General features: G+C 68.4%; 49 protein-coding genes, 1 tRNA gene, 1 pseudogene and 1 riboswitch (2 of these 52 running past the window's edge). Of the genes and pseudogenes, 28 read left to right on the top strand and 23 right to left on the bottom strand.

The features are described from left to right. The 6 genes in view from ACZ5MC_RS19075 to lysC are tightly spaced (each overlapping or abutting the next) and all read right to left on the bottom strand, a layout consistent with a single transcriptional unit that may run on beyond the window. On the bottom strand, positions 1-228 hold the 5' end (the start) of the coding sequence (locus ACZ5MC_RS19075) for a type III PLP-dependent enzyme domain-containing protein (protein WP_464516509.1). The gene continues 915 nt to the left of window position 1, outside the view; only the first 228 of its 1,143 coding nucleotides appear in the window; its start codon is at positions 226-228; its stop codon lies off the left edge, out of view. Continuing rightward, positions 225-1,334, bottom strand: a complete 1,110-nt coding sequence (locus ACZ5MC_RS19070) for a pyridoxal phosphate-dependent aminotransferase (RefSeq protein ID WP_464516508.1) — start codon at positions 1,332-1,334, stop codon at positions 225-227. The genes ACZ5MC_RS19075 and ACZ5MC_RS19070 overlap by 4 nt, the downstream gene beginning before the upstream one ends. Next, entirely contained in the window at positions 1,331-2,137 is an 807-nt protein-coding gene (locus ACZ5MC_RS19065; protein WP_306602077.1) for a 2,3,4,5-tetrahydropyridine-2,6-dicarboxylate N-succinyltransferase, read from the bottom strand. Before ACZ5MC_RS19065 ends, ACZ5MC_RS19070 begins: the two co-directional genes overlap by 4 nt. After that, a complete protein-coding gene (gene dapA / locus ACZ5MC_RS19060; RefSeq protein WP_464516507.1) occupies positions 2,137-3,015 on the bottom strand; it encodes a 4-hydroxy-tetrahydrodipicolinate synthase in 879 nt (292 codons plus the stop codon). Before dapA ends, ACZ5MC_RS19065 begins: the two co-directional genes overlap by 1 nt. Beyond that, positions 3,012-3,728, bottom strand: coding sequence for a 4-hydroxy-tetrahydrodipicolinate reductase (locus ACZ5MC_RS19055; protein ID WP_464516506.1), 717 nt, complete (start codon positions 3,726-3,728; stop codon positions 3,012-3,014). Before ACZ5MC_RS19055 ends, dapA begins: the two co-directional genes overlap by 4 nt. Beyond that, the gene (gene lysC / locus ACZ5MC_RS19050; RefSeq protein ID WP_306602074.1) at positions 3,725-5,068 is read right to left on the bottom strand and encodes a lysine-sensitive aspartokinase 3; all 1,344 of its coding nucleotides are present in this window, start codon (positions 5,066-5,068) and stop codon (positions 3,725-3,727) included. The genes ACZ5MC_RS19055 and lysC overlap by 4 nt, the downstream gene beginning before the upstream one ends. 112 nt (positions 5,069-5,180) lie before the next feature. Further along, positions 5,181-5,361, bottom strand: a riboswitch (Lysine riboswitch). A 44-nt stretch (positions 5,362-5,405) separates the two neighbouring features. Here lysC and ybaK point away from each other — a divergent pair. After that, positions 5,406-5,888 carry a Cys-tRNA(Pro) deacylase gene (gene ybaK, locus ACZ5MC_RS19045; RefSeq protein ID WP_306602073.1) on the top strand — a complete coding sequence of 161 codons (483 nt, stop codon included), beginning with the start codon at positions 5,406-5,408 and terminating at the stop codon, positions 5,886-5,888. On the opposite strand, the gene ACZ5MC_RS19040 is transcribed toward ybaK, so the two are convergent. After that, positions 5,872-7,308, bottom strand: a complete 1,437-nt coding sequence (locus ACZ5MC_RS19040; protein ID WP_464516505.1) for a two-component system sensor histidine kinase NtrB — start codon at positions 7,306-7,308, stop codon at positions 5,872-5,874. The genes ybaK and ACZ5MC_RS19040 overlap by 17 nt on opposite strands. Positions 7,309-7,512: 204 nt before the next feature. Further along, positions 7,513-9,207 carry a cytochrome b/b6 domain-containing protein gene (locus tag ACZ5MC_RS19035; protein ID WP_306602071.1) on the bottom strand — a complete coding sequence of 565 codons (1,695 nt, stop codon included), beginning with the start codon at positions 9,205-9,207 and terminating at the stop codon, positions 7,513-7,515. A 252-nt stretch (positions 9,208-9,459) separates the two neighbouring features. Here ACZ5MC_RS19035 and ACZ5MC_RS19030 point away from each other — a divergent pair, with 252 nt between their 5' ends. From ACZ5MC_RS19030 to lon, 4 genes are all read left to right on the top strand, one after another. Continuing rightward, positions 9,460-10,368 (top strand): lysophospholipid acyltransferase family protein, encoded by a 909-nt coding sequence (locus tag ACZ5MC_RS19030; RefSeq protein WP_306602070.1) that lies wholly within the window; start codon positions 9,460-9,462, stop codon positions 10,366-10,368. Positions 10,369-10,409: 41 nt separating this feature from the next. Continuing rightward, entirely contained in the window at positions 10,410-10,877 is a 468-nt protein-coding gene (locus ACZ5MC_RS19025) for a GreA/GreB family elongation factor (protein WP_306602069.1), read from the top strand. Positions 10,878-10,952: 75 nt separating this feature from the next. Beyond that, on the top strand, positions 10,953-12,197 hold the full coding sequence (gene clpX / locus ACZ5MC_RS19020; RefSeq protein ID WP_306602068.1) for an ATP-dependent Clp protease ATP-binding subunit ClpX: 1,245 nt from the start codon (positions 10,953-10,955) through the stop codon (positions 12,195-12,197). 184 nt (positions 12,198-12,381) lie between these two features. Next, positions 12,382-14,688, top strand: a complete 2,307-nt coding sequence (gene lon, locus ACZ5MC_RS19015) for an endopeptidase La (RefSeq protein WP_306602067.1) — start codon at positions 12,382-12,384, stop codon at positions 14,686-14,688. Here lon and ACZ5MC_RS19010 read toward each other — a convergent pair. Beyond that, positions 14,678-15,043, bottom strand: a complete 366-nt coding sequence (locus ACZ5MC_RS19010; RefSeq protein WP_306602066.1) for a hypothetical protein — start codon at positions 15,041-15,043, stop codon at positions 14,678-14,680. The two genes, lon and ACZ5MC_RS19010, sit on opposite strands and share 11 nt — an antisense overlap. Positions 15,044-15,185: 142 nt before the next feature. On the opposite strand from ACZ5MC_RS19010, the gene dnaE reads away from it, so the two are divergent. The 7 genes and pseudogenes from dnaE to ACZ5MC_RS18975 all read left to right on the top strand — a co-directional run. Then, positions 15,186-18,794 (top strand): DNA polymerase III subunit alpha, encoded by a 3,609-nt coding sequence (gene dnaE / locus ACZ5MC_RS19005; RefSeq protein ID WP_306602065.1) that lies wholly within the window; start codon positions 15,186-15,188, stop codon positions 18,792-18,794. Positions 18,795-18,845: 51 nt separating this feature from the next. Then, the gene (pepF, locus tag ACZ5MC_RS19000; protein WP_464516504.1) at positions 18,846-20,693 is read left to right on the top strand and encodes an oligoendopeptidase F; all 1,848 of its coding nucleotides are present in this window, start codon (positions 18,846-18,848) and stop codon (positions 20,691-20,693) included. Between the two features lie 43 nt (positions 20,694-20,736). Then, a complete protein-coding gene (locus ACZ5MC_RS18995) occupies positions 20,737-21,909 on the top strand; it encodes a metallophosphoesterase (RefSeq protein ID WP_306602063.1) in 1,173 nt (390 codons plus the stop codon). 55 nt (positions 21,910-21,964) lie between these two features. Beyond that, positions 21,965-22,039 (top strand) — tRNA-Glu (locus tag ACZ5MC_RS18990). 351 nt (positions 22,040-22,390) lie between these two features. Continuing rightward, the gene (locus ACZ5MC_RS18985; protein WP_464516503.1) at positions 22,391-23,425 is read left to right on the top strand and encodes an IS630 family transposase; all 1,035 of its coding nucleotides are present in this window, start codon (positions 22,391-22,393) and stop codon (positions 23,423-23,425) included. 220 nt (positions 23,426-23,645) lie between these two features. Beyond that, positions 23,646-24,065 (top strand): GxxExxY protein, encoded by a 420-nt coding sequence (locus ACZ5MC_RS18980; protein ID WP_306598196.1) that lies wholly within the window; start codon positions 23,646-23,648, stop codon positions 24,063-24,065. Between the two features lie 65 nt (positions 24,066-24,130). Beyond that, positions 24,131-24,940 (top strand): annotated as a pseudogene (locus ACZ5MC_RS18975) (alpha/beta fold hydrolase); the annotation flags it as partial. 103 nt (positions 24,941-25,043) lie between these two features. Here ACZ5MC_RS18975 and ACZ5MC_RS18970 read toward each other — a convergent pair. Together ACZ5MC_RS18970 and lgt are read right to left on the bottom strand one after the other, a co-directional pair. Continuing rightward, positions 25,044-25,655 carry a type IV toxin-antitoxin system AbiEi family antitoxin domain-containing protein gene (locus ACZ5MC_RS18970; RefSeq protein ID WP_464516502.1) on the bottom strand — a complete coding sequence of 204 codons (612 nt, stop codon included), beginning with the start codon at positions 25,653-25,655 and terminating at the stop codon, positions 25,044-25,046. Between the two features lie 559 nt (positions 25,656-26,214). Next, a complete protein-coding gene (lgt, locus tag ACZ5MC_RS18965; protein WP_464516501.1) occupies positions 26,215-27,075 on the bottom strand; it encodes a prolipoprotein diacylglyceryl transferase in 861 nt (286 codons plus the stop codon). Between the two features lie 268 nt (positions 27,076-27,343). Here lgt and ACZ5MC_RS18960 point away from each other — a divergent pair, with 268 nt between their 5' ends. Further along, complete coding sequence (locus tag ACZ5MC_RS18960; RefSeq protein ID WP_464516500.1) at positions 27,344-29,287, top strand: hybrid sensor histidine kinase/response regulator; 1,944 nt, start codon at positions 27,344-27,346, stop codon at positions 29,285-29,287. 89 nt (positions 29,288-29,376) lie between these two features. Here ACZ5MC_RS18960 and ACZ5MC_RS18955 read toward each other — a convergent pair whose 3' ends face one another. Continuing rightward, positions 29,377-30,186 (bottom strand): class I SAM-dependent methyltransferase, encoded by an 810-nt coding sequence (locus ACZ5MC_RS18955; protein WP_464516499.1) that lies wholly within the window; start codon positions 30,184-30,186, stop codon positions 29,377-29,379. 581 nt (positions 30,187-30,767) lie between these two features. Here ACZ5MC_RS18955 and ACZ5MC_RS18950 point away from each other — a divergent pair. Beyond that, complete coding sequence (locus ACZ5MC_RS18950) at positions 30,768-31,346, top strand: hypothetical protein (RefSeq protein WP_464516498.1); 579 nt, start codon at positions 30,768-30,770, stop codon at positions 31,344-31,346. A gap of 233 nt (positions 31,347-31,579) precedes the next feature. Then, a complete protein-coding gene (locus tag ACZ5MC_RS18945) occupies positions 31,580-32,230 on the top strand; it encodes a pentapeptide repeat-containing protein (protein WP_464516497.1) in 651 nt (216 codons plus the stop codon). Between the two features lie 26 nt (positions 32,231-32,256). On the opposite strand, the gene ACZ5MC_RS18940 is transcribed toward ACZ5MC_RS18945, so the two are convergent. The 9 genes from ACZ5MC_RS18940 to ACZ5MC_RS18900 form a co-directional block, all read right to left on the bottom strand. Further along, positions 32,257-32,676 (bottom strand): hypothetical protein, encoded by a 420-nt coding sequence (locus tag ACZ5MC_RS18940; protein ID WP_464516496.1) that lies wholly within the window; start codon positions 32,674-32,676, stop codon positions 32,257-32,259. Positions 32,677-32,748: 72 nt separating this feature from the next. Beyond that, entirely contained in the window at positions 32,749-34,161 is a 1,413-nt protein-coding gene (locus ACZ5MC_RS18935) for an efflux transporter outer membrane subunit (RefSeq protein ID WP_306602049.1), read from the bottom strand. Then, complete coding sequence (locus ACZ5MC_RS18930) at positions 34,161-37,313, bottom strand: efflux RND transporter permease subunit (protein WP_306602048.1); 3,153 nt, start codon at positions 37,311-37,313, stop codon at positions 34,161-34,163. Before ACZ5MC_RS18930 ends, ACZ5MC_RS18935 begins: the two co-directional genes overlap by 1 nt. Before the next feature lie 13 nt (positions 37,314-37,326). Next, positions 37,327-38,472, bottom strand: a complete 1,146-nt coding sequence (locus tag ACZ5MC_RS18925; protein ID WP_306602047.1) for an efflux RND transporter periplasmic adaptor subunit — start codon at positions 38,470-38,472, stop codon at positions 37,327-37,329. Continuing rightward, a complete protein-coding gene (locus tag ACZ5MC_RS18920; RefSeq protein ID WP_306602046.1) occupies positions 38,465-39,160 on the bottom strand; it encodes a TetR/AcrR family transcriptional regulator in 696 nt (231 codons plus the stop codon). The genes ACZ5MC_RS18925 and ACZ5MC_RS18920 overlap by 8 nt, the downstream gene beginning before the upstream one ends. 184 nt (positions 39,161-39,344) lie before the next feature. Then, positions 39,345-40,427 carry a DUF3187 family protein gene (locus ACZ5MC_RS18915; protein WP_464516495.1) on the bottom strand — a complete coding sequence of 361 codons (1,083 nt, stop codon included), beginning with the start codon at positions 40,425-40,427 and terminating at the stop codon, positions 39,345-39,347. A 2-nt stretch (positions 40,428-40,429) separates the two neighbouring features. After that, positions 40,430-40,735 carry a hypothetical protein gene (locus ACZ5MC_RS18910; protein ID WP_306602044.1) on the bottom strand — a complete coding sequence of 102 codons (306 nt, stop codon included), beginning with the start codon at positions 40,733-40,735 and terminating at the stop codon, positions 40,430-40,432. A 239-nt stretch (positions 40,736-40,974) separates the two neighbouring features. Continuing rightward, the gene (locus ACZ5MC_RS18905) at positions 40,975-41,649 is read right to left on the bottom strand and encodes a TetR/AcrR family transcriptional regulator (protein WP_306602043.1); all 675 of its coding nucleotides are present in this window, start codon (positions 41,647-41,649) and stop codon (positions 40,975-40,977) included. A 62-nt stretch (positions 41,650-41,711) separates the two neighbouring features. Beyond that, entirely contained in the window at positions 41,712-42,911 is a 1,200-nt protein-coding gene (locus ACZ5MC_RS18900) for a site-specific DNA-methyltransferase (protein WP_306602042.1), read from the bottom strand. A gap of 203 nt (positions 42,912-43,114) precedes the next feature. Here ACZ5MC_RS18900 and ACZ5MC_RS18895 point away from each other — a divergent pair, with 203 nt between their 5' ends. The 13 genes from ACZ5MC_RS18895 (at position 43,115) to ACZ5MC_RS18835 (ending at position 55,071) form a co-directional block, all read left to right on the top strand. Beyond that, positions 43,115-44,110 carry an aldo/keto reductase gene (locus ACZ5MC_RS18895; RefSeq protein WP_464516494.1) on the top strand — a complete coding sequence of 332 codons (996 nt, stop codon included), beginning with the start codon at positions 43,115-43,117 and terminating at the stop codon, positions 44,108-44,110. 59 nt (positions 44,111-44,169) lie between these two features. After that, complete coding sequence (locus tag ACZ5MC_RS18890; protein WP_464516493.1) at positions 44,170-46,053, top strand: aldehyde ferredoxin oxidoreductase family protein; 1,884 nt, start codon at positions 44,170-44,172, stop codon at positions 46,051-46,053. Beyond that, the gene (locus ACZ5MC_RS18885) at positions 46,050-46,310 is read left to right on the top strand and encodes a MoaD/ThiS family protein (protein WP_306602039.1); all 261 of its coding nucleotides are present in this window, start codon (positions 46,050-46,052) and stop codon (positions 46,308-46,310) included. Before ACZ5MC_RS18890 ends, ACZ5MC_RS18885 begins: the two co-directional genes overlap by 4 nt. A 182-nt stretch (positions 46,311-46,492) precedes the next feature. Then, entirely contained in the window at positions 46,493-46,642 is a 150-nt protein-coding gene (locus ACZ5MC_RS18880) for a lmo0937 family membrane protein (protein WP_306602037.1), read from the top strand. Between the two features lie 7 nt (positions 46,643-46,649). Next, positions 46,650-48,710 carry an AAA family ATPase gene (locus tag ACZ5MC_RS18875; protein ID WP_464516492.1) on the top strand — a complete coding sequence of 687 codons (2,061 nt, stop codon included), beginning with the start codon at positions 46,650-46,652 and terminating at the stop codon, positions 48,708-48,710. 130 nt (positions 48,711-48,840) lie between these two features. Further along, positions 48,841-49,179, top strand: coding sequence for a hypothetical protein (locus tag ACZ5MC_RS18870; protein ID WP_306602035.1), 339 nt, complete (start codon positions 48,841-48,843; stop codon positions 49,177-49,179). Positions 49,180-49,243: 64 nt separating this feature from the next. Continuing rightward, positions 49,244-49,423 (top strand): CsbD family protein, encoded by a 180-nt coding sequence (locus ACZ5MC_RS18865; protein ID WP_306602034.1) that lies wholly within the window; start codon positions 49,244-49,246, stop codon positions 49,421-49,423. Between the two features lie 74 nt (positions 49,424-49,497). Continuing rightward, a complete protein-coding gene (locus ACZ5MC_RS18860; protein WP_464516491.1) occupies positions 49,498-50,478 on the top strand; it encodes an LLM class flavin-dependent oxidoreductase in 981 nt (326 codons plus the stop codon). A gap of 115 nt (positions 50,479-50,593) precedes the next feature. After that, the gene (locus ACZ5MC_RS18855) at positions 50,594-51,715 is read left to right on the top strand and encodes an ABC transporter substrate-binding protein (RefSeq protein WP_464516490.1); all 1,122 of its coding nucleotides are present in this window, start codon (positions 50,594-50,596) and stop codon (positions 51,713-51,715) included. Beyond that, on the top strand, positions 51,716-52,606 hold the full coding sequence (locus tag ACZ5MC_RS18850; RefSeq protein WP_464516489.1) for a branched-chain amino acid ABC transporter permease: 891 nt from the start codon (positions 51,716-51,718) through the stop codon (positions 52,604-52,606). Position 52,607: 1 nt separating this feature from the next. Next, positions 52,608-53,600: a branched-chain amino acid ABC transporter permease gene (locus ACZ5MC_RS18845; protein ID WP_306602030.1), complete on the top strand. Its 993-nt coding sequence runs from the start codon at positions 52,608-52,610 to the stop codon at positions 53,598-53,600. Further along, positions 53,597-54,364: an ABC transporter ATP-binding protein gene (locus ACZ5MC_RS18840; protein ID WP_306602029.1), complete on the top strand. Its 768-nt coding sequence runs from the start codon at positions 53,597-53,599 to the stop codon at positions 54,362-54,364. Before ACZ5MC_RS18845 ends, ACZ5MC_RS18840 begins: the two co-directional genes overlap by 4 nt. Next, entirely contained in the window at positions 54,361-55,071 is a 711-nt protein-coding gene (locus ACZ5MC_RS18835) for an ABC transporter ATP-binding protein (RefSeq protein ID WP_464516488.1), read from the top strand. Before ACZ5MC_RS18840 ends, ACZ5MC_RS18835 begins: the two co-directional genes overlap by 4 nt. Here ACZ5MC_RS18835 and ACZ5MC_RS18830 read toward each other — a convergent pair. Both ACZ5MC_RS18830 and ACZ5MC_RS18825 read right to left on the bottom strand, forming a co-directional pair. Then, positions 55,056-56,399: a GH1 family beta-glucosidase gene (locus ACZ5MC_RS18830; RefSeq protein WP_464516487.1), complete on the bottom strand. Its 1,344-nt coding sequence runs from the start codon at positions 56,397-56,399 to the stop codon at positions 55,056-55,058. The genes ACZ5MC_RS18835 and ACZ5MC_RS18830 overlap by 16 nt on opposite strands. Before the next feature lie 2 nt (positions 56,400-56,401). Then, on the bottom strand, positions 56,402-56,423 hold the 3' end of the coding sequence (locus ACZ5MC_RS18825; RefSeq protein WP_464516486.1) for a GH36-type glycosyl hydrolase domain-containing protein. Its footprint extends 3,263 nt past the window's final position; the window shows 22 of its 3,285 coding nt (coding positions 3,264-3,285); the start codon falls outside the window, past its right edge; the stop codon is at positions 56,402-56,404.

The following is a 56,423-nucleotide window of genomic DNA, read 5'->3' as shown; positions in this document are numbered from 1 at the left end:
CTCCCCGGCCGAGGCGCAGTCGAAGGAGGCCCCCAGTTCCCCGAAGAGCTGGAGGAGCCGGGGATGGGGATTGGCCTTCACGGCGTAGGCGACCCGGACCCGGGGGGGCAGGGCGGCCCGGAGGGTGCGGAACTGGGCCTCGGCGGCCGCGAGGCTGTAGGCGAACAGGGGCGTGCCCTCCCGGGCGAGCCGGTCGCAGGCGGCGTCATCGAAGGCAAAGAGGTTCATGGTGTGCTCCAGAACGGGGCCAGGCGCCGGACGCCCTCCCGGATGAGGGCGGGATCCCCCGCGTAGCTGAGGCGCACGAAGCCGCGGCCCCGCTCCCCGAAGGCCTGGCCCGGCACCACCACCACGCGGCCCTCGTCGCGCAGGCGAAGGCAGAAGGGCATGGGGTCGGCCCCGGGCGGCAGGGCCAGCCAGTGGTAGAAGCCCCCCGCTCCGTGTTGCGGGACCTGCCCGAAGTGGCGCGCGAAGGCCTCCGAGAAGGCCTCCCACCGCGCCCGCAGGTGCTCCCGCGCCTGGGCGAGCACGGCGCCCGATTCCCGCACCAGGGCCAGGGCCGCAAGCTGCGAGGTGCGGGCCGGGGCGGTGACCATGTAGGCGTGCACCAGGCGGGCCGGGGCCAGCAGCGGGGCCTCCCCCAGGGCCCAGCCCACCCGCAGCCCGGGGGCGCCCCAGGCCTTGCTCACGGAGCCCAGGACGATGCCGCCCTGGGTCACGTCGCGCAGGGAGGGCGCCGGGTCCCCCAGGCGCAGGTCGCGGTAGACCTCGTCGGAGACGAGCAGGACGCCGCGCCTGGCGCAGGCCTCGGCCACCTCCGCCAGGGCGGCCCGGGAGCACCCGGCCCCGGTGGGATTCCCGGGATGGTTCACCAGGGCCAGGCGGGCCCGGGGGGCGGCGTCCAGGGCCGCCCTGAACAGGTCCGCGTCCAGCCCGAAGCCGGGGCCCAGGGGGTAGGGCACGGGCTCGGCCCCGGCGATGCGGGCCAGGGCGGGGTAGGCCAGGAAGCCCGGGTCGGGCACCAGCACGGCGTCCCCGGGCTCCGAGTAGGCCTGCGTCAGGGCGAACAGCGCGCCCTGGCTGCCGGCGGTGAGGAGGACGTCCCGGGCCGGCGTGCCGTGGAAGGCGCCCACCGCATCCTGAAGTTCGGGCAGGCCCGCGTTGGGCCCATAGGCGCAGGGACCGGAAAAGCGCGCCAGGGCCTCCACCGCGGGCAGGGGCAGGTCCCAGCCGGGCTCGCCCAGGCCCATGGCCACGGCGTCGGGAGGCGCGCCTTCGGACAGTGCCCGGATGGGGCTGGGACGCAGGTGGGCGAGGCGCGCGGCGGGGATCAACGGAGGGCCTCCTCCAGGGCGGTGCCGGCGTCGGTCTTGCCGTCGCGGTACTTGACGATGCACGGGGCGCTCACCGAGAGGCGCTTCTGCATGGCGAACATGCCCGAGGCCGGCCGCGTGCCGGGCACCACCACGGCGCCTTCGGGCACCACGCGGGTGATCTCGCGCTCGTTGACCAGGTCGAAGATCCGCGTCGAGGCCGTGAGGATGACGCCGGGGGCCAGCACCGCGCGGCGCTTGACCACGACCCCCTCGAACAGGCCGCACAGGCCTCCCACGAAGGCCTCGTCCTCCACCACCACGGGCAGGGCGCCGGCGGGCTCGAGCACGCCGCCCACCTGGGCCGCGGCCGAGAGGTGGACGCGCTTGCCGATCTGGGCGCAGCTGCCCACCAGGGCGTGGCTGTCCACCATGGCCCCTTCGTCCACGAAGGACCCGACGTTGATGTAGGCCGGGGGCACGATGACCACGCCCGGGGCGACGAAGGCCCCGCGGCGCACGGCGCTGCCGCCGGGCACGAGGCGCACCCCGTCGGCCAGGGAGAAGGCCCTGGGAGGGTAGGCGGCGCGGTCGAAGCAGGGTCCGGGCCAGCCCGGCACTTCCTCGGTGGCGGTGGAGCGGAAGCCGGCCAGGATGGCGGTCTTCACCCAGGCGTTGGCGTGCCAGTTCCCCTGGGCGTCGGGGGAGGCCGCGCGGGCGGCGCCGCGCTCCAGGGCCTCCAGGAAGACCTCGAAGACCTGCGGCAGGGCCGGGTCGGCGAGGATCGCGTCCATGGGGCGGGAGTAGAAGGCCTGAAGGTCCATCAGGCCACCTCGCCGCGGCGGGGCAGGAGCTCGGCAAGGCGGGCCCGGGTGGCTGGGGCCGCCGGCACCAGGGGCAGGCGCAGGGTGGGGCCGCACAGGCCCAGGAGCTCCAGGGCCGCCTTCAGGGGGATGGGGTTGCTCTCCAGGAAGAGGGCGTCCATGAGGGGCAGGAGCTGCTGGTGGAGGGCGATGGCCTCGGCCCTTCGGCCGTCCAGGGCCAGCTTCACCAGGCGCGCCGTCTCCCGGGGCAGGACGTTGCCCAGCACGCTCACGAGGCCCGAGGCGCCCACCGCGATGCTGGCCACGGCCAGGTTGTCGTCGCCCGCGAGAAGCGCCTTGCCCTCGGGCAGGGTGCGGGCGATCTCGGCGATCTGCGCGAGGTTGCCGCTGGACTCCTTCACGGCGGCCACCTGGGGGTTCTCCCAGAGCCGGGCCAGGGCCTGGGGCGTCAGGTTGAGCCCCGTGCGGCCCGGCACGTTGTAGACGACCAGGGGCAGGCCGGGGGCCGCTTCGGCCACGGCCTCGAAGTGGGCCCTGATCCCTTCCGGGGTGGGCTTGTTGTAGTAGGGGGTGACCACCAGCGCGCCGTGGGCGCCCTGGGCCTGGGCCCTGCGGGTCCACGCCGCGGCCTGCCGCGTGGCGTTGGAGCCGGTGCCCACGATCACCGTGGCGGAGCCGGCCTCCTCCAGGGTGATGTCCACCAGGGCGTCCCGCTCGTCGTCCAGGATGGTGGGGGCCTCGCCGGTGGTCCCCAGGACCACCAGGTGGGCGCCGCCGCCGGCCACATGGCGGACGAGGCGGCGGTAGGCGGCCCGGTCGACGTCGCCGGCCGGCGTGAAGGGCGTGGCCAGGGCCACGAAGAGTCCGGTGAGCGTCATGGCAGGTCTCCGAAAAGGGGGTCGAGGATCTCGCGGGCGTAGTCGTCGAAGGTGCACAGGCCCTTGCGTCCCCGCAGCCAGCGCGCCGCCCGCAGGGCGCCCCGGGCGAACACGGCCCGGGAGCGGGCCTGGTGGGACAGGCGCAGGGTCTCGGCGGGCCCGTCCAGGCCCAGGGTGTGGGTGCCGAACTCGGACCCGGCGCGGATGACGGAGATGCCGAGCTGATCGGACGCGGGCGCGCCCAGGGTCCAGCCGGTCTTGCCGGGGAACCCGGCCAGGACGGCCTCCGCCAGCCTGCGGGCGGTGCCGCTGGGGGCGTCGGCCTTGAGGCGGTGGTGGTGCTCGAGGAGGTAGGGGTCCAGGTCCCCGTCCAGGGCCGCGAAGCGTCCCAGCACCGTGGAGAGCCGCGCCATGAGCGAGACAGCCAGGCTGAAGTTGGGCGCGGCGAGCACGCCGATGCGCCCGCCGATGCGCGCCTCGAGGCCGGGCAGCGCCCACCCCGTGGCGCCGATCACCAGGTCCGCGCCGGTCTCCAGGGCCCAGGCCAGGTGGCCGTCCACGGCGCCCGCCACGCTGGCGTCGATGGCCAGGTCCACGGGGGTGGGCACCCCTTCCGAATCCAGCGTCCAGGCCAGCTCCACATCGGGGGCCGCCCGGGCCTCGAGCGCGATGGCCGAACCCAGCCGGCCCTTCCCGAAGATCCCGATCCTCATGCCGCGCCTCCCCCGATGAGGGCGGCGTGGAGCCGGCGCACGGCGTCCTTCGCCTCGGCGGCCGTCACGACCATGCTCAGGTTGATCTCGTTGGCCCCCATGCTGATCATCTCCACGTTGATGTCGCTCATGGCGCCGAAGGCCTGGCCCGTGATGCCCGGCGTGTGCTTGAGCCGCTCGCCCACGATGGCCACGATGGCACGGCCCGTGGCCACGCCCACCGTGGCGAAGGCCGACAGGTCCGCGATCAGCTCCTCCAGGGGCGCGTCGGCCTCCACCGTGAGGCTGACGCTCACCTCGGCGGTGGCGATGAGGTCCACGCTCACCTTGTGCCGGGCGAAGACGTCGAAGAGCCGCGCCAGGAACCCGCTCTGGTTCAGCATGCGGGCCGAGGCCACCGTGAGGACCGTCACCGGGCCCCGGTGGGCCAGGGCCGTCACGGGCCGGCCCGTGCGCACCTCGGCCGTGATGGTGGTGAAGCGGCCCTGGGGCCGGCGGGTGTGGCGCACGGTGACGGGGATGCCCTTGTCCACCGCGGGCTGGATGGTGGCGGGGTGGAGCACCTTGGCGCCGAAGGCGGCCAGCTCCCCGGCCTCGGCGAAGCTCAGCTCGGGGATGGGCTGGGCGTCGGGCACCACCCGGGGATCGCTGGTGAGCACGCCCTCCACGTCCGTCCAGATCTGGATGTCCTCGGCCCCCAGGGCCGCGCCGAAGAGGGCGGCGCTGAAGTCGGAGCCGCCGCGGCCCAGGGTGGTGGTGAGGCCCTGGGCGGTGGCGCCGATGTAGCCCTGGGTCACCACGGCCCGGCCGGGGCCCAGCAGGGGCGAGAGGATGGCGGCCGCCAGGGACTCCAGCTCGGGAACGAGTGGACGGGCCGAGCCGAAGGCGGCGTCGGTGCGCACGATGGTCCTGGCGTCCACCCACGCCGCGCCCATGAATGCGGCCAGGATGCGGGTGGAGAGCCGCTCTCCGATGCTGGCGATGGCGTCCATGCTCCTGGGGGAGAGCTCCTTGAGGAGGGCCACGCCCCGCAGGAGGAGGTCCAGTTCGGCGGCCAGGTCCGCCAGGGCCCCGTCCAGGTCCGCGGGGAGCCCCGCGGGCATGAGTTCCTCCGCCAGGCCCCGGTGGCGCCCGATGAGCGCGGCGTGGAGGGCCAGGGCCGCGGGCAGGTCCCCGCCCTCGGCCTTCGTGGCCGCCTCGAAGAGCTGGTCGGTGGTCCTGGCCGTGGCCGAGAGGACCACCAGGGGGGAACGGGGGTGGGCCGCCGCGGCCAGGGCCGCGACCTCCCGCATGCAGGGGGCGTCGGCCACCGAGGACCCGCCGAATTTCATGACGATCATCGCGCACCCCCGGGGGATGCTGGAACTGGGTTGGGCAGGTTCGTCACGAGGGCCTCCATCGGGAAACGGATGAAGACCCTTGACCCCTCCCCGGCCCCAGGGGACCGGCTTGTCGTCCTAAGGCACTCCGCGGCGATTTGGCGCCGCGACAGCCGCCGGGTTTTAGCCCTGACGTCCAAGGAGTGCGTCGATGATTCGCAACCCTTTCGGCGATCCTCCCCTTTCAGCAGAGATCAGCGGGTCCATCAACCCTCCCTCGGCCTACTGATGGGAATCGCTCCTCCATCGGTTTTTCAACCGTGGCACATTCCCGCCCCGAGTGCAACATACTTGGGGCATGTCCAAGGCGCCCTCGACCCCGGCCACCCGTCTCCTCAGGGAACTCAAGATTCCCTATACGGAGCATTTGTACACCTACCAGGACCACGGCGGAACCCTCGTGGCCGCCCAGTCGCTGGGCGTGGACGAGCACGCCGTGGTGAAGACCCTCATCATGGAGGACGAGGCCGCCCGCCCGCTGATCGTCCTCATGCACGGGGACCGGGAGGTGAGCACCAAGGCCCTGGCCCGGCAGATCGGGTGCAAGACCGTGCACATCTGCAAGCCCGAGGTGGCCAACCGGCACTCCGGCTACCTGGTGGGCGGCACCAGCCCCCTGGGCACCCGCAAGCCGATGCCCGTCTACGTGGAGCGGAGCATCCTCGCCCTGGAGCGGGCCTACCTCAACGGCGGCAGCCGCGGCTTCCTGGTGGGCGTGGCCCCGGCGGACCTGGCCCGTGCCGTGCGCACCGTGGCGGTGGACGCTACACAGGAAGGATGAGCCGGACCGCGGTGCCCTTGCCGGGCGCGCTCTCCAGCTGCACGGAGCCGCCGTGGCCCTCCAGGATCTCCCAGGCCATGGCGAGGCCCAGGCCCGCGCTGCCGCGCTCCAGGCGCGTGGTGAAGAAGGGGTCGAAGACCTTGCCGCGGATGGCGGGCGGGATGCCGGGGCCCGCGTCCCGCACCTCGATGTAGATCCGGGTCCGCATGGGGCCGGGGGTTCCGCCGGGGCGGTAGGGCCGGGGGGGCAGGATCCCGGTGGCCACGCGGATGGCGCCGGAGCCGCCCAGGGCCTGCCGGGCGTTGGCCAGGAGGGCGCCCAGGGCCTGCTCCAGGGCGGCGGGGTCCAGGGGCGCCTCGGGCAGGTCCGCCCCGGGCTCGAAGTCGATGCGGATGCCGGGTCCGGCGGCCTCCCGGGCCCGGGCCAGGAGGCTCACCACGAAGGCGTTGGGCGGTGTGGCCACCCGGGCCGGGCGTCCCAGGTGGGCAAAGGCCCGCAGCTGCGCCAGGAGGCGCCCGGCCTCGTCCAGGGACAGGAGGGCTTCCCGCAGGCGCCGCTCCTGGCCCGGGAGCGCCGCCAGGGTGCGCAGCTCGTCCACGCAGCCCCCCAGGGGCCCCTGGAGCCTGGCTGCGAGGCGCCTGGCCAGCTCGCGCGCGCCGTCCATGCGCCGGCGCTGGTGCATCCGCCCGTCCCGCCAGGCCTCCTCGGTGATGTCCATGATGACCCCCCGGTAGCCCTCGGGGCCCCGGTCCACGTTCCAGCGCGTCCATCCCCAATCGCCGCCGGAACGGCGGATGCGGGCGCGGAAGCTCACGTTGCGGCTCCGCTCCAGGGCCTCCAGGAAAAGGTCGGCGTCCTCGGGGTGGAGGATGGCCACGAGGCCCTCCAGGTCCCCGGGCAGGGGAGAAAGGCCGAGGATCGCCTCCGCCGCTTCGGGGATGGCCAGGCGGTCCCCCGTGAGGATCCACGGCACCACCCGCGCTGCCAGGGCGGCCTCCGTGAAGCCCCGTGGGCCGGCCGCCACGGGGGCCCGGCCCCCGGCCAGGGCCCGGCGAACCGCCGGGGCGAGCCGGGCCGGGTCGTCCTTGGGCACGCAGTCCGCTGCGCCCCGTCGCAGGCACGCCGCGGCCCGCTCCTCGCCGAGGCTCCGGGAAAGGAAGAGGAACGGCAGGTCCGGGGCCCGGTTCCGGGCGATCTCCAGGGCCTCCTCCCCGCCGATGCCGGGCAGGGCGCAGTCCGCCAGGACGAGGTCGAAGCTCCGGCCGTCCGCCAGGGCCGAGAGGAAGCCGTCGCGGTCGTTCACCCAGGTCAGGTCGGCCAGGAGACCCTCCCGGTCCAGCAGGTCCTTGACCTGCTCCACGTCCCCGGGGCATGCCTCCAGGTGCAGGATGCGGACGGCGCGGTCCACGGGAGTAGGCATTTATGCCGAATTTGAATTAATAATAAATATGAATTCCACCGGGACCCCCCGCCACATGCCCGTTTCCTCCTCCGGCTCTTGGGTGCCACCAAGATAAGCTCCTGCAAGAAAAAGACGAGCGGTTTCCGCTGGCTCGGAGGCTCCGGACTAAAAAACGGGCGACCCTGTGGTCGCCCGTTTGAAGGAGGTCAGGTCCGCCGGGGACTATTCGGCGGGTTCGTCCGGATCCGGACTCGGCTCGTCGCCCACGTGCTCCAGGGGGTGCTCCTCGTGGTGGTGGTGGGGGGTCACCTTGCCGTCCAGGAAGGCCCAGTTGATGGGGTAGACCTCCGGGTCGAAGATGACGAAGTAGAAGTGCCACACGATGATGGCCAGGGTGGCCAGGATGGCTTCGTAGTAGTGGACGGTGATGGAGACGTCCACGATCCAGCGGGGCATCCAGCGGGTGAAGTAGATCTTGAACCAGATGAGGCCGCCGGTGGTGCCCATGAGGAAGGTGCCCCACACCACGGCCCAGTATTCCGCCTTCTCGGCGTACCCGAAGCGCTTGAACTGGGGCTTGGCGGCGCCCGGGACCACCAGGTACTTCAGGTGCGTCAGCACGTCGAAGAGGTCCTTGGTTTCGGGCAGCATGTCCTTGACGAACTTCCGGCCGTCCCTGGTGAAGATGGCGTAGAAGAGGTGGACGATGGCGCCCACGATCATGACGACGGCGGCAATGCGGTGGCCGGTGCGGCGCACCACCTCGCTCGAGCCCATGCACCAGCCCAGCCAGGAGTTGGGATACTTGAGCGCGAAACCGCTCACCACCAGGAAGATGAAGCTGGAGGCCAGCATGGCGTGCTGGATGCGGGCCTGGGTGTTCATCCGCACCACGGTGCGGTTGGGGTCGCGCAGGGCGGCCAGGGCCTTCTTGCGCAGTATCAGGATGTTGTGGAGGGCCATGCCGCCGATGGTCACGAAGATCAGCGAGAGGTACGTGTAGCGCACCCAGTGGTCCACCTTGCCGCCGATGTCCGAGACCTCCTTCTTGTCAACGTGCACCTTGCCCAGCGAGAACTTCTCGTTGGCGTTGGGGTGGCACTTCTGGCAGGTCTGGACGAGGTTGGCCTTGTTGACCATGGAACGCTTGTCCGAGGCGGCCAGCACCAGGTGGTAGCCGTGGCAGCTGGCGCAGTTGGCGGCGTTGGCCGAGCCCATCTTGGCGGCCATGCCGTGGTAGCTCTCGAAGAAGGTGGTGACGCGGTTGTCGGGGAGGTCGAACTTGGCGTTCATGCGGGACGAGCCGTGGCAGCGGCTGCAGACCATCTGGGAGACCTTCATCGGCGAGGCCGACTTCAGGCTCTCGATGGCGTGGTCGGAGTGGCAGTCCGTGCAGACCGGGGCTTCCTGGATGCCGGCGGCCGTGGCCTGGCCGTGCACCGAGGCGTCGACCTCGGCCACCACGTCCGGATGGCACTGGCCGCAGGTGATGTGCAGGTTCTCCCGCCGAACCGGGGAATTGGCCGAGGTGGCCTTGACGATCTCGTGGGTGCCGTGGCACTCCGCGCAGCCCGCCGCGCCGGCGTTGCCGGCCTTGCGGGCCCGGCCGTGGGCGCTGGCGGCGTAGGTCTTCGAGGGCTTCTCGTGGCAGCTGGCGCAGTCGACCGGGGCCAGCTTGGGCCCGGGGTGGGTGGCCGCGTCCAGGTCCGCGTGGCAGCTGACGCAGCCGTTGCCCGCGTGAATGGAGGCCTCGAACTTGGCCTTGTCCACGAAGGGAGGCTGCTTGCCCTTGGCCGTGGCGGCGGGCTTGCGCCCGTGGCAGGCGAAGCAGGCCGCGTCCGGCCCGGCAGGCTGGGCTGAGAGGGTCAGGGCCGCGGCCAGAGCCAGCAGCGACGATCGTACGATTCCCAAGTTCATCAAAGGACCTTTCCATCCGAAAATCTGAAATCCCAGTCTAGGGTTTTTTCCATGTAAGAAAAGTCACTTTAGTCCTCCGAGGCTTCTTTTCCAATGCGAATGAGTCCGGCAATCATTGCCTGGAAACCCCCTGGCGTTCCGGAATCTGCTACGCTAGTCGTTCGCGCCTCACCATCGGGGCGCACCTTTTTTTATATGGCACACACCTCCCCAGACACCCGCCTCTCCTTCCGCCATCGCGCGGAAGCGGGGATGTTCCACCTGGTCGAGGGCATCGTGAGCCGCCTGCCCTGGGAGACCACCCTGACCCTGGGCCGCGGCCTCGGGCGCCTGGCCCACGCCCTGGACCGGCGCCACCGCAAGGTGGTGCGGGACAACCTGCGCAAGGCCGACCTGGGCCTGACCGAGGCGGGGATCCGGGCCATCTCCCTGGACTGCTTCGAGCACTTCGGCACCCTGGCGCTCACCGCCATCCACCTCCTCCACATGGACGAGGAGGAACTGGCGCGCAGGGTGAAGGTGGTGGGGATCGAGAACTACGACGCGGCCAAGGCCGCCGGGAAGGGGTTCATCGTCCTCACGGGCCACTACGGCAACTGGGAGGCCACCGCCCTGGCACTCAGCGCCCTGGGCCGGACCCTCTCGGTCATCGGGCGGGAGCTGGACAACCCGCTCCTGGAGCCCAGGCTCCGGCAGCTGCGGGGGCGGTTCGGCAACGAGGTGATTCCCAAGGACGGGGCCTTCCGCGGGGCCATCAAGGCGCTGCGGATGGGCAAGGCCGTGGGCTTCCTCCTCGACCAGGACGCGCTCACCGCGGGCGTCTGGGTGAAGTTCCTGGGCCGCTGGGCCTCCACCTTCCCCTCCGCCGGGCTCCTGGCCGTGAAGTACGGCCTCCCCGTCGTCCAGCTCCGGAGCTGGCCCAATGCCGACGGCACCATCACCGTGTCGGTCGAACCTCCCTTCCAGGTGCCCGTGACGGGGGACATGGACCGGGACGTCTGGACCGCCACCCAGATCATGACCCAGAAAATCGAGGCCGATATCCGGCGCGAGCCTCGATGGTGGTTCTGGATGCACCGCCGGTTCAAGACGCGGCCCGGGGAGGGCGACCCCCTCCCCGCACCGTTGCCTCCTGATGAATGGCTTCTCGACAGCCGTTGAATCCCTCCCGGGGCTCCGGCCCCCCGACCATGGACTTTCCTATGCCCAAGCACGTTCTCGCAAAGCTCGAGGTCGAACTGAAGGCCCTCAAGCAGGCCCTGCTCATTGAAATCCCCAAGGAAATTGCCAGCGCCGCCTCCCAGGGCGACCTGTCGGAGAATGCTGAATATGAACAGGCCCTGGCCAAGCGGGACATGTTCCAGAACAAGGTCGTCGTACTGGAGAAGCGCATCGCCGAGGTGGCCAGCCTCGACCTGGACCGCCTGCCCAAGAACAAGGTGGCCTACGGCACCCGGGTGACCCTCCTGGACCTTGACTCCGAGAAGGAAGTCACCTACAAACTGGTGCTGCCCGAGGAGCTCGGGGACCACCCCGACCACTTGAGCATCAGCTCCCCCATCGGGATGGCCCTGGTGGGCCTGGAGGAAGGGGCGGAAGTGAAGATCAAGATTCCCGCGGGTATCAAGCGTTTCGAGGTCCTGGGACTGGTCACCGTGCACCACCAGTGACATCGGGCACGCGATTCCCAGGTGCCGGGGGGGCGTCAAGGCCCCACAATGAACGACGCAGTGGAAGGAGATCCCATGACAAAACCGAAGCGTGATCAGCAGTGCTCCTTCTGCGGCAAGGCCCCCAACGAGGTCGAACAGCTTCTTGCTGGTCCCAACGCCTATATCTGCAATGAATGCGTCGAGGCCGGCCAGCTCCAGCTGCGCATGAGCCGCCAGGGCAAGCCCGCCGGCAAGCACGAGCCCCGCCTGGCCCGGCCCAAGGAGATCAAGGGCTTCCTGGACGACTACGTGATCGGCCAGGAGGGCGCCAAGAAGCGCCTGGCCGTGGCCGTGTACAACCACTACAAGCGCATCCTCACCCCCCAGAAGAGCCTGGGCGCCACCGAGGTGGAGCTCTCCAAGAGCAACATCCTCCTCATCGGCCCCACGGGCACCGGGAAGACCCTCCTGGCCCAGACGCTCGCTCGCATGCTCGACGTGCCCCTGGCCATGGCCGACGCCACCACCCTCACCGAGGCCGGCTACGTGGGCGAGGACGTGGAGAACATCCTCACCAAGCTCCTCCAGGTGGCCAACTACGACGTGGAGCGGGCCCAGCGCGGCATCGTCTTCATCGACGAGATCGACAAGATCGGCCGCAAGAGCGAGAACCCCAGCATCACCCGGGACGTCTCCGGCGAGGGGGTGCAGCAGGCCCTCCTGAAGCTGGTGGAGGGCACCGTGGCCAACGTGCCCCCCCAGGGCGGCCGCAAGCACCCCCACCAGGAATTCATCCAGCTGGACACCTCCAACATCCTCTTCATCTGCGGCGGCGCCTTCGTGGGCATCGAGGACACCATCAAGCAGCGGGTGCGCGCCAAGGCCGTGGGCTTCGGCGCCAAGGTCACCTCCAAGGGCAGCAAGGACAACCTCCTGCGCCTGGTGGAACCCGAGGACATCATCAAGTTCGGCCTCATCCCCGAACTGGTGGGCCGCCTCCCCGTGGTGGCCACCCTGCAGCCCCTGGACCGCGACGCCCTGGTGGCCATCCTCACCCAGCCCAAGAACGCCGTCACCAAGCAGTTCATGCGCCTTTTCGAGATGGACGACATCGAGCTGACCTTCGAGGCCGGCGCCCTGGACACCATCGCCGACCAGGCCCTGCTGCGCAAGCTGGGCGCGCGCGGGCTGCGGAGCATGCTGGAGCAGATCCTGCTGGAGCCCATGTTCGAGCTGCCCAGCGAGGAGCGCACCACCAAGGCCACGCTGCACCTCACCCGGGCCATGGTGGAGAAGGAACTGGGAATCACGAGCCTGTCGATTCCCGCCGCGGGCTAGGAAGGTCCTTTTTCCTCAGCGAGCCCTCCGCGCCTCCGCGATTGATCTTCTTCCCGGGGTGCCCCTGCGCATATAGTCATTGCGCCGGCGCATCCAGGAAAGGGATCAATCGCGGAGGCGCGGAGGGCTCGCTGAGGAAAAAAAGCATATGTCATTATTCTTGAGTGTTGATTGGTAGGGCCCCATGACGAATCCCCTTCGCAAGACCATCACCCTCCCCGCCATCCCCATCCGGGACATGGTCCTCTTCCCGGGGGCCCGGGTTCCCTTCATGGTGGGGCGACGCGCCTCGGTGCGGACCCTCGAGCTGGGCATCAAGGTGGGCGACCACCTGCTCCTGCTCACCCAGCGCAACCCCAAGGAGGAGCAGCCCAAGCAGGAGTCCATCCACGCCGTGGGCACCCTGGCGCTGGTGGAGTCCCTCATCCCGCTGCCGCGGGACTACTACAAGGTGGGCGTCAAGGGCATCGCCCGGGTGCGCCTGGAGCGGTACCTGGACGACGGGGACGTGGTGCAGGCCGAGGTGGAGATCCTTCCGGAGCCCGAGGCCCCCGGCGGACCGGCCCTGCAGGATGCCTTCGGCTCGGCGGTGGAGGGCTTCCTCCAGCGCAACCCGGAACTGGCCCGGACCCTCAGCCTGGACCCGGCCATGCCCCTGGGCCAGGCCATCGACGCGGTGGCCGCGGTGCTGCCCGCGGACGTGCGGGACAAGCAGGGCGTGCTGGACCAGCTGGACATCGAACCGCGCCTCCACACCCTCCTCAAGCTCCTGGAAGCCGACGCCGCCACCCACCAGGCCGAGGGCAGGGAGGAGGCACAGAACCTCGAGAAGGACCACAAGGCCTTCGTGCTGGGCGAGAAGATGCGCGGCGTCCTGCCCGAAGGCAGGAAGGACGAGCTCGCCCAGCTGCGGGAGCGCATCCTCAAGGCCGGGATGGGCGAGGAGGCCGAGGGCAAGGCCCTGGAGGAGGTGGACCGCCTGGAGGGCATGCCCCCCCAGAGCGCCGAGGCCACCGTGAGCCGCACCTACATCGACTGGCTCCTGGCCCTGCCCTGGTCCAAGCTCGCCGACGACCACCTGGACCTGGAGGAGGCCGAGCGCATCCTGGACGAGGACCACGCGGGCCTGGAGAAGGTCAAGGCCCGGATCCTGGAGTACCTCGCCGTCATGCGCCGCCTGCGGGACCGGAACGCGGGGGCCCCCCTGCGCGGGCCCATCCTCTGCCTCGTGGGCCCTCCCGGCGTGGGCAAGACGAGCCTGGCGCGGTCCATCGCCCGGGCCCTGAACCGGCCCTTCCTGCGCTTCTCGCTGGGCGGCGTGCGGGACGAGGCCGAGATCCGGGGGCACCGGCGCACCTACATCGGCTCCATGCCCGGGCGCATCATCTCCCTCCTGAAGAAGGGCGGCGTGCGCAACCCCCTCATGCTCCTGGACGAGATCGACAAGATGGGCTCCGACTGGCGGGGCGACCCCAGCTCCGCCCTGCTGGAGGTGCTGGACCCCGAGCAGAACCAGACCTTCCAGGACCACTACCTGGACGTGGGCTTCGACCTCAGCCAGGTGCTCTTCCTCACCACCGCCAACGTGCGCCACCAGATTCCCCAGCCCCTGGAGGACCGCCTCGAGGTGCTCGAGCTGAGCAGCTACACCCTGGGCGAGAAGAAGGCGATCGCCCACGCCCACCTGGTGCCCAAGGCCCTGGACCGCCACGGCATGGCCGACCTGGGCATCACGTTCGAGGACGCGGCCCTGGAAAAGCTCGTGCAGGCCTACACCAAGGAGGCCGGCGTGCGCCAGCTGGAGCGGGAGATCTCCGCCGTGCTGCGCAAGCTGGCCCGCCAGAGCCTCCAGCCCGGGCCCTTCGACGCCAGGGTCACCGCGGACCGCCTCGCGGGCCTGCTGGGCCCCGAGCGCTTCCTGGAATCCCCCCTGTCGGCCCAGCCCGCCGCGGGCGTGGTCAACGGCCTGGCCTGGACCCCCACCGGCGGGGACCTCCTGACCATCGAGGCCGCGCGGCTTCCGGGCAAGGGCGTCCTCAAGCTCACCGGCAAGCTGGGCGAAGTGATGCAGGAGAGCGCCAACCTCGCGCTCAGCTTCGTGCGCATGCGCGCCGACAGCCTGGGCCTGGCCCCCGACTTCCTGGAGAAGACCGACCTCCACGTGCACCTGCCCGAGGGCGCCATCCCCAAGGACGGGCCCAGCGCCGGCATCACCCTGGCCACGGCCCTCATCTCGGCCCTCACGGGCATTCCCGTGCGCGCCGACCTGGCAATGACCGGGGAACTGACCCTGCGGGGCGCGGTCCTGCCCATCGGCGGCCTCAAGGAGAAGCTCCTGGCCGCCCACCGAATGGGATGCCGCACCGTCATCATCCCGGCGGAGAACGCCCGGCACCTGGAGGAGCTCCCCGAGGAGGTGCGCCGGGAGCTGGTCATCCACCTGGTGAAGAGCATGGACGAGGTGATCCCCCTGGCCCTGGTCAGAACTTGACCTTGATCCCGGCCCGGTAGTAGTTGTCCGCCACCACCCCGGCCTCCACCACCACCGAGACCACCTGGAAGCGGCGCCGCCAGGGGCGGGGCAGGACGTAGCTGATGGTGGCGTGGGCCGCGACGTTGAGGATGCAGAGCCGGGTGATGGTCCTGGCGCTGGGGTGGCGGGGCAGGAGGGGGTTGCGCTCGTAGCGGTTCCCGTCCTCGATCTGGCGGCTCTGGCTGCAGTCCATGGCCACCATGGCCACGTAGGAGAGTTCCCAGGCGGTGTCGGACTTGGACCAGGGGTCCGCGGCCCGGCAGGGCATGCCCAGGCAGAGGGCCGCCAGGCCCCAGGTGAGGCTTTTCAACATGGATCACGACCCTCCGGCTACTGGCGTGAGCCACAATATGAGTTATTAATTCATCGCGGCAAGCCCCGCGCCCGCTCGTTCACAACTGCAACACCCCAGCAACTTTCCCCAACCCGCCCCAGGCTTGCGACAATGGCCCCCTATGACCTTCGCGCATCTCCACCTCCACACCGAGTACTCCCTCCTCGACGGCCTGACCCGCATCCCCGACCTCGTCAAGAAATGCAGGGCGACCGGCATGAACTCGGTGGCCGTCACCGACCACGGCAACATGTTCGGCATGATGAAGCTCTTCGACGCCTGCGAGAAGACGGCGGACAAGGACGGCAACTGGGCCGTCAAGCCCATCCTCGGCTGCGAGGTGTACGTGGCCCCCCGGTCCCGGCACGACCGCAAGCTCGACAACAACGCCCTGAACGCCGAGGGACTGGAGGACTGCCTGGACCCCTCCGGCCAGCGGGACGCGGGCTACCACCTGGTGCTCCTGGCCAAGAACCCCGTGGGCTTCCGCAACCTCTCCAACCTGGTCTCCAAGGGCTTCACCGAGGGCTTCTACTACAAGCCCCGGGTGGACAAGGACCTGCTGCGGGAGAACAGCGAGGGCCTCATCGCCCTCACGGCCTGCCTGGGCGGCGAGGTGCAGGCCCGCCTCCTCTCCGGCAACATCGACGCCGCCGAGCGCGTCGCCCGGGACTACCAGAGCATCTTCGGCGAGGACTTCTACCTGGAGATCCAGGACCAGGGCTTCGAGGCGGAGCGCCTGATCATCCCCAGCCAGTTCGAGCTCTCGAAGCGCACCGGGATCCCCCTGGTGGCCACCAACGACGCCCACTACCTCAACCACGACGACGCGGACCTCCACGACACGCTCCTGTGCATCGGCACCAAGCGGTTCAAGAGCGAGCCCAAGCGCATGCGCTTCTCCACCGACCAGTTCTACGTGAAGTCGCCCGAGGAGATGGCCGCCGTCTTCCCCGGCCACCCCGAGCTGCTCGAGCGCACCCTGGAGATCGCCTCCAAGATCGACCTCTTCCCCATCACCCGCAAGCCCATCACCCCGCAGTTCCCCGTGCCCTCGGGCCACACCCTGGAGAGCTACTTCGTGGAGGTGGCCCGCGAGACCTTCGAGGAGCGGCTCAAGGAGTGCCAGGTGCTCTGGCAGGCCGGGGCCCTCAAGCACTCCGAGGAGAAGTACCGCGCCCGGCTCGAGTTCGAGCTGGACACCGTCCTGAAGATGGGCTTTCCCGGCTACTTCCTCCTGGTATGGGACTTCATCCGCAAGGCCCGCGAGATGGGCGTGCCCGTGGGCCCGGGCCGCGGCAGCGCCGCCGGCAGCATCGTGGCCTGGTCCATGCACATCACCGACATCGACCCCATGCAGTACGACCTGCTCTTCGAGCGGTTCCTGAACCCCGAGCGCATCTCCATGCCCGACGTGGACATCGACTTCTGCCGGGACGGGCGCCAGAAGGTCATCGACTACGTCACCGAGGCCTACGGCAAGGACCGCGTCAGCAACATCGTCACCATCAACCAGCTCAAGACCAAGGCCGTCATCAAGGACGTGGCGCGGGTCTTCGAGAAGGACTTCGCCTTCGCCAACAACCTCACCAAGCTCGTGCCCCAGGAGCCCGGAAAGCCCATCACCGTGGCCATGGCCCTGGAGCAGAGCGACAAGCTGCGCGAGCTCTACGAGTCCGAACCCGAGGTGAAGAACATCCTGGACATCTCCGCCCGCCTGGAGGGCCTCGCCCGCAACACCGGCGTCCACGCCGCCGGCGTGATCATCGCCCCCGACGACCTCACCCGCTTCGCCCCGCTCAGCCGGGACAAGGACGGCAAGGTGATGGTGCAGTACACCATGGTCGAGGCCGAGCGCGCCGGGCTCCTGAAGATGGACTTCCTGGGCCTGGAGACCCTCACCCAGATCGCCAAGACCCAGGGCTACATCGAGCGCACCCAGGGCCATCCCGTGGACATGACCCTCATCCGCACCTTCGACGACCGGAAGACCTTCGACCTGTTCAGCCAGGGGGACACCGACGGCATCTTCCAGTTCGAGTCCGGCGGCATGAAGTCGCTCCTGGCCAAGCTGCGCCCGGACCGCTTCGACGACCTCATCGCCCTCAACGCCCTCTTCCGCCCCGGCCCCCTGGGCGCGGGCATGGGCGACACCTACGTGAACCGCCGCCACGGCCGCGAGCCCGTGACCTACATGTTCCCAACCCTCGAGCCCATCCTCTCCCCCACCTACGGCGTGATCCTGTACCAGGAGCAGGTGATGCAGATCGCCAGCCTCATCGCCGGGTACTCCCTGGGCGAGGCCGACATGCTGCGGCGCGCCATGGGCAAGAAGGACAAGGAGAAGATGGCGAAGGAGAAGACCAAGTTCATCGAGCAGGGCGTGGTGCGCGGCTACGAGCGGGACAAGGTCTCCGAACTCTTCGATCTTATTGAATACTTTGCTGGCTACGGCTTCAACAAGAGCCATTCAGCGGCATATGCCCTGATTGCATACGAAACAGCCTACCTCAAAGCCAACTTCCGCACCGAGTTCATGGCCGGCCTCCTCTCCACCAAGGCCCAGCGCACCGACGACGTGGTGAAGTACATCCAGAACTGCAAGGAGATGGGCCTGGACGTGCTGGGCCCGGACATCAACGAGAGCCAGCTGGACTTCACCATCACCGGGCCCAACCAGATCCGCTTCGGCTTCGCCGCGGTCAAGGGCCTGGGCGAGGCCGCGCTGGAGGCCATCCTCGCCGCGCGCGCGGAGGAGGGGGGCTTCAAGGACTTCTTCCACGCCCTCAAGGCCACGGACCTCCAGAAGGCCAACCGCCGCGTGTGGGAGGCCCTCATCAAGGCCGGGGCCTTCGATTCCATGGAACCCAACCGCGCCGCCCTCATGGAGGGCCTGCCCTCGGCCATGGAGAACGCGGGGAAGGGGGGCCAGGACCTGGGGCTGGTATCGCTCTTCGACGAGGCCGAGATGGCCAGCCTCGCCGACAACTGGGCCGTGCCCGAGGACGTGGAGTTCTGGAGCCGCAAGGACCGCCTGCGCTACGAGCGGGAGTCCCTGGGCCTCTACGTGTCGGGCCACCCCCTGGAGGAGTTCAAGGACGCCATCAAGGTGCACACCGTGGGCACCATCGCCTCCCTGAAGGAGGCCGCCGCCGCCGGCAGGCACCGGGACCGGGACGAGGTGGCCATCGGCGTCATGGTGAGCAACGTCCAGTTCAAGACGAACCAGAAGGGCGAACCCTGGGCGATCCTCTACCTGGAGGACCTCACCGACAAGGTGGAGGCCCTGCTCATGGCCGGCAGCTACAACCCCGTGACCCGGAAGAGGGGCCGCCCCTTCGACCTGTACCGGCACCTGGCCCTGCCCGACGCCCTCCTGCGCGTCACCGGCGAGCTGAAGATCGAGACCACCGGCAACAACGGCGACGAGGACGAGGAGGAGCAGACCACCATCAAGCTCTTCGTGACCTCCCTGGAGCCCCTGGAGGACTTCCAGGGCAAGGGCTTCTCCGGCGCCCTGATCCGCCTGCCCAGGGGGGAGTACCCCAACCGCCTCGTGCCCCTCCTGCGCCTCTACCACGGCAACCTTCCCCTTCACCTGGAATACCGCGGCCCCCAGGGCATCCTCGCCCGCGTGAGGGCCAGCGGGGACCTCAATGTCCGCTTCGATCCCGACCTTTCCGAAAAGGTCGCCAAGGAAGCCGGGTGCGCCCTGAGCTGGACCTACTGAAAAGGAGTTCCCATGATTCGAAGTACCCTTCCTCTGCTTGCCGGAGCCGTGATGATCGCAGGACAGCCCATACCCGACTTCTCCCAGACCGAGCGCGCCAAGGTGCCTGAGGTCTACAAGTGGCGCGCCACGGACATGTACAAGAGCGACGCCGCCTGGCGCGCCGAGCTCGACGCCGTCAAGGCCCTCATCGCCGCCCTGGATCCCCTGGGCAAGGCCTGGACCACCGCCCCCAAGGCCATGGGCGACTTCATGGAGCGCCTGGACGAGGTGAACCTCCGCGGGGGCCGCCTGTACCGCTACGCCAGCCACCAGGGCGACATGGACCTGGGCGACACCAACTACCAGAAGATGAAGGGCGAGATCCAGACCGTGCTGGTGGGCCTGGGCGCCAAGCTCGCCTTCATGGACGCCGATCTCATGGCCCTGGGCCAGGAGAAGGTGGAGGCCTACATCAAGGCCGAGCCCCGCCTCGCCTCCCACCGGGTGGGCTTCCTCAAGACCCTGCGCATGAGGGCCCACATCCTCCCCGAGGGCGAGGAGCGGGTCGCCGCCACCGCCGGCCTCTTCTCCGACGCGCCCTCCGGCGCCGCCGGCATGCTCAACAACGTGGACATGCCCCACACCAGCGTGACCCTCTCCACCGGCGAGAAGGTGGTCCTCAACACCGCGAACTACAACAAGCTACGCGCCTCCAAGGTCCCTGCGGACCGGCGCCTGGTCATGGAGACCCACTTCAAGGAACAGGCCCAGTACCAGAACACCTTCGCCACCCTCCTGGACGCCAACACCAAGAAGGACCTCTTCCAGGCGAAGATCCGGAAGTACCCCACCTGCCTGGACGCCGCCCTCTACCCCGAGGCCATCGACACGGCCGTCTACAAGAACCTGGTGGCCTCCGTGAAGGCCAACCTCGCGCCCCTCCACCGCCTCATGCGCCTTCGGGCGCGGATGCTGGGCCTGACCGACATGAACTACGGCGACGTGTACGCCTCCGCCGTGCAGTCGGTGGACAAGAAGTACACCTTCGAGGAGGCCCGCGACCTGGTTCTCAAGGCCACCGCCCCCCTGGGCCCCGACTACCGCAAGGGCCTCGAGCAGGCCTTCACGAACGGCTGGATCGACATCTACCCGAACAAGGGCAAGCAGTCCGGGGCCTACTCCGACGGCGTCTACGGCGTGCACCCCTTCGTGAAGATGAACTTCGACGGCTCCTTCCACGAAGTGTCCACCCTGGCCCACGAGCTGGGCCACGCCATGCACTCCTACCTCTCGGACGCCGCCCAGCCCTTCCCCATGGCCGACTACCCCATCTTCCTCGCGGAGATCGCCAGCACGTTCAACGAGAACCTGCTCATGCACCACCTGCTGGACACGGTGGCCGACGACACCCTCAAGCTCTACCTCCTGGACAGCTACCTGGAGACCATCCGCGGCACCCTCTTCCGCCAGACCCTCTTCGCGGACTTCGAGCTGGCCATGCACGAGCGGGTGGAGCAGGGCCAGTCCCTCACCCCCGACTGGCTCGACGCGAAGTACCTGGAGCTCACCCGCCTCTACTACGGCCACGACAAGGGCGTCATGAAGGTGGAGGACTACATCAAGTCCGAGTGGAGCGCCATTCCGCACTTCTACTACAACTACTACGTCTTCCAGTACGCCACCGGCATCGTGAGCTCCATGGCACTCTCCGAGGCCGCCCTGAAGGATCCCGCCGCCCGGGACCGCTACCTGGCCTTCCTGCGGTCGGGCGGAAGCCGCTTCCCCCTGGATACCCTCAAGACCGCCGGCGTGGACCTCGCCTCGCCCCAGCCCGTGGACGCCGCCCTCAAGGCCTTCGACGCGCTGGTGGGACGCATGGAGACCCTCTACGATAGGACCCGGGCCGCCGGGAAGTGAGGATGCCCCTTCCAACCTCAAGGCAGCCCAGGGGACCTCGCCATTGCTCGTCCTGATCTTCGTCACCCTCATCATCGGCCTGCAGTACTGCCACCGGCAACTCATCCACCGGCTGCTGCCGGAGGGCTATGACCGGTGGGTGACGCCCATCCTGGTCCTCATCCACATCCCCCTGGCCCTCTACATGGCCATGCGGTTCACCGGCAACGCCACCTGGCTGCCCTGGCTCCGCCCGTTCTCCCGGGCGGGCCTGTACTTCCAGATGCTTTGCGCCTTCAACCTGACCATGTGGCTGCTCTCCGAAGGCCTGTGGCGCCTGCGCCACCTGTGGCGGCCCCAGCCGGGCCAGCCCCCCGAGGACCCCGGCCGGCGGAACTTCCTCCGCCAGACCACGGCCGCGGGCGTGGGCCTCGCCTCCTACGGCGTCCTGACCGGCCGCCGCGAGGCCCTGGGCGACCCGGACATCGTCCACCTGCAGCTCTACTTCCACGACCTGCCCCCCGGCATGGACGGCCTGCGCATCGCCCAGATCAGCGACCTCCACGCCGGCCCCCTGGTGAAGGCCCCCCTGGTGGCCCGGTGGCGGACCCTCGTGCAGGCCGAGCGCCCCGAGCTCCTCCTCCTCACCGGGGACGTCACCGACAGCGTCCCCGCGGAGGCCGGCATCGTGGAGGAGGCCTTCCGCAACTTCCCCGCCCCCCTGGGCTGCTACGCCATCCTGGGCAACCACGACTACTTCACCGACCCCCGCCCCATCTGGCAGATCCTGGAACGCACCGGCTTCCAGTGCCTCGAGAACCGCTACGCCTACGTCTACCGGAACGGCTCGCGCCTCGCCCTGGTGGGCCTCCAGGACCCCATGGCCCGCCACGGCCACTTCCGGGACATCCGCTACGGCCCCGGCCCCTCCCCGAAGATCGCCACCGAGGGCCTTCCCCCCGACGTCTGGCGCCTCTGCCTCAACCACCGCCCCAGCGATTGGCCCCTGGCCCGCCAAGCCGGCGCCCGCCTCACCCTCTCAGGCCACACCCACGGCGGCCAGATCAACCTCATCCCCTTCGTGAACAGCGCCCTCCTCCTGGGCCCCTACGCCCAGGGCCTGTACCGCAAGGACGGCGACGTCCTCTACGTGAACCGCGGCCTGGGCGTGGTGGCCCTCCCCGTCCGCATCGGCGCCCCCCCCGAAATCACCCTCATCACCCTCCGCCGCCGATGAAAACCTCTTCCCCATCCCAGGTTCATGCGCTAGAATCAAGGTTCGGCATAACCGTGGCTCCATCGTCTAGCGGTTAGGACGGCGCCCTCTCACGGCGTTAACAGGGGTTCGATTCCCCTTGGGGCTACCACTGAAATGATTAGACTTAGAAGCTGGAGACACCCTCCGGCTTCTTTTTTTTTACGCTCTTCCTCACAAAACGTACTCACATAGGTCATTACGGGTCGGGGCGAGGGGGGCGAGACTCGGCGCAGATCAATTGAGGTGGTCGGGGTGAGCAGGGCATCGGGGCGGCGATGCTGATGATCTACACATCGACCGATCCGCAGCATGGCTTTACCTGGTTGACCCAAGCTAGTGTAGGCCGCCAGAAATACCTGTAACGCCAATACAGTTCGTCGCATCCAAGCGGCAGGTGAGAACTTTGGCGCAAGTGGGGCGAGTTGATCTAACTGTGGAGCAATTCAGATGCCTTGAGGAAATGACGCGGAGCCGGACCTTGCCTGCGCGCAGCGTCCTGCGGGCCAAGATTGTTCTTCATCGAGCTTCTGGCGAGTCCTTTCGTGACATCGGCCAGGCTTTGGGCTGTGATCATCGGACTGCTTGGCAATGCCTCAAGCGATGGGAGGAAGCGGGCTTCGATGGCCTCGAGAGGGAACGCCCAGGTCGAGGCCGGAAGTCTTGGGTGATTGCTTTGAAGGGGCAAGAGGTGCTCCATAAGACGACGCAGCCCGTCAATGCCACGCACTGGAGCCGGGCCTCCATGGCGCAGGCCACCGGGGTGAGCGAGAGCACGGTGGGACGCATTTGGCGTCAGAATGGCCTCAAGCCGCACCGCACCGTTGGTTTCAAGTTAAGCAACGATCCTCATTTCGAAGAGAAGTTGGTGGACATCGTGGCCCTGTATCTGGACCCTCCGGAGCATGCCATCGTGCTGAGCGTAGATGAGAAGAGCCAGATTCAGGCCCTGGACCGGACTCAGCCTGGCCTACCGATGAAGAAGGGTCGCTGCGGCACCATGACGCACGACTACAAGCGCAATGGAACGACCACCCTCTTTGCGGCCATGAACACGCTGGATGGTACGGTGATCTCGGCCACGATGCCACGTCATCGCCATGAGGAGTGGCTGAAGTTCCTCAAGCGGCTTGAGCGGGGTACGTCGAAGCGACTCGCTCTGCACATCATTTGCGACAACTACGCCACCCACAAACATCCGGCGGTCAAAAGCTGGTTGAAAGGCCATTCGAGGGTCCACGTTCACTTCACCCCCACCAGTTCATCGTGGTTGAACATGGTGGAGCGATTTTTCCGGGACATCACGGAGAACCGCATCCGAAGGGGTATTTTCAGATCCGTCCCGGAACTCGAAGCAGCGATCCACACCTATATCGCGAGACACAATGCCGCTCCGAAACCATTTGTTTGGACCGCGTCCGCGAACGATATCCTCGCCAAGGTGACACGAGCACGGCAGGCCCTCACGGCCATTCGGACGGCCTCTGCCAAGGGTTGACGGCGAACCTGCCTTTTTCTTTTCCTCGGTATCCTCGGCCTCCTCGGCGCCTCGGCGATGGCTTTCTCAAGTATCAGTCGGCGCAAAGATTACATGCGCCGAAGCACCCGTCGAAAAGCCCATCGCCGAGGCGCCGAGGAGGCCGAGGATACCGAGGAAAGAATTCTGGCCTGAACGTCCCGGCGTGATTGAGCGCACTCCTGACCCGAAGGAGGAAGTCATGGGTCGGCATTGGGGCGAAGATTGGGGCGACAACTATCCCCATCGAGATATCACCGAAGCCATCATCCTCGCTGCCATCAGGGTGCAGATAGTTCTGGGGCCTGGACTCCTGGAAAATGCCTACAAGGCTTGCCTCGCCCATGAACTCAGGTTGGCCGGACACGAGGCCCTACGCGAGGTTCACCTCGACATCACCTACAAGGAATTGTGCGTCGAGAATGCCTACATCATGGATATCGTGGTGGACCACAAGGTGGTCGTCGAGGCGAAGGCCATTGCGAAGTTTTCGGATGCCGACTTCGCCCAACTGAATAGCTGCCTCCACTTTGCAAATTTCGAAGTGGGCCTGCTGATCAATTTTCATAACTGGCCCCTCAAGGACGGGGGCATCAAGCGACTCGTCAACACCAAGCCCTGAACTGGACCCGAGGCGAAGGGGGGGGACAAGGTGTTACCTGTTCTTCTGGCGGCCTACACTAGTGGATGTTCCCGAGCGGTTGTGAACCCTTCGGCTCGCCTCCGGGTACGGAACTTTTGAGGTCCTTCCCGCCATCCAATGAACCTTGGCAAAGGTTCAGTTGGTCGCTTATGAAGGGGAGGGCAGTGGAAGGCCGCGGCATTAAGACCATCCGGCTAGAGGGTCCTCAGGGCGAGCTATGGGCTCACCTTCGGGGGGACAGCGGTACTCCAGTCCTTTTTGTCCACGGCAATGGGGGCAGGGGCAGCCAGTGGGAGGCCCAGGTCGCCGCCCTCGGGACCCATTGTCAGGCCGCAGCCCTGGACCTGCGAGGAATGGGGGATTCAGAGCCGCCCAGGAATGGGGACTTTTCCATCGGAGGCTTCGCCGAGGATGTGGCCGCCATGGCGGACGCCCTTGCCTTCCGGTGTTTTGTCCTCGTTGGCCACAGTCTGGGAGGTTATGTGGTGGCAGCCTGCGCGGGCTTGTTCCCCGAGCGCCTGCTCGGACTCGTCTTTGTGGACCACGGTGGTGACCCCCGCAACGATTCCGAAGCTGACCTGGAAGCCCTGACCAACGGGCTTGCCCCTGAGGCTTTCGATGCCTTCGCTCGCCAGGCCATGGAGACGTGCCTGAAGGGGGCGAGGTTGAAGGTCAAGGAACAGGTGCTTGCCCAGTTGCAGGCAACGCCCAGGGCCCATTTTGCAGGCGCCGTCCTGGGCTTGTTGGACTTCGATGCCGGCGCCGCGTTGAGGTCCTACCAAGGTCCCAAGCTGCACCTCCATTCGGGCTTTCTTGAAGAGCAGGGCCTGGTACCCATCCATGCCCAGGCCCCCGGCATCAAAGCAATCCTGGTGAGGGATTGCAGCCATTGGGTGCATATGGATCAGCCTGACCATTTCAATGCCGAACTGGATCGTTTCCTGAACCTTCATGCACTCAACCCTTCCAACGCTTGGCAAGGCGGCCACCTGCACTCCGGTCGAGATACTGTTTGCCCCGTGGGCGCAGTGTTTCAAGGGCCTTCAACGTGGACTCGTTCACGCCCAGCGCCTCCTGGTGCTGTTCAAGGAAGTAGCCTACCAGGGCAGAGGTGGTCGAATTACCCTGTCGCTCCAGGTAGGCCAGCACCGCGGCAGCGTCCACCAGGCTGAGCCCTTCAAGGGAGCGCCAGACCTCTTCCCAACCACCCGCCAGGTCGGGGCGATCCAGGACATCGACCAGGGTCCTGGCCACCGAGGTCACAGGCAGATCGAAGCCCATGCGGTCCATCATTGCCACTTCCATGGTCAAGGCTGCCTCCTCCAAGGCTTCCCTGGGCTGCACTGGCTTGTAGGCAACACCCCTGAAGGTCCAGCCCCGCTGAGAGCGTGGCACCAGGATCTGGATGGCCTCAAAGGTGGAGTGGGCCAAGCCATGGAGTTCCAGCGCCGTATGGTAGCCGAGGACCCCAGTGGGGCACCCGAGGTAGCCAACCAGGTAAGCATCCACTGGGGAGTCTGCCGGTGTGCTGCCGGGAGCAACTGCCGCAAATAGCCCTCTGCGCACCATGAGGACGTGGCCTGTCCTTTGGTGGTAGCGGAGCAAAGCCGCCACTTCAACTCAAAGTGGTTCAATTTTAAAATTCAGAGTTCTTGACATCGTTGGTGTGTAGCACCTGCATCACGCATGAGGATCATTGGAGACCACCTTCGCCAGCGTCGAGAAGCCAAACGGCTCGGCGACCCCAAATTCTCGGTGCGGGGGCTTGCCGCCATGGTCGGCGTCGAACCCTTCCACCTCAGCAAGGTCGAACGGGGTATCGAGGCCCCGCCCTCCGAGGCCCGGATGCTGGCCTTGGCCCAAAACCTTTCGGGCTGCTCCTCCGGGAACGGCGAACCCAGCCCAGACACGCCGTGCTCCGCCTGGTGCGGGAAGGGCGGGATGGCCGATGAATTCCTACGACCGGTTCTTTCCATACCAGGGCACCAGGCCGCAGGGGGGGCGGGGACCTGATGGCACTGCCCCTTCAACGGGAGTCGGGACAGGAAGGGCCCAGATCCCTGGCCTCGCTGGTGATGAATGTCGATCCTGCCTTTGCTGACCTCATCGAGACTCGACTCCGCCAGGATCAACGCCGGGCAGGGTGCCCGTCACGCAGGAAAAGAGCGCCGGCCACCATGGAAAACCCCACGAGCCCGAGTTGCAGTGCGGTCATGCCCGCCCAGACCAGGGCATCCCGGTCCCCGTGGAGGAATTCCAGCCCGAACCGCAGGGCCGAGTATCCGCCGAGGTGGCACCAGAAGATCCGTGGCCAGGACGTCTCCCCCGCGGCGGCCTTCCGGGCCAGGAGGACGACGATGGCAGCCAGGGCCAGGTCCCCCAGGGCTTCGTAGAGTTGGGTGGGGTGGAGGGGAACGGTTGCCAGGGCGGTGGGCGGGATGAAATGCCGCCCGGCGCACCAGGTCCACGCGTCGCTGGGGGCGCTGGGGTCGCGGGTCATCCAGGGGAGGATGGTTCCGTATTTCGGCAGCGGAACACCCCAGGGGAGCGCCGTGGGGACGCCCCAGGCATCGCCGTTCAGGAAGCATCCCACACGACCGGCGGCCTGCCCTAGAAGGACGGCCGGACTGGCAATGGCAAAGGTCTGCCAGAAATCTACCTTCGCCCTGCGAAACCATACGAAGGCGGCGGTGACGCCACCGGCCAGGCCCCCGGTGATGGAGAGGCCCCCTTCCCAGATGAGGAAGAAGGAGAGGGGATGGGCAAGGAGACTCTTCAGGTCCCAGAACAGGAAATCGAAGAGCCTGGCCCCGAGGATGGCGCTCAGCAGGATCCACGGGAGGCCGTCCAGGAAGACGGCGGTCCCCAGGCCGGTCTTCCTAAGGCGGTGGGCCGCCAGGACGGTCGCCGTCAGGATGGCGATGATGAAATAGAATCCTTCGTAGAAGTGGACGACCTTGAATCCAAGGTCGAGGTGAATGGGCCACACAGCGTTCTCCCTTGAGCCAGTGTCATACGCCAGGGGCGATCCGGGGAACCTTTTGGTCGAGCGGGGCCGCCAGGTTTCAGGCCCGCGGATTCCTGCCGTGCTTCTCGATCCTCCGGACGCCGGTCACCCCTGCCGCGGAACGACCAGGGTCCATGGATCAAGCCCAGGCCCTACGCTGATAATTTAATAAATCAGCGATAGAATTCGTATTGATATTTATGATGTTGAGACCTTGTTTCATTATCCGCCCGGCCGATGCTTGGACATTATGGGCCGACTTTCACTCACCTACCGATCCGAGGGATCCAACGCCCACGCCAAGCGGGCCATGCAGCGGTGGGGCCTGGCTGGTGACGGGCAGGTCTTCTTCTCCCTCAACCCGCAGGGGGCCCTGGACTGCGTGGCCACGGCAGGGGAGTCCTGCTGGGGATGGAAGCCGGTCGAGATCCACGGGAAGTCGATCCTGGACCTGATCTCCCCGATGGATCAGAGGGTCATCCTTCAGGCGCTGGACGAGGTCCGGAGCGGCAAGGAAGCCCCGCGCCGGGAAGTTCACTTCATGGACAAGAACGGGGTTGCCGTCTCCCAGGTCTGCCGGTTCGCCCAGGAGCAGGGGGATGGCGTGGTGCTCGGCTATGCCCGGGATTCGGCCTCCCGGGAGGAGATTGACGCTCGCACGGCCTCGGCCATGAAGGAACTGCGGGATTTCAAGCGGGCGCTGGACCAGCACGCCATCGTGGCGGTCACCGATGCCCGGGGCCGGATCACCTACGTCAACGACTACTTCTGCGAAATTTCCAAGTTTCCGCGAAGCGAGCTGCTCGGCCAGGACCACCGGATCATCAACAGCGGCCACCACCCCAAGGCCTTTTTCCGGGACCTGTGGACCACGATCAAGGCCGGCAATGTCTGGAAGGGCGAGGTCAAGAACAAGGCGAAGGATGGGACCTTCTACTGGGTGGATACCACCATCGTCCCGCTCATGGACGAGGCCGGCCACATCGAACAGTTCGTCGCCATCCGCGCCGACATCACGGCCCGGAAGATCGCCGAGGAGGCCCAGCGGCAGACCCAGAAGCTGGAGAGCCTCGGGGTCCTGGCGGGAGGGATCGCCCACGATTTCAACAACCTCCTGACCAGCATCCTTGGGAACTGCAACCTCGCCACCCTCTCCCTGCCCCCCGGGAGCCCCACCCAGGCCTTCCTGGCCCAGATCGAGCAGGGTTCCCTCCGGGCCGCGGATCTCACCAGGCAGATGCTTGCCTACGCCGGAAAGGGGAAGACGGTCATCGCCCCGGTGGACATGAACAGGCTGGTGACGGAGATGAGCCAGCTCCTGTCCCTCTCCATCTCGAAAAAGGCCGTCATCCACTGCGATCTGGCCCCCCAGGTGCCGGAAATCACCGCCGACCCGACCCAGATGCAGCAGGTGGTCATGAACCTGGTCACCAATGCCTCGGAAGCGATGGAACAGGGCGGCGTGGTGATGATCCGCACCGGGGATCGCGTCCTGGACGCTCCGGACATCTCCACCCTCGCGCCCATCAGCCCCATCAAGCCGGGCCGCTACGTGACGCTCGAAGTCACGGACACCGGCTGCGGCATGTCCGCGGAAACCATCCGCAACATTTTCGATCCGTTCTTCACCACCAAGTTCACGGGAAGAGGCCTGGGGCTGTCCGCCCTGCTGGGGATCCTCACCAGCCATGGAGGCTCGATAAAGGTCTACAGCGAGCCGGGGCATGGCACCTGCATGCGGGTGTTCCTCCCTGCCGCTGATTCCACGGAACCGGCCCCGGTGACGGAGGTCCACCTGGACACCCAGCCCCTCCTGGGCACCATGCTGGTGGTCGATGATGACCTTTCGGCCCGGAATGTCGCCAAGGCCCTCGCGGTCCGGCTCGGTTTCAAGGTGATCGAGGCGGTGGATGGTCTCGACGCCGTCAATGTCTTCAGACTCCACAAGGCCGAGATAACCCTCGTTCTCATGGATCTCACCATGCCCAACATGGACGGACGCGAAGCCTTCCAGCAGATCCGGGAGATCTCCCCGGCGGTCCCCGTCATCCTTTCCTCCGGCTACAACGAGAAGGAGGCCGTGGGTGAACTGCCAAGCGACAGCCTCGCGGGATTTCTGCCCAAACCTTACCAGCACACACAGTTCGAGGCCGTGATCCGGCACTCGCTGGAACCGGTCGATCCTCTGCTTTAATCCCATCCTTTTCGGGCCGCTCGGCATCCCGCGGTATTCCCGATGCCTGCGGCCCCTGTCGGATGAGCCGGCGCCGTGGAAACGCCGGGTCAATCCCGGGGGAACCCCGTGCCCGCGGGTCGATGGGATTTCAACCTGCAGACCAGCACCGGGGCCAGATCCGGCATGTTCTCCCATTCGAGGAACCTGTCGCTGGCCGTCCGGAAGCCGGGCTCCTCCAGCCCATCCAGGATGAACCCGCACCGGAATGCGGTGGACAGGAGGGTTTCCAGGGACCGGTGGAAATGGAGCCCCGGCTCCGGCTGGCCCCGGATCCCCTCCGCCCGGAAGGCCGTGGCGTTCCGGTAATGGGTGACCTTCAGGCCAGCGGACCGTTGGCTGCGGCCGTCAACCAGGCGTTCCTCGACGAACATCTCCGTTCCGGACCCGGAAAAGCACGGATGCAGGATGGAGAAGACAAGGAAGCCTCCCGGCTCCAGGAGGCCCGGCAGCTCCTCGAACAGCGGATCGATGCGGGCCAGATCCATGAGCGCCATGGTGGCCACGGCGCCCTGGAAGCGGCCTCCGCCCAGGGTCGCAAGCTGGCCCCGGTCGGTGACATCCAGAAGCCGGTAGTCGATCGGCGCCTCCGGTGCGGTGCGCCTCCGGGCCCGGTCGAGAAAGCCCTCGCAGAAATCGATCCCGGTCACCTGGGCGCCCTCGGCTGCCATCAGCCGGGCCATGCGCCCCGCTCCACACGCGATGTCCAGGATCCGCATTCCCGGCCCGGGCGCCGCCAGGCGCAGGGTCGCAGGTTCGATCAATTGGCACTGAAAGGCATTGCCGTCGCCGATCCGGTCGTCCCACCACGGTGCATTCCGCTCCCAGCTGGAATGGGCTTCTCCCGCCGGATCCTCCATCGGCACCTCCATGGCTGAGCCTCGCTAGCGGTTGGATGAGGCTTGAGGGATGCCGGTTCCCTTGAACCGTAGCCGACCATCAACGTACCGGGTGACCCATCGGCCATGACGCACGGTCGTTCCGGGACCGAGGGAATAATCAAACAGGACCCGGGCGGCGCCCTCCGCCCCGCCCGGGGCGCGCCGCATGCCACGGGCTTCCAGGCACCGGCTGATGGTTTCGGCATGGGCCCTGGCCTCGGCCGTGGCCGCCCGCACTCCCCGGCAGCCCAGGAGGCTGCACAGGGCCCATGCCGCTCCTGGCCATTGCATACGTGCCATCCATTTCTCCATGCAGGTTCCTGAGCCCAGGAACACCCCGTCCCCCGGGGACGAGGCTCGACAAGGGGTGTCTCCCAGGGGCAATACGTTCCTTGGCCAGGCGGTGGAAACCTGCCCAATCCTGCCGGTCCCGATGTCATGGCCTGGAACCAGTGCCGGGAAATCCGCACACGTTTCAATGTGCGAACCGGACAGGCACCTTGCGGCCGAGGGGCACCGAGGGCCATTTCCAACCACCCGCATTCCTAAGGAGTCACCGAATGTTCAAAGCAGCCCTCATCCTTGCGGCCCTCGCGGGCGACACCCAGCAGCTCGTTGAAGCTGGAGCGGCTCGACCGGCCGGCCTCGGCGTTCCGGCTTGCGCGATCAACCCGTTCCCCGAGGCCGGTGCGGTCCAGGACGTGGTCATCTGCGCGCCCGGGGACCAGGAAGTCCTGGCCATCGCCGACGAAGGCGCGTCCCTGGCGAGAAGCTACTACTACTTCGACGCGGAAGTGACCGGTGCGTCCCCGGCGGATTGCCGGTTCGAGGTTCGTGAAGGCGGTTCCGTGCTGGGTCCAGGGGAAGGAGGGACGTTCCGCGGCCTTGCCGGGGCGCGGCCTGGCCATCTCGTGGCCCTCTACTATCCGCCCTTTTCCAGCCCCGCCACGAAGCCGCGCCCCCTGACCGTGAGGGCGGTGTGCGACAGTGACCCGGACAGGTTCGACGAGCGGGGTTTCATCCTCGTGCGGAAGCCCTCCGGGCTTGAAGAACGGGTGGCCCGTGGGGCGGAACTCCGAAGGGAGTGCCCTACGGCCGCCACCTACCGGTTTCCGGACGAGGAATCGCGGGAACGCTGAGCCTTCATGCGCCCGGCTCCGACGGGCGCACGGAAAGGGCCGGGGGGCTCAGGCCAGGGGCCATGAGCCTGACAAGAGGCGATGCATCCAAGGAATATCCGCCTCCTCCGGGGGCACCGTCACCTACGCGGATTACCACGAGTAGCCCGCCTCGCCCTGATGGGCCCGCGGGCCCCTCTTCAGGCAGCCGAGCCCGGAAGCCGTTACCGCCAGCGTGCAAGAATAGGTGCCAGATGCAACGACGGCCTTCCTCCCCCAGCCCTTCCGGCTCCCGCCCTTTCCAGACCGTCCCCTTCATGGGCGAGGCCCTGCTGGCCTCCGAGGCGACGGTGGAGGGGGTGGCGATGGAGGGCCTGGATTTCAGCGGGCAGGCCGCGACCCTGGCAACCTTCACCCGGAGCAGGCTCACCCGGGTCAACCTGGCCGGCTCCCGGCTGTCCAGGCTGGACCTCACGGAGGTGCGCCTGGAGGCCTGCGACCTGGCCAACGCCGCCTGGCTCAAGGCCCATCTGGGAAGGACCCGGCTGGAGGGGTGCCGGATGGTGGGCCTGGACCTTTCGGGCTCCCTGATTCGCAATACCGTGTTCGAGAACTGCAACGGGTCCTTCGCGCACTTCCGCGGAGCGATCCTGAAGTCCGTGCGGTTCCAGGGCTGCAACCTGAGCGGGTGCTCCTTCCAGGAGGCGGATCTGCGGGGGGCCGTGTTCCAGGACTGCGAGCTGGGGGAGGCCCAGATGTCCTTCGCCCGGCTTGAAGGGACGGATTTCCGGGGGTCGGGGATCACCGGGCTCCGGGTCCGGATCGAGGACCTGAAGGGCGCGATCGTCGAGCCGGCCCAGGCGGCCTACCTCGCGGGGCTGATGGGGCTCAAGGTGATCCATTAGGATGGCCGCCTCGCAACGAGCACGGCCTATGCGGTGGAATCGGACGATTCCCGGCTGCCCTGTTCCAGATAGTCGACCAGGCGACCCCCCTCCACAAGGGTCCGCCGGAGGGCGCCGAACCACCGGACATCATCAGCCTCCCGCTTCATGGCTGCCAGGAGGAACGCCACCGCGCAGAGCAGGGCGGCGATTCCCAGCAGCGCGACGGCTTCGAACCCGTCGCCCAGGGCCTCGGCCACGTCGGGGAACAGGTGCTCCGCGGCGGCCCAGCAGGCCAGGAGGACGAGACCCGCCAGGGAGGCCCAGGCGGCGCGGTCCTGGAAGGGCCGGACGTCCTTCCGGTAGGCCAGGTCCTGGACCTTGGAGACGGACGCGAGGTAGGCCTCCCGGCTCAGGGTCCCGGCGTCGCAGGCCTTCTCCAGGCGCTCCAGTTCGGCCATGACCACGTTTGTGTTTCCTTTCCGTTGGAGGCGATGGAGGTTCACGTTGAACTCCGTTGGAATGGGGGACTGAAGGAGCTACTTCCCGTCCTTCCCGGGCCGCCCGCCCCCCAGGACCTTGTAGAGGGTCACGAGGTTCCCGGCCCGGGCCCGGCGAAGGGCGATGAGGCCCTGCTGGGCCCCGTAGAGGGAGCGCTGGGCGTCCAGGACGCCCAGGTAGCCGTCGGCGCCGGCTTCGAACCGCATCGTGGCCAGCTGGAAGGTGCGTTCCAGGGCCCGGGTGAGGGCCTCCTGGGCGGCCAGCTGCTCACCGAGGGTGCCCCGCTGGACCAGGGTGTCGGCCACTTCCCGGAACGCCACCTGGATGGCCTTCTCGTACTGCGCCAGGCTGATGTCGCGGTCGGCCTTGGCCACGTCCAGGCCCGCCAGGGTGGCGCCCGTGTTGAAGAGCGGCAGGACGATCTGGGGGGTGAAGGACCAGGTCTCCGACCCCGTCTTGAACAGGCCGGAGAGCTCGCTGCCCATGGTGCCGAAGCCGGTGGTGAGGGAGATGCGCGGGAAGAAGGCGGCGCGGGCGGCGCCGATGTTGGCGTTGCTGGCCTTGAGCTGGGCCTCGGCCATGAGGATGTCCGGCCGGCGCATCAGGGCCTCCGAGGGGAGCCCGGGCGTGAAGTCCTGCAGGGGGGCCAGCCCGTCCAGCCCCTGGGGAAGCCAGTCGGCGGGGACCGGCGCGCCCGCCAGGAGGGTCAGGGCGTTCTCGTCCAGGGCCACCATGCGGGTGGTGGCGGCCACGTCCGCGCGGGCGGTCTCCATCCCCACCTCCGCGCGCCGCGCGTCGAGCTCGGAGGAGACCCCGGCCTCGAAGCGGCGCCGGATGAGCTTGTGGGTGGCCTCCTGGCTGGCGAGGGTCTCCTTGGCGAGCCGGAGTCCGTCCCGGTCGGCGGCCAGGGTCAGGTACGCGTTGGCCACCTCGGCGAGGAGGGAGATCCGGGCGCCGGCCTGGGCCTGTTCGGTGGCGAGGTACTGTTCCAGGGCCCGGTTCTTGAGGCTCCGGACCCGGCCGAAGAGGTCCAGTTCCCAGGCGGTGACGCCGATGGTGGCGGAGTCCTGTTCGGCGACCATGGCCTGGCCGGTGGAGGACACGCTGGCCGGGATGCGCTGCCGGCTGCCCACCGCGGCGGCGTTGATGGAGGGCAGCAGCTCCGCCCGCTGGATGCGGTAGGCGGCGCGAACCTTCTCCGTGTTCAGGGCGGCCACGCGGAGGTCGCGGTTGTTGGCGAGGGCGAGGTCGAGGACCTTCCTCAGCCGCGCATCCACGTAGAAGTCCTGCCAGGCCACGTCGGGGACCGCCTTGCCGGCCGCCGTCGCCTGGGAGGCGGCCGGCCACTGGCCGGGGGTGGGGCGGGGCGGCGTGGCGTACCGGGGCGCCATGGACATGCAGCCGCCCATGACCGCGAGCATGAGGAGGGAAAGGCCTTGGGTCGGTTTCATCAGTGAGCCTCTCCGGTGGACCCGTCATCCGGGCGCTTCTTGGTGAAGAATTGGCTGACCAGGATGAAGGCCAGGGGGATGTAGAACACGGCGATGACGGTGGAGGTGATCATGCCGCCGATGACGCCGGTGCCGATGGCGTTCTGGGCGGCTGCGCCGGCCCCCCGGGTGATGGCCATGGGCAGCACGCCGAAGGTGAAGGCCAGGCTGGTCATGAGGATGGGCCTGAGCCGCAGGCGCGAGGCTTCCACCGCCGCCTCCAGGAGGCCCACCCCCTGGGCCATCTGCTCCTGGGCGAACTGCACGATGAGGATGGCGTTCTTGGCGGCCAGGCCCAGGGTGGTCAGCAGGCCGATCTGGAAGTAGACGTCGCTGGAGAGCCCCCGCGACCAGGTGGCCAGGACGGCGCCCATGACGCCCAGGGGCAGGATCAGCAGGATCGAGAAGGGGATCGTCCAGCTCTCGTAGAGCGCCGCCAGGCACAGGAAGATGACCAGCACCGACACGGCGTACAGGGCCGGCGCCTGGGAACCCGCCTGGCGCTCCTGGAAGGAGAGGCCGGTCCATTCGAACCCGATGCCCGGAGGCAGCTGGGTGGCGAGGCTCTCCATGGCCAGCATGGCGTCCCCGGTGCTCCTGCCCCTGGCGGGCTCGCCCAGGACTTCGATGGAGGGGAAGCCGTTGTAGCGCTGGAGGTTGGGCGAGCCGTACGACCACTTGCCCGTGGAGAAGGCGGAGAAGGGCACCATGCTGCCACTGCGGCTGGGGACGTAGAGCTTGTTCAGGTCCTCCAGCTGCATGCGGAACGGGGCGTCGGCCTGCATGTAGACGCGCTTGACCCGGCCGCGGTTGATGAAGTCGTTCACGTAGGAGCCGCCCCAGGCGCTGGCGAGGGTGTCGCTGATGGCGGGCAGGGGAACGCCCAGCGCCCCCGCGTGGTCCTGGTTGACGCTGACGTTGTATTCCGGCTGGTCGTCCAGGCCGTTGGGGCGCACGGCCTTGAGGGCCGGGTCCTTGGCCGCCAGGCCCAGCAGCTGGTTCCGGGCCGCCATGAGCTTATCGTGGCCCACGCCGCCGCGGTCCTGCAGCTGGAAATCGAAGCCGGTGGCGTTGCCCAGCTCCAGGATGGCCGGGGGCGCGAAGGCGAAGACCATGGCGTCCCGGCGGGGGCCGAAGGCCCGCATGGCCCGGCTCACCACCGCCTCGGCCTTGAGGTCCGGGCGGTTGCGCAGGTGCCAGTCCTTGAGCTTGACGAAGGCCATGCCGTTGTTCTGGCCCCGGCCCGCCACGCTGTAGCCGGCCACGGTCATGCAGGAGGCCACGGCGTCCTTCTGGTCCACCTGGAAGTGCTCCTGGACCTCCTTCATGATCTTCTGGGTCTGTTCCATGGTGGAGCCCGCGGGGAGCTGGATCATGGTCATCAGGATGCCCTGGTCCTCCTCGGGCAGGAACGCGGTGGGCAGGCGCATGAAGAGCAGGCCGGTGCCGATCACGATCAGGCCGTAGACGAGGACGTAGCGCATGCGCTTGGCCAGCACCCGCCCCAGCTGCGCGACGAAGAAGTCGTTCAGCCGGTAGTAGGCCTTGTCGAACCAGAGGAAGAAGGGACGCGTGACCTTCCAGCCGGTCTCGGCGGCCTCGTGGCCCTTGGGCACGGGCTTGAGGAAGCTCACGCAGAGCGAGGGCGTGAGCACCAGGGCCACCACCACCGACAGCAGCATGGCCGTGATCAGCGTGAAGGAGAACTGCCGGAAGATGATGCCCGTGGACCCTCCGAAGAAGGCCATGGGGCCGAACACCGCCGAGAGCACCAGCCCGATGCCCACCAGGGCGCCGGTGATCTGGCCCATGGACTTCCGGGTGGCCTCCAGGGGCGACAGGCCCTCCTCGTGCATGATGCGCTCGACGTTCTCCACCACCACGATGGCGTCGTCCACCAGGAGGCCGATGGCCAGCACCATGGCGAACATGGTGAGCATGTTGATGGACATGCCCGCGTACTGGAGCACCGCGAAGGTGCCCAGGAGCACCACGGGGACGGCGATGGTGGGGATCAGGGTGGCGCGGAAGTTCCCGAGGAAGAGCAGCATGACCAGGAAGACCAGGACCACGGCCTCGATGAGCGTCTTCACCACCTCGTTGATGGCCACGGACACGAAGGGCGTGGTCTCGTACGGGTACTCGGCCCGGACGCCTTCGGGGAAGTAGGCGGCCAGGGTGTCCATCTTGGCCTTGATGAGCTTGGAGGTGTCCAGGGCGTTGGCGCCCGAGGCCAGGCGGATCAGCATGCCCGCCGCGGGCTGGCCGTTGAGCCGCGTGTCGCTCTCGTAGGACTCGGTGCCCAGCTCCGTGCGGGCCACGTCCCGCAGCCGGATGGTGGAGCCGTCCGCGTTGATGCGCAGGGGGATGGCGCCGAACTGCTCGGGGGTCTGCAGGAGCTCCTGCACGTTCACGGTGACGTTGAGCCGCTGGCCCTTCAGGGCCGGGAGGCCTCCGGCCTGGCCCGCCGAGATCTGGGCGTTGTAGCCCTTCACGGCCTGGCGCACGTCGTCGGGGGTGATCCGGTAGCCCACCATGCGGTCGGGGTTGAGCCAGATGCGCATGGCGTACTGGGTGCCGAAGGAGGTCACCTCGCCCACGCCCTCCACGCGGCTGAGCACGTTCTCGATGTTCGAGGCCATGTAGTCCCGCAGGTCGTCGGCGTTCATGGCGCCGTTGGAGGACGTGATGGAGACGATCATGAAGATGTTCTTGGTGGACTTGGACACCGTGATGCCCATCTGCTGGACGACCTGGGGCATGAGGGGCTTGGCCAGCTCGAGCTTGTTCTGGACCTTGGCCCAGGCGGCGTCGGGGTCCGTGCCGGGCTGGAAGGTCAGCGTCACGCTGCCGTGGCCCGCGGAGTCGCTGCTGGCCGACATGTAGAGCAGCCGGTCCAGGCCCGTCATCTTCTGCTCGATGATCTGGGTGACGGTGTTCTCCACGGTCTTTGCGGAGGCGCCGGGATAGAAGGCGTCCACGGAGATGGCGGGGGGCGCGACGGGGGGGTACTGGGACACCGGCAGGGTCTTGATGGCCAGGAGGCCCGCCAGCATCATGACGATGGCAACGACCCAGGCGAAGATGGGCCGGTCGATGAAGAAATTGACCATGGTTCCGGCTCCCCTACTTCGACGCTGCGGTGAAGGGCACGACCTTGACGGCCATGCCCGGCCTGATCTTCTGCAACCCTTCGAGGATCAGCCGGTCCCCGGCCCTTAGGCCGTCCAGGACCAGCCACCGGGTTCCCACCGCCCGGTCCACCTTGAGGGTGCGCTGCTCGACCTTGCCAGCGGGGTCCACCACCATGGCGATGGCGTTGCCCTTGGGATCCCGCGTGACGCCCTGCTGGGGCGCGAGGATGGCCTGCTCGGCCACGCCCTCCTCCACGACGGCCCTCACGTACATGCCCGGCAGCAGGACCTGCCCGGGGTTCGGGAAGACCATGCGCAGCACCTGGGACCCGGTGGTGGGATCGACCGTCACGTCCGAGAACTTCAGGACGCCCGGCTTCGGATAGGGCGTCCCGTCCTCCAGGAGGAGCTTGACCTTGGCCTGTTCGGCCGAGCCGCCCTGGATGCGCCGGGACTCCAGGTTCCGCCGCAGCTCCATCAGGATGGCGCTGGACTGGGGCGAGTCCACGAAGACCTGGTCCAGCTGCTGGATGGTGGTGAAGGCCGGGCCCTGATAGGCCGTGGCCAGGGCGCCCGGGGTCACGGCGGACCTGCCGGTGCGCCCGGAGATGGGGGCGGTGACGCGGGTGTAGCGCAGGTTGATGCGGGCGGCCTCCACCGCGGCCTTGCCGGCCAGAACCTCGGCCTCGGCCTGCTTGTGGGCCGCGGCGGCGTCCTCGTAGTCCTGCTGGCCCACGGCGTTGGAGGCGGCCAGGTCCTTGAACCGCTCGGCCCGCTTGCGGACGGCGGGAAGGTTGGCCTCGGCCCGGGCCAGGGCGGCCGAGGCCGTGTCCAGCGCGGCCTGGTAGGGGCCCGGGTCGATCTGGTAGAGGAGGTCGCCTTCCTTGACCAGCCCGCCCTCCGTGAAGACCCGCTTCTGGACGATGCCGTTCACCTGGGGATGCACTTCGGCCATGAGAAGGGCCGATACCCGTCCCGGCAGCTCCGAGGTCAGCACGGCCCGCTCCGGCGCCAGGGTCACCACCGCCACTTCCGGGATGGAGGCGGGCCGCGCCTCCTTGGCGCATCCCGTCGTCAGGAGGACCGCCACGGCGGCGCAGGAGAGAAGAACCGCTTCGTCTCGGATGGATCTAGGCATGGAGGGGCTCCTTGGGCAGGCCGGGAGGGGGGTCGTGGGGGATGGGGCCAGGGGCGCCGAGGCCCTTGCAGGCGAAGTCCGTGAGCCGGTCCGCCATCTCCTCCAGGGAGAGGGCGTGGTCGGCGTTGGGCCAGACGAGCTTGTTCAGTTCACTGTGGACGGAATGGGCCATGCACATGCCCTGGAGGGTGATTCCCCAGAAGGCGAGCTCCGGTTCCGTCAGGCCGGGGCGGAGCTCGCACAGGCAGGCGCGGATCTCCGCCACCGCCGGGGCGATGCGGGCCAGGATCAGGTCCTTGACCTCGTCCTTCGGGCCGTGCAGTTCGGCCATGAAAAGCCGGGCCGCCTGGTGCTGGAGCGGATCCTTGGACCGCAGGTGCTCTTCCACCTGGCGCAGGAGCCGCCGGAAGTGGTGATTGAGCCGCTCCCGGGGGTCCGCCAGGGGCGTCTCCGGGGGGTCCACCGGCTCGCACCCCTGGAAGCGGGCCAGCATGTGCTTGAAGACATCCCGGTAGAGTCCTTCCTTGCTCTTGAAGTAGTAGGAGATGAGGGAGGAATTCTTACCCGCCAGGGAAGCTATCAGGCGGATGGAGGTCGCGTCGTAGCCGTATTTCGCGAAGCAGGCCAGGGCCGCGTCCAGGAGCGAATCGCGGGTATCGGGGTTGGGTGTCGGGGTTGGGGCGTCCATGGAGAACCACCAGATTGGTCGAACGACCGATTCACAGACTAGTTCGATCGTTTAAGCAATGCAAGGCCCTTTCCGGATCCTCTTTCTTGGTGCATGGGTTGGTGACGGAACAACCATTCGGCTTTCCCCCGGCGGGGGATCTCAAATTGTTCGTTCGTACGATATACGTGTCCGCCCCCCCGCCTCAGAAGGCGGCCGTCAGGCTCAGGCCGAGGCCCATGTCGGCGGTGTTTTCGTTGTGGGTGATGTTGTTGAGGTACCGGAAGGTGAGGGCGGCGTTTCCCCGCAGGAGCCAGCGGCACCCCACATCGTGCTGCAGGCTGGGGCGGTGCAGGTTCTGGGAGGGCTGCTCCGGCAGGAAGCCGCTCTGGGCGTAGAGCTGCACGAAGGGGCGGAGCCGTTTCCAGCGCCGGTATTCCCAGGTTGCGTGCCCGCCCCAGCCCCCGGCCATCCTCCCGAAGGGCAGGGTCGTGAAGGCGAGGGTGCCCCTGGGCCGCCGGATGACGCCCACGCCACCGTAGAGGACATGATGCGGCGCCGCCCGCCAGCGGGCCGTCAGGCCGAGGCCATGGTCCCACCCGGAGCGGTAGACGCCATACAGGGTCGTGAGCGGGGGCTTCACGGCCGCATAGAGGGACAGGTCCAGGCCGGGCCGCGCCAGGAACCGGTGCATGAGCCCGAAGGTGGGATCCTGGACCCTGGCGCGCATCGGCCGGTCGCTATAGAACTGCAGCCGGCCGTAGGCCATGACGGCCACGGTCAGCTGGTCCTTCCGGACGCGGTCCCGGCCGAACTGCTTGAATCCCAGGCTGTGGAAACCCTCGATCGCCGAGTCCAGGCCCCCCCCGCCCTGGCTGATGAAGGGGAGCTCGGCCCAGACCTCCGTGCGTTCCGAAAGTCCCGCCCGGACCTTGAGGGAGGTGCGCAGCACTTCCTCGTCGAAGTAGAACAGGACGGGCAGTCCCGCATGGGCGGCGGCCGTGGCCTCGGCGAATTCCCGGGTGACGGCGATCCGGCCCGAAGCCGTCCCCGGCGGGGCCCCCTTGAAGACGTCCGAGAATTCGAAGGTGTTGGCCCGCATGTGGTCCAGATCCGCCCGCCACCGCCCGCGGCCCAGGGGGGAGGGATCCACCGGCTGGTAGACCATCGTGGTCAGGAACAGGGGGAACATCTCGCGGGTGGGGGAGGGCCCCGGCTCCAACTCCTGGGCCCCCAGGGCGATCCCCGCCGCCAGGCCCAGGGCCAGGGCCCCCGGCCTGCCGGCCATGGTCAGGCCCCCTTGCGGAGCCTTCCCCAGGGCGCCGCGGAGGGCTCGGGCCCCGCGGCGGCCGTGAAGTGGTAGCTGGCCAGGCCTCCGGCCAGCAGGGGGTCCCTGGCCAGGAAGGCGACGAGGGCGGCGCCCGCGGCAGCCGGCGCAAGCGCGATGGGGGCCGGACCGTTCCCGGCCGTGGGGAGCAGGTGGAAGAGGCCGCGTCTCTCGCCCTCCCTGAGCAGGTCCTGGTGGCCCCGCATGCGGAGGGGGCTGATGTCCTTGGGAGGCACGTGGAAGGTGAGGCTGACGAGGCGTTGGGTCATGGGGCTGGCTCCAGGGGGCCGGCGGACGGCTTGGGTCGGGATCCCGGTCGGTGAACGCCAGGAGGAGGATTGATCGGTCGTTTGTCCAATATTCAAGGAAATGATCCAACCATTTCGGGGTCGAGGCAAGGTGCAAATTTGTCATATTTAGGTAAACAATGTCTCACGCCCGGCCTCCTCCCGGGGGATTTCCTCGGGGGGAGGTCGGGCTCAATTTGATTTTGGTCGGACGTTCGAACTTATGGGTGCGGCGAGGAATCCGGCTGTCTGCCGCCCGTCAGGCCGTTCAGGGCCAGGTCCAACAGCCGCTCGCAGGCCTCGAACTGGCTGGCGGGGGTGACCTCCTCGCCCCAGACCACCCGGTTCAGGCCCGCCATGGAGCCGTGCCCCGTCATCATCCCCATGATGGAGGCCCCGATGAAGAGGACCTCGCCCTCGGTCAGGTCGGGCCTGAGGGTCTGGACGCATACCTTCATGGTCGTGGTGACCGGGCCGATGTACTGGAGGAACAGGGGCCGCAGGCTCTCCCGCGGGGTGCGGACCTCCTGGAGCCAGAGGCGGGACCCCAGCTCATGGACGGGGTCCTGGTTCCTGGGATCCTTGCAGATATCGGCGAAGAGGTCGTGGATCAGCTCCCGGAGGATGCGCACGGCGTCCTGCTTGTCCCGGGGTGTGATGCCCCCTTCGGGAATGGGCGGCTTCCCCTTCCTCATCAGCTTCGTCTCGAAGAGGAACTTGAAGACTTCGAGGTACATCCCTTCCTTGTTCCGGAAATAGTGGGCCAGCAGAGAGAGCGGCCGGTGGGCATGGTCGGCGATCATCCGGGTGCTCGTTCCGTCGAACCCGCGCTCCGCGAAACAGGCCAGGGCCGATTGCAACAGGATCGTACGGGTGTCGAGCGCTGCGTTTTCCATCCAGATTCCCATCCAATGGACCCATCTTGCCCCATCGGGAGCGCAGGGTCCATCGGTAGCCGTCATTTCCGGGCGGGCTGCGCCCCCGGAGACGGGGCCACCCGGAAGCAGCGGAAGCCTCCGCCGCCCTTCCAGGCCGCCGACTCCGTGACGCCTCCGGGGTCGGCGCCTTCGACGACCTTCCGCAGGCGGGGGAGGATGTGCGTGTGGCAGTGCCCGCCCAGCTCCACCATGATCCAGCGGCGGCCCATCTTGTGGGCGACGGCGCCGGTGGTGCCGGAGCCCGCGAAGGGGTCCAGCACCCAGTCCCCGGGCCGGGTCGCCAGGTGGATGATGCGCTGCAGGAGCCGCTCGGGCTTGGGGGTGGCGAAGGGGTCCGCCGGGTTGGCGGTCTTGGCCTCGTCACGGGCTTCGTGGTTGTTCCCGGCCTCGGTGTGCAGCCATACGGTCGGGCAAGGGGTGCCCTCCTCGGAAAGGTCCGAAAGGAAGGTCTTGCGGGCGGGAACCGAGGCGCCGGCCTTGCCGAACCAGATGGCGTCGGCCTCCTCCAGCTTCCGGAGCGTCTCCGCGGTGAACCGGGGGTAGGTCCCCTTGGGGGGGGACCAGACGATGCCGTTCCGGAAGACGAACGAGAAGGCCTTGCCGTTCTCCGTGCCGCTTTTCGCGTGGAGCGGGGTGGCCTTCCAGGGGCCCTTGGGGTGGTTGTCCGGGTTCCGGTACCGCGCGTCCATCCCGCCGGTGCGCGGCAGGCGGTTCGGGCGCCACCGGGCCTTGTCCTTGGCGTAGATCAGGATGTGGTCATGGTTGTCCGACAGCCACTTCGCGTCGTTGGCGATGGTGTACTTCTTCTGCCAGACGGCGTTGGCCACGAAGTTCTCCCGGCCGAAGATCCCGTCGCAGAGAACCTTGAGGTAATGGCATTCATGGTCGTCGATCGTGATCCACAGGGAGCCGTCCGGGGACAGCAGGCGCTTCAGGACCTCCAGGCGCTCCCGGATGCCCTCCAGCCAGAGGGCGTGCCCGAGGTCGTCGTCATACTGGGTGAAGGCGCTTCCCGTGTTGTAGGGCGGGTCGACGAAAGCGCACGTGATCAGGCCGGCGTGGGTGGCTTCGAGGGCCTTCAGCGCGGGGAGGTTGTCTCCGTGGATCAGCATGTTGTCCGCCGGAACCGGACGGCGGCCCCGGGCCCGGATGCCCAGCCCCGGCTCCTCCAGCAGGGCCCCCGGGCCCGTGCCGATGCCGTGGGGTTCCGGACGATCCATGCGACGCCTCCTCCCCGAGCTTATCGCGCCCCCGGCCGAAAATATAACGGAGGGGTTGCCGCCTTGGGGCATAGGATCGTGGAATCCACTCCGCCCCCCAGGACCCGGCCATGCCCCCGTTCCGTGCCCAACCCTCCGTGATGCCTGAACCGCCCGATGCACAAACGCAAAGCCCGGGGGCGCGGCGCCTCGGGTCCACCGGGATGACCCTGGCGCCCTTGGTCCTGGGCGGCAACGTGTTCGGCTGGACCCTCGACGAGAAGAGGAGCTTCGAGGTGCTCGACGGCTTCCTCGATGCGGGATTCAACGCCATCGATACGGCTGACATCTATTCCGTCTGGGCGGAGAGCAACCGGGGCGGGGAGTCGGAGACCATCATCGGCCGCTGGCTGCGGGCCAATCCCGGCAAGCGCGACCGCGTGCTCCTGTTCTCCAAGGTGGGCGGCGATTTCCGCGACGGGCGCAAGGGCCTTTCGGCGCGCTGGATCGCGCGCGCGGTGGAGGACTCGCTGACGCGGCTGCAGACCGACCGGATCGACCTGTACCAGTCGCACTGGCCCGACCCGGGCACGCCGCACGAGGAGACCCTCGGCGCCTATGCCGCCCTCCTGGAGGCCGGAAAGATCCGGGCCATCGGGTGCTCGAACATGGACCCCGCCCGGGTGGAAGCGTCCCTGAAGGTGGCGCGCAGGCTGGGCCTGCCCGGCTACCAGACCCTCCAGCCCGAGTACAACCTCTGTTCCCGCACGGGGTACGAGGGGGGGCTGCGGCAGCTGGCGGTCCGGGAAGGGCTCGGCGTGCTGGCCCACAGCGGCCTGGCGCGGGGCTTCCTGACCGGCAAGTACCGCTCCCGGGCGGATCTGGCCAAGAGTCCGCGCGGCGCGGACATGGTCCGGTTCCTGGACGGGCGGGGCGGACGCATCCTGGCGGCGCTGGACCAGGTGGCGGACCGCCATGGGGCTCGTCCCGCGGAAGTGGCGCTGGCGTGGCTCCTGACCCGGGAAGGGGTGACGGCCCCCATCGCCAGCGCCACCAGCCTCGCGCAGCTGGCCAGCCTGGCCAGGGCCGCGCGGCTGGCGCTGTCCGGCGAGGACCTCCGGAGGCTGGGGCAGGCCAGCGACACCTGGTGGGACGCGGTGGGCCTGGGGCCCTGCCGCGGCTGGCTGGCCAGGGCGTACCGCCGGGTCCTTCAACCCTGACCCCCCGGCGCATCTTTAAGCTATACTTCGCTCGCCAAGCCGAAAACCGGGAGGTGGACGTGATCAAGGGATTCGCCGGGCGCGTGCTGGAAATCGACCTGGAAGCCCGCACCTTCGCCTTCAGGCCGCTGGACGAGGACATCGCCCGCCTGTACCTGGGCGGCAAGGGCTACGGGACGCGGCTGCTCTACGACCTGACCCGCCCGGGGATCGATCCCCTGGGGCCGGAGAACCCCCTGATTTTTGCCACCGGGCCCCTCAACGGGTCCCTGGCGCCCCAGTCCAACCGGTTCGCGGTGGTCTGCAAGAGCCCCCTCACCGGGGGGATCGGGAGCTCGGCCTGCGGGGGCTCGTTCGCCTTCGGGCTGAAGAAGGCCGGCATCGACGTGGTGGTGGTGCAAGGGCGGTCCGGCGTCCCGGTGCGCGTCGAGATCGACGGCGACACGGACGCGGTGCGGTTCCTGGACGCCTCGGACCTGTGGGGGCTGGGCACCGGGGCGACCCAGAAGGCCCTGGGCAGGGGCATGCACCACGCGGTCATCGGACCCGCGGGGGAGAACAGGGTCCTCTACGCCGGCATCGTCTCGGACGCCCGCATCGCGGGGCGCTGCGGCGTGGGGGCGGTCATGGGCTCCAAGGGCCTCAAGGCCCTCTCGGCGCAGGGCACCCGCAAGTTGGAGATGGCGGACGAGGCGGGCTTCAAGACCTACACGCAGTGGGTCCGGCAGGTGTTCAAGGGGCACCCGGTCCTCGGCGAAAAGCTGCGGCGCTTCGGGACCATGGGCATCGTCAACACCACCAACGGCCGCAACATGATCCCCACCCGCAACTTCCAGGCGGGGCACCACCCCGGGGCCATGAACCTCTCGGGCGAATACCTCGAGGACCACGGCCTGGTGGGCGTCCGCTCCAGCTGCCTCCACTGCCCGGTGGCCTGCGGCCGGGAGGTGGAGGTCCCGGGGGCCGGGCGGGTCAAAGGCCCCGAGTACGAGACCGCCGGGATGATGGGCACCAACCTGGGCATCACCGACCTGGCCGAGGTGAACCGCTGGAACTGGATGGCCGACGAGCTGGGCCTGGACACCATCAGCCTCGGGGTGACCCTCGGGTTCGCCATGGAGCTCCAGCAGCGCGGCCTGCTTTCCACGGGGCTGACGTTCGGCAGTCCCGAAGGGGTGGCGGAGATGATCGAGGCCATCGCCCACAGGCGCGGGATGGGCGACGAGCTGGCGGAGGGGACCCGGCGCCTGAGCCTGAAGTACGGCGGCAAGGAATTCGCCATGCACGTCAAGGGCCTGGAGCTTTCGGCCTACGACCCCCGGGGCTCCTTCGCCCAGGGCGTGGAATACGCCACCACCAACCGCGGCGGCTGCCACGTGCAGGGCGCCAGCATGTACTTCGAGAGCACCGGCCCCCTGACCATCAATCCCCAGAACCTCAAGCTCAAGGCCGAGCTCCCGGTGGTGCAGCAGAACCTGGCCTGCGCCGTGAACTCCATGGTGCTGTGCATCTTCACGACGTACGGCCTGATCCCCCGGCAGGTGCACGCCCTCAAGCCCGGCGGCTGGGTCCACCGGCTGGCCCGGGTGCTCTTCGAGAACAGCGGGCCCGCCTACCGCTGGATCATGAGCGGCAAGCTCCTGCAGGTGACCTGGATGGACAAGTGGCTGTCCCGGGTCACCGGCATGCGCATCACCTCGGGGCACCTCCAGGAGATCGGCGCGCGGATCTTCAACCTGGAGCGCATGTACAACCTGCGGGAAGGCCTGACCGGCGCCGACGACACGCTGCCGGACCGGATCCTCCACGAGCCGCTGTACAAGCACATGACCTCGGGGCACCCGCTGGACCGGCTCCTGCCCCAGTACTACCGCCTGCGCGGCTGGGACGAGCACGGGGTGCCCCTCCCGGAGACCCTCAGGCGGCTCAAGGTGCGCCTATGACCATCACCGTCGAATTGACCTACGACATGGCCAAGGTCCTGGGGACCCGGTCGATCCCCATGGAGGCCCCGCGCACCGTGGCGGAGGTCCTCAGGGAGGCGCGGGGCCGGTTCGGGGACCAGGGGGAGGCCTTCGACCGCATGGCCGGCGTGGCCGCCATCGCGGTCAACGGCGTCCTGGTGGCCCACCGGCGGGAGGGCGTCCGGCTCGCGGACGGCGACCTGATCACCTTCGTCAAGACCGCCTCCGGGGGCTGAAGGTCCCGGGGGCGGGTGTCGGGAGCGGAATCGATCGGTGTGGGGTTCAGAATGATCGGTCCCCCGGGTCGCCTGATTTTAAACCCCAATGATCCGAGGCATATGGATAGTGGCCCGAAAGGTGCTTCGTCCCTTCCGCCGCGCCTCCGGCGCGGTTCGGTTCCATTCTGAAGGGGCACGTCATGTTGTGGACCATCGCAGTCGTACTGATCGTTCTCTGGGCCCTGGGCCTCGTCAGCGCCTACACCATGGGCGGGTTCATCCATATCCTGCTGGTGCTCGCCGTCGTGGTCCTCGTCATCCAGCTGGCCCAGGGCCGGAAGATCCTCTAGGCCGGCCATGTCCGGTCCTTCCAAACCCGGCGGCAGGGCAGGGGAGGCCGCAAGACGTCTGCTGGCCTGGTTCGGGAACCGGTCCCCGGCCCTGCGCCTTGCGCTGCTGGCCCTGGTCCTCCTGGTCCCGGCCGGGGCAGCCTATGGCATCCATGTCCTCCGCCACCGGACCGCCCTCGCGGTCCAGGTGGACGCCATGGCTACCGGAGGGGGAGCAGGGGAGGGGCCGTGGTCGCTGAACGACGCGCTGCCGGTGGTGCTCGGCACGGGTTCGGCGCTGGGCTTCCTGGAGACCCATCCGGTGGAGCGCATCAATGTGATCTACCGGCCCCTGATGTGGGACCTGTCCGAGCGCATCCTCCTCATCGAATCCGGCGGCCGGCAGTACGCGTACTACCCCAGCGACATGGAAACCCGGATCCTCACCGACAAGGCGGTCACGGCCGCCTGGGGCGGCAAGCTCGTCTTCATCCCGCGCAGCGAGCTCCGGTCCGCCAGCCTGCGGTTGGTCGAGCGCCTGGACACGCGTTTCGCCGGCGCCCGCCCGCAGTCGGAGAAGAACGCCTGGCGGACGGTGGCCAGCGGCCTATTGTCGGCCGTGCTCATCGTCAGCGTGCTGGCGATCCTGTTCCACCAGTTCCGGGGGCAGTTCAAGACCCTGGCGTTCATCGAGCCGTCGAAGGTGCAGGGTTCCCTCGGCGATCTGGTGGGCATGGACGACATCAAGGCCGAGGTGGCCCAGATCAAGGACCAGTACCAGAGGCGGGCCATCTACGCCGAATACGGCATCGCCCGCCCCTTCAACGTCATGTTCAGCGGCCCCGCCGGGACGGGCAAGACCAAGCTGGCCAGCTACCTGGCCAAGGAGCTGCGGCTGCCGATCCTCTTCCACTCGGCGGCCAACCTCGAGACGGGGCTCGTCGCCGGGGGCTCCGACACGTTGACCCGCATCCTGGCCCTGGCCAAGCGGCGCCGGCGCTGCATCGTCTTCCTGGACGAGGCCCAGGACCTCTTCATGAAGCGCGGCGGACGCCGGAAGTTCGACGACGACACCGCCAACACCTTCCTTTCCGTGCTGGACGGGGTGCGCAGCCGGAACGGGTGCGAGATCATCTGGATCGTGGCGAGCAACTTCAACAGCGAGACCATGGCGATGGACGAGGCCATGCTGCGCCGCTTCCAGATGAAGGTGGACTTCCGCATGCCCAATCCGGAGGAGCGGCAGGCCATCTTCGGCCACTACCTCGCCCAGCGCTCCGGCAAGGTGCTGCCCGGCCTCGACCTCCGCCACCTGGTGGCCGTGACCGAAGGCCGCAGCCCGGCGGACCTGGAGACCATCGTCAACCAGGCGGGCATCCTCGCGGTGCAGGCGGGCGAGATGATCGACGCGGGGACGCTGATGTGGGCCGCCGAACGCGTGCTGGTGGGGAACGTCAACATCCACACCACCCAGGAACGCCAGCGCGATCGACGCATCATCGCCACCCACGAGTGGGGGCACTTCCTGGTGGACCTCGCGCACGAGCGCAGGCGCACCGGCGACGACTGGGACCTCATGCTGGCCGAGGTGCGGACCATCAAGATCTCGCTCAAGGCCAACCCGCGCACCAACGCCCTGGGGTTCGTCTTCCACAAGGAGGGCGCCAACCTGCTCAAGACCAAGGGCGACATCGAGCAGGAGGTGCGGGTGCTCCTGGGCGGCATGGCGAACGAGGAGCTGTTCTTCGGCGAGGAGGGGACGACCAACGGCGCCCACAACGACATCACCCGCGCGACGAAGCTGCTGCATCACGCCATCGGCGAAATGGGCATGTACCGCAAGACCCGCCTCAACTTCGGCGCCCTCCGTCCGGACGCGTCCGGAGGCGAGGTGGACGAGGAGACCCGCGCCATCATGGAAGCCCAGAGCGAGCGCCTGTACGGCGAGACCAGGGCCATCCTCGCCGGGCTCCAGCCCCTGACGGCGCATCTGGTGGAGAAGCTGCTGGAGGCCAACGAGATGAACCTGGCCGAGGCGCTGCTGGTGATCCGCGCCTTCGAGGCCGGATGCCCGGGCCGATCAGGATGATTCCGTGGTCATCAATTTGGAGTACCCCCGGCCCGGGCACGGGATGCGATGGCATGTTAATGCTGCAAAACCATGAGGTATGTCTTGGGCACGCCAAATGCATGGTTCAGGACGTGGACAAGGAGCCCTCATGATCAAGCAGTTGGCAACATTCGTTATCCCCTTGGCCCTCCTCCTGGGCACGGGGACGCCCAGCCCCGCCCAGACAACCCTGGGCGTGCACGTGGGCCCCATCGGCATGGGCTATGCCCATGACGCTCCCCCCAGGCCTCGCATGGAACGGCGGGGACGCCGCCCGGGCAGGCACCATCACTGGGTCGGCGGCTACTGGGAACGCCAGAACGACGCGTGGGCCTGGTCCCGCGGACGCTGGGAAGAGCCCCGGGAACGGGGCGCCCACTGGGTCCGGCCCCGGTACCACCATGAGCACGACGGCTACCGGTACGAAGCCGGCCGCTGGGAGCGGTAGCAGGACCGCGCCGGCGCCGGCCGGCGGGGGTGGAACAACAGGACACCGATTCAAGGAGCGTTCGATGAAGAGCGGAATGAAGGACAAGGTCCAGGGCAGTCTCACCGAAGCCAAGGGCAAGCTCAAGGAAGTCGCCGGCAGGCTGACCGGACAGAAGGATGTGGAGATCGCCGGCGCCAACGAGAAGGTGGCCGGCAAGATCCAGAAGAAGGTGGGTCAGATCAAGACGGTGCTCGGGAAGTAGCTGCCGGCTTCCCTCCCCGGAAGGCCCCCGCGGTTGCGGGGGCCTTTTGGCGCGGGCCGGGGTAGAGTGGGTCCATGATTCCCTTCTCGATCCTGGACCTCGCACCGATCACCGAAGGGGGGGACGCGGGCCAGTCCTTCCGGAACACCCTCGCCCTGGCCCAGCACGCCGAGCGCTGGGGCTACCACCGCTACTGGCTGGCCGAGCACCACGGCATGCCCGGCATCGCCAGCGCCGCCACGGCCGTCCTCATCGGGCACGTGGCCGCGGGGACCCGCACGATCCGGGTCGGCGCCGGCGGCATCATGCTGCCCAACCATTCGCCCCTGGTCATCGCCGAGCAGTTCGGAACCCTGGAAGCCCTCTTTCCCGGCCGCATCGACCTGGGCCTGGGGCGGGCGCCCGGGTCCGACCCCGCCACGGCGCGGGCCCTGCGGCGGGATCTCGCCTCGGACCCCGACGCCTTTCCCCGGGATGTGCTCGAGCTGATGTACTACTTCTCCAGCGAGCCCAGGCTGGGCGTGCGGGCGGTGCCCGGCACCGGGCTGGAGGTGCCGCTGTGGATCCTGGGGTCCAGCACCTTCGGCGCGCAGCTGGCCGCGGCCCTGGGGCTGCCCTTCGCCTTCGCCTCCCACTTCGCGCCGGCCTCCCTGATGCAGGCCCTCGACCTGTACCGCGCCCGGTTCAAGCCTTCCGTGCGTCTGGAGCGGCCGTACGTCATGCTCGGCTTCAATGTCTTCGCGGCGGACACCGACGCGGAGGCCCGGTTCCTGGCGACGTCCACCCAGCAGGCCTTCGTGAACCTGCGCAGCGGCCGGCCCACACGCCTGCCGCCCCCCGTGGACGGATACCGGGAGCGGCTCGGTCCCCAGGAACAGGCGCTGCTGGGCCAGATCCTGGCCTGCTGTGCCACGGGCGGCCCGGAAACGGTCGCGAGGGGGCTTGAGGAATTCATCGAACGCACCGGGGCGGATGAACTTATGATCACCTCCCAGATCTTCGACCCGGCCGCGCGGCTGCGGTCCTACGAGCTCACGGCGGGCCTCCGGGGCTGAGGGGGTCCCTGGGACCGTTTTCAGGTTATTCTGGGCCAGCGATTCCCCCCAGCCTGATCCCAGTCCGCCCGATTCGGGGCGGTGACGTCTACCCCTAGCCCCGAGGACCATCAGCATGAAATCCGCCTTGCTTCTGCCGATCCTGCTGGTCCTGTCCGGCTGCAAGCCCAAGGGGGACGAGCTCAAGATCGGCGTCTCGGCGCCCCTCACCGGGGACATCTCGGCCCTGGGGCAATCCACCCGGAACGCCATCACGCTGGTGCAGGAGGAGGCCTCCGCGGGCCTCACCCTGGGCGGCCGGCAGATGAAGGTGCGTTTCATCGTGGAGGACGACGAGAACAAGCCCGAGTCCACGGCCACGGTCTTCCAGAAGCTCATCAGCCAGGACAAGGTGGTGGCCATCATCGGCTCCCAGTCCAGCAAGTGCTCCAACGCGGGCGCCCCCATCGCCGAGGCCGCGCGGATCCCCCAGGTGACGCCCTGGTCCACCAATCCCAACGTCACCAAGGGGCGGAAGTTCATCTTCCGGGCCTGCTTCATCGACCCGTTCCAGGGCCGCGTGGTGGCCCAGTTCGCCACCGGCCGGCTCAAGGCCAGGACCGCCGCGGTGGTCTTCGACGTGGCCAGCGACTACAACAAGGGCATCGCCGAGGTGTTCCGGGACGAGTTCACCCGGCTGGGCGGGAGGATCGTGGGCTTCGAGACCTACAACACCAAGGACACCGACTTCTCGGCCCAGCTCACCAAGGTCAAGGGCGCCAACCCCGAGGTGCTCTTCCTCCCCAACTACTTCAACGAGGTGCCCCTCCAGGTGCAGCAGGCCCGCAAGCTGGGGCTCACCGCCACGATCCTGGGAGGCGACGGCTGGGACAACCCCGAGCTGGTCAAGCTGGGCGGCGCGGTCATGGACGGCGCCTACTTCTCCAACCACTACTCGCCCGACGCCGACAGCCCCGTGGCCAGGACGTTCATCGCGAAGTACACCGCCCGGTTCAAGGCGGTGCCCGACGCCGCCGCCGCCCTCACCTACGACTCGGCGCGGCTCCTCCTCCAGGCCGTGGCCACCGCGGGCAAGGCCGACCCCCGGGCCATCCGGGACGCCCTGGCCGCCACCTCGGGGTTCCAGGGGGTCACGGGCGCGATCTCGTTCGCGGGCACCGGCGACCCGGTGAAGGGCGCCGTGGTCATCCGGATCGAGAAGGGCAAGTTCGTCTTCGACAGCGCGGTCAATCCCTGAATGGGCGTCCTCGTCCAGCAGCTCCTCAACGTCGCGCAGCTGGGGGCGGTGTACGCCCTCATCGCCCTGGGCTACAGCATGGTCTACGGCATCATCCGCCTGATCAACTTCGCCCACGGGGACATCTTCATGCTGGGGGGCTTCATCGGGCTGCTCATCGGCGTGCGCCTGCCCTGGCTGCCGGTGTACGTCATGATGCCGCTTGCCATGATCCTCACGGCCCTGGCCGGCGTGCTGGTGGAGCGCGTGGCCTACCGGAGGCTTCGCAACGCCAACCGCATGTCCGTGGTCATCACGACCCTGGGCGTGGGGATCTTCCTGGAGAACCTGGTGCGCCTGACCGTGGGTCCCGAGACCCGGCAGATCCGCTCCGGCATGCCCACGGCCTCCGTGGCCTGGCTCCAGGGGCGCCTGGGGGTCTACGTCACCTGGGACAAGGTGCTGATCATCCTGGTGTCCTTCTCCCTCATGGCGATCCTTTGGCTGGTGGTGAACCGCACCCTGGTGGGCACGGCCATGCGCGCCGTGGCCGACAACAAGGACGTGGTGCCGCTCATGGGCGTGAACCTCAACCTGATCATCGCGGGCACCTTCGCCATCGGCTCGGCCCTGGCGGCGGCGGGCGGGATCTTCTACGGGCAGGCCTACGCCCTCGACCCCTACATGGGCATCGACCTGGGCTGGAAGGCCTTCATCGCCGCGGTCATCGGCGGCATCGGCTCCATCGAGGGGGCGGTGCTGGGCTCCTTCCTCCTGGCGGGGGTGGAGGTGGCGACGGTGGCGTACCTCTCCTCCAACCTGAAGAACGGCATCGCCTTCGGCCTGCTGATCCTGCTGCTGCTGGTGTGGCCCTGGGGCATCATGGGCAAGCCCGGCATGAGGAAGGTGTAGCATGGGCCGGATCAAGTTCCCGATCGTGTGCGCCGCGGCCCTCGCCGTCTCGCTCGGGCTGCAGCTGGCGGTGGACGGGGGGGTCTTCCCGGACGTGCTCAACCCCTACTACCTGCACCTCCTGACGATCATCGGCATGAACATCATCCTGGTGGCCAGCCTGAACCTGCTCAACGGCTACCTGGGCGAGTTCGCCCTGGGGCACGCCGGGTTCATGGCGGTGGGGGCCTACACCGCGGCGCTGCTGGCCACGCGGGTGCTGCCCGCGGCCGCGGACCTGCCGCCGGTGGTCGGGCCCTTCTGCATCCTGGTGGCGACCCTGGGCGGGGCCATGGCCGCCGCGGCCCTGGTGGGGTGGCTGGTGGGGCTGCTGACCTTCAAGACCGTGGGCGACTACCTGGCGATCATCACCCTGGGCTTCAACATGATCATCGTCAACGCCATCCAGAACCTGGACTTCGTGGGCGGGCCCCGGGGCTTCACGGGCATCCCGAAGAACACGAGCTTTTTCGCGGTGGCGGTGTGCGCGGTGGTCACCCTGGCGGTCCTGCGCAACCTCATCCAGTCCAGCTTCGGGCGGGTGTGGGTGTCCATCCGCGAGAACGCCATCGCCGCCGAGCTCATGGGGGTGGCCGTGAACCGCGCCAAGAACCAGGTGTTCACCCTGGCCGCGGCCTTCGCGGGACTGGCCGGGGGCCTCTGGGCCCAGAACCAGCAGTTCATCACCCCCCGCAGCTTCGACTACATCAAGACCACCGAGATCCTCGTGATGCTCTACCTGGGCGGCATGGCCAGCCTCTCGGGGTCCATCCTGGGGGTGGTGGCCTACACGGTCCTCATGGAGGTCCTGCGCAACCTGCTGAGCGCCTTCGCGCCCCAGCTCACGGAATGGCGGATGCTCATCAGCCCCCTGATCCTGATCCTCATCATGCTCACCCGGCAGTACGGGCTCATGGGCAACAGGGAATGGGCCTGGCTCAGGAAGGCCCCATGACCGTCCTGCGCCTGGAGAACCTCACCAAGGCCTTCGGCGGCCTCACCGCGGTGGCCGGCTTCTGCCTGGACCTGGGCGCGCGCGACATCCAGGGCGTCATCGGCCCCAACGGCGCCGGCAAGACCACCACCTTCAACCTGCTCACCGGCGTCTATCCCGCCGACAGCGGCACCATGGCGCTGGGGGACCTGGACCTCACGAGGCTCTCCCCCGACGCCATCGCCCGCGCCGGCATCGCCCGCACCTTCCAGAACATCCGGCTCTTCGCGCAGATGACCGTGCTGGACAACATCGCCCAGGCCCTCCACGCCAGGGCCGGGTACCGCCTCCGGGACGCCGTCTTCCGCACGGGCGCGTTCCGGCGCGGCGAAGCGGCGCTCCTGGCCGAGGCCCTGGAGCACCTGGAGCGCTTCGGCCTGGCCGGGGTGCGGGATGAACTCGCCGGCAGCCTCCCCTACGGCGAGCAGCGGCGCCTGGAGATCGCCCGGGCCCTGGCCACGGGCCCCAAGGTCCTCCTCCTGGACGAGCCCGCCGCCGGCATGAACCCGCGCGAAGTCGAGCAGCTCATCGGCCTCATCCGGAAGGTGCACGACGACTTCCCCCTGGCCATCCTCCTCATCGAGCACCAGCTGCCCGTGGTGATGGAGCTGTGCGGCTTCGTGCAGGTGCTGGACTTCGGCCAGACCATCGCCGCCGGCGCCCCCCGGGACGTGGTGCGGGACCCGCTGGTGATCGAGGCCTACCTCGGCGTGGAGGAAGCATGACCTGCATCCGCGTCGAGAACCTGTCCGTGGCCTACGGGGCCATCCAGGCCCTGCACGGCGTCACGCTCGAGATCCGGGAGGGCGAGATCGTCTCGCTCCTGGGTGCCAACGGCGCCGGCAAGTCCACCACCCTGCGGGCCATCTCCGGCATGATCCCCATCCGCGGGGGCGATGTCCGCTACCGGGACCAGAGCCTCAGGCAGGTCCCCGCCCACCGCCGGGTGGCCCTGGGCATCGCCCACGTGCCCGAGGGCCGCGGCATCTTCCCCAGCCTGACCGTGAAGGAGAACCTCGCCCTGGGCGCCTGGACCCGGAAGGACGGCGCGCGCCTGAAGGCCTCCTTCGACCGGGTCTTCGGACTCTTCCCGCGCCTGGCCGAAAGGCTCGCCCAGCTGGGCGGGACGCTGTCCGGAGGCGAGCAGCAGATGCTGGCCGTGGCCCGGGCGCTCATGACGGACTGCCGGGTGATGCTCCTGGACGAGCCGAGCATGGGGCTCTCCCCGCTGCTGGTGAAGGAGGTGTTCCGGGCCCTGCAGGACATCAACGCGCGTGGCACGACGATGCTGCTGGTGGAGCAGAACGCCCGCATGGCGCTGAAGATCGCCCACCGGGGCTATGTCCTTGAGAACGGCCGCATGGTCCTGGAGGGCCCGGCGGCGGACCTGGAGGGGGACCCCAGGGTGAAGGAGGCCTACCTCGGGGGGTAGAGGCTCTGTCCGTTGGAGCGCGCCACTCCGGACAGGAAGCGCGCGCTGGCCTTGGGGGTGCGTTCCAGGGTGTCGTAGTCCACGTGCACGATGCCGAAGCGCTTCTCGAAGCCCAGGGCCCACTCGAAGTTGTCCAGCAGGGACCACGCGGAATAGCCCCGCACGTCCGCGCCCCGGTCGATGGCGTCCCGCACGGCGAGGATGTGGGTGCGGAAGTAGTCGACGCGCAGCGGATCCTGGACGCCCCCCGGGGGGGCCTTGTCGGGGTCGCGGAAGGCGGCGCCGTTCTCGTTGACGTAGAGGGGCATTTCGCCGTACCGCTCCCTCAGCCACAGCAGGGTCTCCGTGAGGCCTTCGGGGTAGACCTCCCAGTCCATCTCCGTGCGCAGGTGTGTGGGGTGGGGCACGCCGCTCCACCTTCCGAAGGGCGCCGCCGGGTCGTGGCGGGTGATGCCGCGGCTGTAGTAGTTGACGCCCAGGTAGTCCAGGGGCTGGCGGATCAGCTTGAAGTCGTCTTCGGGGAACTCGGGCCAGGCCGCTCCGAAGAGCTCCGGGAGTTCCTCCGGGTAGCGGCCGAGGAGGACGGGGTCCAGGTACTGCCGGTTCATGTAGGCGTCGGCCCGAGCCGCCGCGGCGAGGTCCTCGGGGCGATCGGAGGCGGGATGCTTGGGCTCGATGTTCACCACCAGCCCCACGGAACGCGCCCCCGCGGCGCGGCAGGCCTGGACGCCCAGGCCGTGGGCGCGGAGCAGGTTGTGGGAGACCCGGGGCAGCTCGCGGAAGTCGCGGTGGCAGGGCGGGTGGGAGCCCGTCAGGTGGCCTTCGTGCATCATCACCCAGGGCTCGTTGAGGGTGGCCCACATCGGCACCCGGTCCGCCAGGGCGGAGGCCACGACGTGAGCGTAGTCCCCGAATCGTCCGGGCAGGTCGGGGTCGAGCCAGCCGCCCCGGTCCTCCAGTTCGGCCGGGAGGTCCCAGTGGTGGAGGGTGATCTGGGGCTGGATCCCGGCCTCCAGCAGGGCGTCCGCGAGCCCGCGGTAGAAGTCCAGGCCCGCGGCGTTGACGCGGCCCCCGGGCATCACGCGGCTCCAGGAAACGCTGAAGCGGTAGGACCCGAAGCCCAGCTCCCGGATCAAGGCGACGTCCTCCCGCCAGCGGCGGTAGTGGTCGCAGGCGCGGTCGCCCCGGGGCGCCAGGTGGGCGCCGGCGCCCCCGGGAGCGCAGAACCGCTGCCAGTTGCTGGGGCCGGCCCCGTCGGCCAGGGGGGAGCCCTCGATCTGGTAGGCCGAGGTGCTCACGCCCCAGAGGAATCCTTTCGGGAAGCCCATGGTCACGCCCCCACGCGGATGACG

It is taken from the genome of Mesoterricola sp. JemC181 (genome assembly GCF_055384585.1).
Note: the sequence above shows the minus strand (reverse complement) of the source record. Positions and strands in the feature narration are given on the sequence as shown.

Coding starts and splice junctions, on each gene's coding strand:
- ACZ5MC_RS18875 (WP_464516492.1), top strand. CDS start 46,650: ATGTCCGGTCCTTCCAAACCCGGCGGCAGGGCAGGGGAGGCCGCAAGA.
- ACZ5MC_RS18865 (WP_306602034.1), top strand. CDS start 49,244: ATGAAGAGCGGAATGAAGGACAAGGTCCAGGGCAGTCTCACCGAAGCC.
- ACZ5MC_RS18925 (WP_306602047.1), bottom strand. CDS start 38,472: ATGCCTAGATCCATCCGAGACGAAGCGGTTCTTCTCTCCTGCGCCGCC.
- ACZ5MC_RS18920 (WP_306602046.1), bottom strand. CDS start 39,160: ATGGACGCCCCAACCCCGACACCCAACCCCGATACCCGCGATTCGCTC.
- ACZ5MC_RS18945 (WP_464516497.1), top strand. CDS start 31,580: ATGCAACGACGGCCTTCCTCCCCCAGCCCTTCCGGCTCCCGCCCTTTC.
- ACZ5MC_RS18950 (WP_464516498.1), top strand. CDS start 30,768: ATGTTCAAAGCAGCCCTCATCCTTGCGGCCCTCGCGGGCGACACCCAG.
- ACZ5MC_RS18850 (WP_464516489.1), top strand. CDS start 51,716: ATGGGCGTCCTCGTCCAGCAGCTCCTCAACGTCGCGCAGCTGGGGGCG.
- ACZ5MC_RS19035 (WP_306602071.1), bottom strand. CDS start 9,207: ATGAACTTGGGAATCGTACGATCGTCGCTGCTGGCTCTGGCCGCGGCC.
- lysC (WP_306602074.1), bottom strand. CDS start 5,068: ATGATCGTCATGAAATTCGGCGGGTCCTCGGTGGCCGACGCCCCCTGC.
- ACZ5MC_RS18895 (WP_464516494.1), top strand. CDS start 43,115: ATGACCCTGGCGCCCTTGGTCCTGGGCGGCAACGTGTTCGGCTGGACC.
- ACZ5MC_RS18930 (WP_306602048.1), bottom strand. CDS start 37,313: ATGGTCAATTTCTTCATCGACCGGCCCATCTTCGCCTGGGTCGTTGCC.
- ACZ5MC_RS18915 (WP_464516495.1), bottom strand. CDS start 40,427: ATGGCCGGCAGGCCGGGGGCCCTGGCCCTGGGCCTGGCGGCGGGGATC.
- ACZ5MC_RS18840 (WP_306602029.1), top strand. CDS start 53,597: ATGACCGTCCTGCGCCTGGAGAACCTCACCAAGGCCTTCGGCGGCCTC.
- ACZ5MC_RS18905 (WP_306602043.1), bottom strand. CDS start 41,649: ATGGAAAACGCAGCGCTCGACACCCGTACGATCCTGTTGCAATCGGCC.
- clpX (WP_306602068.1), top strand. CDS start 10,953: ATGACAAAACCGAAGCGTGATCAGCAGTGCTCCTTCTGCGGCAAGGCC.
- ACZ5MC_RS18835 (WP_464516488.1), top strand. CDS start 54,361: ATGACCTGCATCCGCGTCGAGAACCTGTCCGTGGCCTACGGGGCCATC.
- ACZ5MC_RS18955 (WP_464516499.1), bottom strand. CDS start 30,186: ATGGAGGATCCGGCGGGAGAAGCCCATTCCAGCTGGGAGCGGAATGCA.
- ACZ5MC_RS18885 (WP_306602039.1), top strand. CDS start 46,050: ATGACCATCACCGTCGAATTGACCTACGACATGGCCAAGGTCCTGGGG.
- ACZ5MC_RS18830 (WP_464516487.1), bottom strand. CDS start 56,399: ATGGGCTTCCCGAAAGGATTCCTCTGGGGCGTGAGCACCTCGGCCTAC.
- dapA (WP_464516507.1), bottom strand. CDS start 3,015: ATGACGCTCACCGGACTCTTCGTGGCCCTGGCCACGCCCTTCACGCCG.
- pepF (WP_464516504.1), top strand. CDS start 18,846: ATGATCGCAGGACAGCCCATACCCGACTTCTCCCAGACCGAGCGCGCC.
- ACZ5MC_RS18900 (WP_306602042.1), bottom strand. CDS start 42,911: ATGGATCGTCCGGAACCCCACGGCATCGGCACGGGCCCGGGGGCCCTG.
- ACZ5MC_RS18970 (WP_464516502.1), bottom strand. CDS start 25,655: ATGGTGCGCAGAGGGCTATTTGCGGCAGTTGCTCCCGGCAGCACACCG.
- dnaE (WP_306602065.1), top strand. CDS start 15,186: ATGACCTTCGCGCATCTCCACCTCCACACCGAGTACTCCCTCCTCGAC.
- ACZ5MC_RS18845 (WP_306602030.1), top strand. CDS start 52,608: ATGGGCCGGATCAAGTTCCCGATCGTGTGCGCCGCGGCCCTCGCCGTC.
- ybaK (WP_306602073.1), top strand. CDS start 5,406: ATGTCCAAGGCGCCCTCGACCCCGGCCACCCGTCTCCTCAGGGAACTC.
- ACZ5MC_RS18860 (WP_464516491.1), top strand. CDS start 49,498: ATGATTCCCTTCTCGATCCTGGACCTCGCACCGATCACCGAAGGGGGG.
- ACZ5MC_RS19025 (WP_306602069.1), top strand. CDS start 10,410: ATGCCCAAGCACGTTCTCGCAAAGCTCGAGGTCGAACTGAAGGCCCTC.
- ACZ5MC_RS18935 (WP_306602049.1), bottom strand. CDS start 34,161: ATGAAACCGACCCAAGGCCTTTCCCTCCTCATGCTCGCGGTCATGGGC.
- ACZ5MC_RS19010 (WP_306602066.1), bottom strand. CDS start 15,043: ATGTTGAAAAGCCTCACCTGGGGCCTGGCGGCCCTCTGCCTGGGCATG.
- ACZ5MC_RS18910 (WP_306602044.1), bottom strand. CDS start 40,735: ATGACCCAACGCCTCGTCAGCCTCACCTTCCACGTGCCTCCCAAGGAC.
- ACZ5MC_RS19055 (WP_464516506.1), bottom strand. CDS start 3,728: ATGAGGATCGGGATCTTCGGGAAGGGCCGGCTGGGTTCGGCCATCGCG.
- ACZ5MC_RS18980 (WP_306598196.1), top strand. CDS start 23,646: ATGGGTCGGCATTGGGGCGAAGATTGGGGCGACAACTATCCCCATCGA.
- ACZ5MC_RS19030 (WP_306602070.1), top strand. CDS start 9,460: ATGTTCCACCTGGTCGAGGGCATCGTGAGCCGCCTGCCCTGGGAGACC.
- lon (WP_306602067.1), top strand. CDS start 12,382: ATGACGAATCCCCTTCGCAAGACCATCACCCTCCCCGCCATCCCCATC.
- ACZ5MC_RS18960 (WP_464516500.1), top strand. CDS start 27,344: ATGGGCCGACTTTCACTCACCTACCGATCCGAGGGATCCAACGCCCAC.
- ACZ5MC_RS18880 (WP_306602037.1), top strand. CDS start 46,493: ATGTTGTGGACCATCGCAGTCGTACTGATCGTTCTCTGGGCCCTGGGC.
- ACZ5MC_RS18855 (WP_464516490.1), top strand. CDS start 50,594: ATGAAATCCGCCTTGCTTCTGCCGATCCTGCTGGTCCTGTCCGGCTGC.
- ACZ5MC_RS18985 (WP_464516503.1), top strand. CDS start 22,391: ATGACGCGGAGCCGGACCTTGCCTGCGCGCAGCGTCCTGCGGGCCAAG.
- ACZ5MC_RS19065 (WP_306602077.1), bottom strand. CDS start 2,137: ATGGACCTTCAGGCCTTCTACTCCCGCCCCATGGACGCGATCCTCGCC.
- ACZ5MC_RS19040 (WP_464516505.1), bottom strand. CDS start 7,308: ATGCCTACTCCCGTGGACCGCGCCGTCCGCATCCTGCACCTGGAGGCA.
- ACZ5MC_RS18870 (WP_306602035.1), top strand. CDS start 48,841: ATGATCAAGCAGTTGGCAACATTCGTTATCCCCTTGGCCCTCCTCCTG.